The following is a 56559-nucleotide window of genomic DNA, read 5'->3' on the forward strand; positions in this document are numbered from 1 at the left end:
CGGCCGGTTCACGGACGAGCGGATCAACATGGCGCGCGCGCTTCTGAAGGATGCGGCCGACGGGCTGAGGCCCCGCCTGCCGCGGCTGGAGCAGATCAATCTGCGCCGCAGCAACGAATAGCGGTTCTAGAACAGTGTCCGGCAGGAGGATTTCCATCCTTGCCGGGCACGGACAGGGAGAGAGAGTTGGAAATAACCGTCACCAAAACCATCGAGATGCGCCTTGTCGCGGTGCGTTATCTGGCGCATGAAACGAGCCTCTTCGAGTTCGAAAGCGTCGATGGCGGCAATGTGCCGCCGGCCGGTGCCGGCGCCCATATCTCGCTGCACCTGCCCAACGACATGGTCCGGCTCTACTCTCTCGTCCATCCGGTCGAAAACGGCAATCGCTACACGATCGGCGTCAAGCGCGACCCGGGCGGGCGCGGCGGATCGGTCTGTCTGCACGACATGGTGCGCGTCGGTTCAATCATGAAGATCGGCGCGCCGCGCAACAATTTCGCGCTCAACGAGGCGGTCGACCACAGCGTGCTGATCGCCGGCGGGATCGGGATTACGCCGATCTGGTCGATGGCCCAGCGCCTCACAGAGCTCGGCCGCAGTTTCGAGGTGCATTATGCCTGTCGCGACCGGCGCGACGTCGCCTTCTCGGACGTGATCTCCACACTTCCCAAGGCCAGCATTCATGTCGATTCGGAAGCGGAAGGCTTCCTCGACATCGGCACCATCGTCGAGCGCGCGCCGGCGGGGTCGCACTTCTATTGCTGCGGGCCGGGGCCGATGCTCGATACGTTCGAGGCGCGCACCAGCGCGCTTGCGCCGGAGCAGGTCCATCTCGAACGTTTCGCGCCGGCGAAGGCGCCGGCGCTTGATGGCGATTTCGTCATCGAGCTTGCCGACAGCGGCCAGGAATTCGCGGTGCCGAAGGGCCAGTCGATTCTCACCGTTCTGCGGGATGCCGGTTTCAGCCTGGATTTCTCCTGCGAGATGGGCATCTGCGGTGCCTGTCAGGTGCGCGTGCTGGACGGCGTTCCCGACCACCAGGACATGGTCCTGAGCGACGAGGAGAAGGAGCGCGGCGACACGATGATGATCTGCTGCTCCGGCTCGAAGAGCCCGCGCCTGACGCTCGCGCTCTGAACCTGCCTCCGGCGGTTCACCCCATTTTTTATCACACAGGAGTTCCATGCTGCCCATGAGCCAGCACGTCAAACAACGGCTGATCGAAGCCGGCCTCATCCTCGGCGATGCCGATCTCGGCGATTTCACCCGCGGCCATGTTTCCATTCGGGACCCCGAAAACCCCGCGCTGTTCTTCATGAAGCCGCACAGTCTCGGGTTCGAGGAAATCACGATGGAGAACATCGTGATCTGCAACCTCGACGGCGAAAAGGTCGGCGGGGGCGGGCGACGCCACAGCGAGGTCTTCATCCACTCGGAAATCTTCAAGGCGCGGCCGGATCTCAATTCGGTCATCCATTCCCATCCGAAATATGCGACGATCTGGTGTTCCTCCGAGCGCCCGTGGAAGATCGTCTCGCAGGCCTGCGTCGCCTTTTCGGATGGGCTCGGTTATTATCAGGATACCGTCAACCTGATCCGTTCGCCGGAAACCGGCCGCGGCGTGGCCAGGGGGCTGGCGGGTCACAAGGTTGTGATGATGCGCGGCCACGGCGTGACCGTTACCGGCGTTTCGGTCGAGGAGGCCGTCATCCGCACGCTGACGCTGGAAAATGCCTGCCACGACCAGGTTCTCTGTCTTGCGATGGGCGGAGAGATCGTGGAGTTTGCCGCGGACGATATTGCAAGCCTGACCGCCAATCTCGATGGCCGCGAGCAATATGTCGTCAATTTCGACTACCTGGCGAGAAAGGCGAAACGACGCCTCTCGTAAACGGGAAGAGGAGATCCCGCCATCAACCTGAAACAAATCAACAATTTCATGAAATCGGTCGATGCGGGCAACATGACGAAGGCGGCCGAACAACTGCATGTTTCGCAGACGGCGCTCGGCCTGCAGATCCGCAACCTGGAGACCATGCTGGGCGTCGAGTTGCTCGTGCGCCATTCGCGCGGCATCTCGATGACCGATGCCGGCCGCCTGCTTTATGAACGCGGCGTCGAGATCATGCGGCTTGTCGACGAGGCGCGGCGGGACGTCTCGGCCTTCAGCAAGTCCAGCCAGCAGGTCGTGTCGATGGGCCTGACGCCGAGCACGATCCGCATGCTCGGCGCCGATTTCCTCGTTTCGGCCCATTCCGAACTGCCGGGCATATCGCTGCGCGTGGTGGAGGAACTGAGCTTCATCCTGATCGACCTCCTGATGCGCGACGAGATCGACATCGCGCTCGCCTATGACGCTTCGGAAAATACCAGCGCCTTGCGAATGCCGTTGATGGAAGAGCGGCTGTTTTTCATCACGGCGCCGGGCGCGCCCTTTCCCGAAGGGCCGGTTCCCTTCAACGAGGTCATCGCCTCGAACCTGGCGCTGCCGGGCGACCGCGACAATGTCTGGCATGCGGTGCACCGTGCGGCGCGCAACTCGACGCTGCCGGTCAACATCCGTTTTTCCATCCAGTCGCTGGAGATGATCAAGACGCTGGTGGAGCAGGGCCATGCGACCAGCATCGTGCCTTACGGCGTCGTCAAGCAGAAGATCGAGGAGGGCAAGATCGTCGCCCACCCGATCGAGAACCCGGAGCTCGGCCGCACGCTCTACCTGATCGAGACGCCCGGCCGCCTGTCCGTCACGCGCGATGCGAAGCTGAAACTCTTCATCGACAGGCTGGTGGATACGCTCGCCGAACGGCTGGGCGATGGCGCACGCGTGATCGGCCGTTGCAGCGAGCCATAAAAAAGCGGGCCTGAAGCCCGCTTTTCATTGTCTGGTTCGTCCCGATCAGTCCGGATTCCCGCGCACGATGATGCGATCATAGAGCGGCTGCCACTTCTTGGCATTGTCGAGCTTGTCCGCCGGGTCGGCGATCTTGATCTCGACGCCTTCCAGCGGCGATTTGACCTTGGTCGAGGTCGGCACGTAGTTGAGCCCGACCAGGATGGCCTGTCCCTCCGTCAGCATGAACTCGGTAAAGAGGGCGGCCGCGTTCGGGTGCGGCGCGGTCTTCACGACGCCAGCGCCGTTCGAACGGGCGACGGCCGGCTCAAGGGCGAACCAGTCGATCGGCGCGCCGTCGTTCTTCGCCTGCACCGGCATGTAGTTGTAGATCGTCAGGCCCATCGGGACCTCGCCGGCAACCACCAGATTGTTCAAAAGCGAATGGCCCTTGCGGATGGAAAGACCGTTGGTCCGCACGAGATTGCGGAAGTATTCCAGGCCCTTTTCCTCGCCCATCGTCTCGACGACGGTGGAGAACCAGTCGATGTTCTCGACCTCGTAGCCGAGCTTGCCCTTCCACTTCGGATCGAGCAAGTCCTCATAGGTCTTCGGCAGCTCTTCCTTGGTGATGAGGTCCGTATTGTAGCCCTGGACCCAGACGGAGAGCAGCGTGCTGACCCATTCGCTGTGCGCCGGCACGGCGCCCGGAAGCAGCTCGGCGAAATGCGGCGAGACGATCTTCTGGAAGATGCCTTCGCGTTGCAGCGCCTCCATTTCCGGCGCGCTGATATGGATCAGGTCCACCGTTGCGCGGCCGGCCTTCTGTTCCTGCACGACGCGTTGCAGCACGTCGTCGCCGCTCGCGCGCCACACGGTCACCTTGATCCCGTATTTCTCCTCGAAGGGGCGGACCAGCGGGTCGACGTCCTTCTGGGCGATCGAGGTGTAGAGCATCAGCGAGCCCTCGGCCTTGGCGGCCTCCTCGAGCTTGGCGTCACGGTCGGGCGCCGTCGAGGTCAGAAGCGTCGAATCCTGGGCAGCGGCCGGCAAAACCATGCCTGCCAGCGCAATGGCCGAAGCGGTCGCAAGCATCAGCAGGCGTCTATTGATCGTCATGTTTTCTCCTCCTGGTCGGCGCGACGTCTCCTCCTCGCGCCCTGTGATCCCACCCTTTCCGGCCGACCGATCGTCGGGGTCGTGGTTGAGAGTGGCCGGACCCTACACACAATGAATGGGGGCTAAAACAGCAAATATCTGCGCTCTGCCCCATGAAAATACTCTTGGTCACGGGTGCTGATTTTGACTACTCGAAGGACAGCCGGGACACCGAGGAGACCCGCAATTGCTCATGAAAAATGGTGAGGAGACGACTATGGCCGATTTGCGTTTGACGATGGGGTGCTGGGATTACGACCGCACGCGTGGCGTCATGGACGGCTCGATCAAGCCCGACGGCATCAACCTGACGAGCCTCAACCTGCCGGTCGAAGAAACCTTCTTCCGCATGCTGCGCTACCGGGAATTCGATATCGCCGAGATGTCCTTGTCCTCGTATGTCGTCTCGCTGTTCAAGCCCGAGCGCGCCTTCGTCGCCATTCCGTTCTTTCCGTCGCGATACTTCCGCCATTCATCGATCTACGTGAACGCGGATGCCGGCATCAACGAGCCGAAGGACCTGATCGGCAAGCGCATCGGCTGCCCGGAATACCAGATGACGGCGCCGGTCTGGATCCGCGGCGTGCTGTCGGACGAATATAACGTGCCGGTCGACAGCGTCACCTATTATACGGGCGGCGAGGAATCGCCGAACCGCAGCGAGAAGCTCAAGATCCAGCTGCCGGACAACATCAAGCTGGAGCCGATCGGCCCCGAAAAGACGCTCGCCGCCATGCTGCGCGACGGCGAGATAGATGCGCTCTATACGGCCCGCAAACCCTCGACCTTCAATTGCCGCAGCGGCAAGGTGCGGCGCCTCTTTCCCGACTATGTCGGCATCGAGCGCGACTATTATGCCCGCACCGGCATCTTTCCGATCATGCACACGGTTGTGATCCGACGGGAAATCTACGAAAACAATCGCTGGGTCGCGCAATCGATCTTCAAGGCGCTCAACCAGTCGCAGCGCAAGACCTATCAGGATCTGCGCGAGACGGCCGCTCTCAAGACCATGCTGCCCTGGGCGATGGCGCATTTCGAGGAAGCCGAAGGCGAGATGGGCGCGGATTTCTGGCCGAACGGCTTCGAGAAGAACCGGAAGGTGCTCAATACATTCCTGCGCTACTCCTACGAACAGGGCCTTTCCAAGCGGCAGCTGGACGCGGAGGAGATTTTCGCACCGGAGACGCTCGACGCATTTGTAATCTGATTGCAGCCATTGGGTTGCCGACGTGCGCTGCCTGAGGGCGGCCTGTCCACTGGGAGGAGGACGATATGGCGATGATGACGCCGACAAACGAGGCCATGGGCCTGCCGGGCCGGGTGATGCGCCGGCTCGATACGAAATGGTTCGTCATTGGCGGAGCGACCCTTGTTGTCGCCTGGCTGACGCTCATTCCGCTCGGTTTCCTGCTGTGGCAGAGCTTCCACTCGACCGGCACGATGCAGGAGCCGGCGGTTCTCACCATGGAGAACTACATAACCGCGTTCGAAAGCGCGGAATCGCTGGTTCTCATGGGCAATTCGCTGCAATTCGCCTTCCTGACCGCCGCCTTCGCGCTGGTGGTGGGCACGTTCTTCGCCTGGGTGAACGAGCGCACGAACACGCCTTTCAAGTCGCTGTTCTTCGCCATGTCGATCATCCCGCTGATCATTCCAGGCATCCTGTTCACCGTGTCCTGGATCATGCTGGCAAGCCCGCAGATCGGCATCCTCAACAAGGTCTTCGGCAGCTGGTTCAACATTTATTCGATGGCCGGCATGGTGTGGGTCGACGGCTTGCACTATGCGCCCGTCGCCTTCCTGCTGGTGACGGCGGCGTTCCGTTCCATGGACCCGTCGCTCGAAGAGTCGGCGATGATGAGCGGCGCATCGGTGGTGCAGACGGCCTTCAAGGTCACGCTGAAGCTTGCCTGGCCGGCTATCCTCGCCGCCTTCATTATCCTCTTCATCCGCGCAATCGAATCCTTCGAGGTGCCGGCGCTTCTCGGCCTGCCGATCGGCCTGCGCGTCTTCACTTCGGCGATCTACGACGCGGTGCACAGCTACCCGAGCAATATCGGGCTCGCCTCGGCCTATGCCGTGGTGCTGCTTTTGATCACCTCCGTCGGCATCTACTACCAGTCGCGGCTGTCGAACCAGGGCAGCAAATATTCGACCGTCACCGGCAAGGGTTTTCGCCCGCGAGTCGCCGATATCGGGCGCTGGCGCTATCTCACCGGCGGGATCTTCATCCTCTATGTCATCCTGGTGGTGGGGCTGCCGTTCCTGGTGCTGCTTTGGGCATCGCTGCAACGCTATTACTCGGTGCCGTCGTGGAATGCCGTGCAGCACCTGTCCTTCAATGCCTATGCCAAGGTTCTCGCCTATCCGGGCTTCTACACGGCCGTCTGGAACAGCGTGAAGCTCGCACTCGGTGGCGCCACCATCGTCATGCTGCTCACCTCGATCATCTGTTGGATCACCATCCGCACGAAGATCCAGGGCCGCTGGCTGCTCGATGTGCTCGCCTCGCTGCCGCTGGTCTTCCCCGGCATCGTGCTTGGCCTGTCGCTGATGGTGTTCTACCTGAATTTCGACATCGGCATCTATGCGACGCTGTGGATCATGCTGATGGCCTATGTCATCAAGTTCCTGCCCTACGGCATGCGCTACAATTCGACGTCCATGGTGCAGATCCACAAGGAGCTGGAGGAATCCGCGGCGATGAGCGGCGCCTCCTGGCTGATGACCTTCCGCCGGGTCGTCCTGCCGCTGATGAAGCCGGGCCTCATGGCCGGCTGGATCTACATCATCGTCGTCTCCGTGCGGGAACTGTCGAGCTCGATCCTGCTCTACAGCCCGGGCAACGAAGTCATCTCGATCATGATCTGGGAGTTCTGGCAGAATGGCCAATATGTGGAATTGTCCGCCTTCGGCGTGATGATGATCACCGCGCTCTTCTGCTTCATCATGCTCGTGCAATCGGTTTCGAAGCGCTTCGGCGTCAAGGGAATGTAATCTGGGAGTGAGGCCATGCTAACCATCGAAAATCTGAGCACCGTCTATCAATCGCCATCGGCAAAACCGGTGCTCGCCGCAAGCGACGTCAACTTCTCGGTTCCCAAGGGCCGGCTCTTCACGCTGCTGGGGCCTAGCGGCTGCGGCAAGACGACGACACTGCGCTCCATCGCCGGCCTGGAACGGCCGACGACGGGGGTCATCACCGCCGGCAACCGCGTCGTCTTTTCCGGCGATTCCAACATCTTCATCGCCCCCAACCGGCGCCAGTTCGGCATGGTCTTCCAGTCCTACGCGATCTGGCCGCATATGAGTGTCTTCGAGAACGCCGCTTTTCCGCTTCGCGTGCGCAGCAAGCGCCTGCCGGAAAAGGAGATCAAGGACAAGGTGATGAAGATGCTCGCCGCCGTGTCGCTGGATCACCTCGCCGAACGGCAGGCGACGCAGCTTTCCGGTGGCCAGCAGCAGCGCCTGGCGCTCGCCCGCGCGCTGGTAATGGAACCGGAACTGCTGCTGCTCGACGAGCCGCTCTCCAACCTCGACGCCAAGCTGCGCGAAAAGATGCGTTTCGAGCTCAAGAAGATCCAGCGTGAGCTCGGCATCACCACGATCTACGTGACCCACGACCAGAGCGAGGCTTTGGCCCTGTCGCATGAGATCGCCGTGATGAACCAGGGCAAGATCGTGCAGATCGGCTCGCCGCGCGATATCTACGAACGCCCGAAGACAGCCTTTGTCGCCGATTTCATCGGCAGCACGAACTTCATCGAGGGCGTCATTCGCGACCGCTCCGACCGTGGCTACATCGTCGATAGCGCAATCGGCTCGCTTGCCGCCGATCGCAAGGACGATCTGACTGTCGGCACGGCTGTATCGCTGTCGATCCGTCCGGAGGACCTGCGCCTCTCCGAGACGCCGCCGACGGACAACAACCACACGGTGATCCAGGGCACGGTCTCCGCCAAGGTTTTCCTCGGCGAATGCATCGACTTCAAGATCATGGTCAACGAGGTGGAGCTTCTCGCCCGCTGTCACCCGTCGATCCGCACGCCGGTCGGCGGCACGATCTACATGTCCGTCGATCCGTTGAAATGCGCCATCCTGAACGGTTCCGCATCCCGGACCGCCAGCCTCCACTAGGCAGGATCCGGTATGTCGCCCGGTCGGGCGACATGCCGCAGACCCTCAGCCGAGGATCGCCTTCGGTTCGAGGAAGGCTTCCAAGCCGAAGGCGCCGAACTCGCGGCCGATGCCGGAGTGCTTGAAGCCGCCGAACGGCGCCCGCGGGTCCATCGGTGCCTCGTTCAACACGACGCGCCCGGCGTCCAGCTCGCGTGCGACACGGCGCATGCGATCGCCGTCGGTTCCCAGCACATAGGATTGCAGGCCGTAATCGGTGTCATTGGCAATGGCGATCGCCTCCGCCTCGTCGTGGTAGGCGATGACGCTCAGGACCGGGCCGAAAATCTCTTCACGGGCAATCCGCATATCGTTCGTCACGCCCGTAAAGACCGTCGGGCGCACGAACCAGCCGCGATCCTGACCTTCGGGGCGGCCCTCGCCGCCGGCGAGCAGGGTCGCGCCTTCTTCCTGGCCGAGCCGGATGTAGGACTGTACCCGCTCCCATTGTTTGGCGCTGACCATCGGGCCGATATCCGACGCTGGGTCGCTGGAGGGACCGGCCCTCAACCCGGAAACGGCCGCGGCAAGGCGTGACGACACCTCCTCGTAGCGATGGGCCGGAACCAGCAGGCGCGTGCCGGCGATGCAGGCCTGCCCGCTGTTGCGGAAGGCCGAGGCGAGAATGTGCGGGATCGCCTGGTCCAGATCGGCATCGTCGAGAAGGATCTGCGGCCCCTTACCACCAAGCTCCAGCGTCACGCGCTTGAACGTCTCGGCGGCGGTGCGAAGGATGGTCCGTCCGGTCGCGGTGGAGCCGGTGAAGCTGATCTTGGCGATATCCGGGCTCTGCGTCAGCGCGGTGCCGACGACGTGACCATAGCCGTTGACGATATTGACCACGCCGCGCGGCAAGCCCGCCGCGTGCAGCGCCTCAACCACCGCCTGGGTCTGGATCGCGCTCATCTCGGAGGGCTTGATGACGATGCTCGTGCCGGCCGCAATCGCCGTGGCGAGTTTGGAGCAGATGAAGCCGATGTCGCTGTTCCACGGCGTGATCGCGGCGGCGACGCCCACCGGTTCCATGATCACGTCTGTGTTGCCGATGCGGCGGGTGAAGGCATAGTCCGCGACCGTCCGGGCCGCCATCTCGAACACCCCGGCGGCATAGGGCACCGAGAAGGCGAGGAAAGACTGCGGTGCGCCATATTCCGTGGCCATCGCTTCCGTCAGCGCATCGGCTCTCGCCGCGACGGCGTCGCGCAGGGCGTGCAGCATTTCGATACGCTCGGCCGGGCTCGTGCGGCGCATGGCGGGGAAGGCACGCTTGGCGGCGGCGATCGCCGCATGCGCATCCTCGGCATCGCCGAGCCGGACCTCGCCGATCTTTTCCTCCGTTGCGGGATTGAAAAGGTCGAAGCGCTCCGCGCCGTGCGGGGTGACGAAGGCGCCGTCGATATAGATCTGCTCAATGGCTTTCATGATGCGGTCTCCTGATTTGACAGGGAGGATATGCATCCGATCGATCATCAGGATAAGATCAGCAATCGCCAACAGCTTGATAAGGTGAATAGCGCAATGAAGGCCAGCCTGCCCGAACTGGAGGCCGTGACGACGATCGCGCGGCTCGGCGGTTTTCGCGCCGCCGCGCGGGAACTCGGCGTCTCGTCGTCGGCACTCAGCCACGCCGTCTCGACGCTGGAAGCGCGCCTCGATGTGCGGCTCTTCAACCGGACGACCCGGTCGGTGGTGCTGACCGCTGCGGGTGAGGCTTTCGTGGCCGAGATCGCGCCGGCGCTCGCCGCCATAGACAGCGCCGTCGAGCGGGCGACCGTGTCGCAGACGCGCCCGACCGGCACCTTGCGGCTGAACACGTCGCTGGGCGCCGCGCGCATGCTTTTGCGGCCGCTCCTTCTGGAATATCTCCGCCGCTATCCCGACATGGCGCTGGAAGTGGTGACGGACAATGCTCTGGTGGACATCGTCGGCCAGGGTTTCGATGCCGGCTTCCGGCTGGCCGAGGCGGTTCCGCCGGATATGATCGCCATACCGATCCTGCGCCAGGCGCGCATGGTCGTCGTCGGCGCGCCGGGCTATTTTCGGGGGCGGGACGTCCCGCGCCAGCCGGCCGATCTCAAAGATCACCAGTGCATCCGCGCGCGCATGGCGAGCGGCCGCATCTATCACTGGGAGTTTTCCCGCCACGGGGAGAATGTCGAGATCGACGTGCCGGGACCGCTGATCCTCGACGAAAGCGGGCTGATGCTGGATGCCGTGCTGGAAGGGGCGGGCATTGCCTATCTGTCGGACTTCGCGGTGCGCGAACACCTCGCCGCCGGCCGCCTCGTGCAAATGCTGGACGACTGGACGCCGCCCTATGACGGCCTCTGCCTCTATTATCCCGGCCGCCGCCACGTCCCGGCAAAACTGCGCGCCCTCATCGACCTCGTCCGGGCACTGCCGCTCGACCAGGATTGAAGCGTCAGGCGTAGTCGATCGCGAAACTCAGCTCCGGGTCGGAATGGGCATCCCAATAACCCTTCCAAAGCGCCTTGCTGATCGGGCCGACCTCGCCATTGCCGACCGGCTGGCCATCCAGCGTCGTGATCGGCATGACGCCGCCGGCCGTGGTGACGAAGAGGATCTCGTCGCACTGATAGGCGAGTTCGACGGGCACGTCGTCGATCGTCGAGGGGTAGCCGAGCTTTTCGGCGACGGCGAGCACGGACTTGCGTGTCACGCCCTCCAGCACGCCCTTCTTCGGCGTGTAGAGCTTGCCGTCCTTGATCAGGATGACGTTGAAACCGGAGCCTTCGGTGAGGTTCGCGTCGCCATCCGTCAGGATCGGATACATCGCGCCGCGATCGCGCGCCTCCAGCAGGCCGCGGGTGAAATCGCCCCATTGCAGGTTCTTGACGGTCGGGTCGATTGCGCCCGGCGGCACGCGGCGCACCGTGCGTGTGATGACGGCGGTGCCGCCGGTCTTCTGCGTCGCCTCGTCCATCACCCAAAGATAGGGCATGACCATGAGGTAGCAGAAATTGTCGCATTCCTCCGGGGCGTATTGGCGGACGAAGCGCAGGCCGCGCGTCACGATCATCATGACATAGGCGTCGCGGATGCCGCTCTTCGCCGTCATCTCGACCAGCCGGTCGCGGATTTCCTGCCGGCCGAGCGGGCTCTTCAGCCGGAGCTGTGCGCAGCTCTTCTCGAAGCGGTCGAGATGGTCGTCGAGCCGGAAGAACCTTCCGTTCCAGACCGCGGGGACGTCATAGGTCAGGTCGGAATGGAGGAAACCCTGATCGAGGATCGGAATGCGCGCCTCGGCGAGCGGCACGTATTCGCCGGAAATGTAGGCGATGCCCTTGGCGAAAGGGTTGTCGCTTGCCGCGAGCGCCTCAACACGCTGGCGATAGTCCGTGAAGATGTGGTCCGTGTAGGACATGCTACGCGCTCCTCAAAAGGATATGGTCGTGCGCCTTCACGCACTGTCCGCAGGGACGGCGCGTGAGGCTTGGAAAGCAGCGTGGTTCAGGCCGCGAGGATGCCCGCGGAAACGATGTCGGCGAAGGCTCCGTCGGCGGCTTCCAGCGCCCGGTCGATGTCGTCCGGCGTATGGGCGGCGCACAGGAACATGTTGTGCTTGGGATGGAGATAAATGCCGTGCCGCAGGGCCGCCGCGCAGAAGGCGTTGGCAATCCTCAGATCCTGGTCGCCGTCGAACAGCACCATCGGCATCTGCGCCGGTCCCGTCTGCCTGAGCGTGAAGCCGTGGCGGGCCGAGATGCTCGAAAGGCCGGCGCGGAAACGTTCGCCCATCGCTTCGGTATGGGCCAGCGCATCGCTGTCGCGCAGGATCTGCACGGTCTTGACCGCAGCCGCCATGGCGGCGGAGCCATACCAGAAGGAGCCCGTGGTGAAGATTTTTCCAGCACCGTCCCGGAAACGCTCCGAACCGGCGACGGCGGCGAGCGGCCAGCCATTGGCGATCGCTTTCGAATAGGCCGCGAGGTCCGGCTTCACGCCGTAGCGCGCCCAGCTTCCGCGCACATCGAGCCGGAAACCGGCGCGCACGTCGTCGAGGATCAGGGCGGCACCCGTCCGGTCGCATGCGGCGCGGGCGTGGGCCAGGAAGGCCTTCTCCGGCAGATGCTGGTCCTTGCCGACATCGTGCTTGAAGGCGGTGAGCAGGATACCGGCGAGATCGTCGCCAGCCTCAGCGATTGCGGCATCGAGGCTCGTGATGTCGTTGTAGTCGAAGAGGATGAGATGGGCGCGATCTTCCGACGTCACGCCGACGAGCGACGGCGAGCACCACGGAACCGCGCCATGATAGGCGCCGCGCGCGACGAGAATCTTTCGGCGGCCGGTGGCGGCGCGGGCGATGGTGACGCAGACCGTCGTGGCGTCGGTGCCGTTCTTCTGGAAGAGCGTCCAGTCGGCATGGTCCAGCGTATCGACGAGCAGTTCGGCCAGCTCCACCATTTTATCCGTGGGGCCGTTGCCGATATCGCCCTTGTCCATCTGTGCCAGAGCGGCGGCGTCGACTTCGGCATGGCGGTAGCCGAGCACGTTCGGCCCCCAGGCGCACATGAAGTCGATATATTCGTTGCCGTCCGCATCCCAGACGCGGCAGCCGTCCGATTTCGAAAAGAACTGCGGGTAGTCCGGCCCGATCGCCCGGGTCGCCATATGGCCCCACACACCGTTCGGCACGACGCGGCGGGCGCGTTCCAGGAGTTCGGTGTCGCGGCTGTTCAGCAGTCTCGCTGTCATCTTGCTCTCCAATAGTGGCCGGGAGAGGCGTTTCCACCCCTCCCGATTAGGCGATCAGTTCGAGATTTCGGCGAGCGGCAGGTTGCAGCAGGCGCTGTAGCGGACGCCCTTGACGCTCGGGCTATGCGCCAGGATGAGGTCCGGGCTGACCATCGGGATGATGATCCGGGCCTTCGCCATCTGCTCACCGGCCTCGAACCACAGCTTTTCCGCTTCCTCGGCGGAGGGGGCGGCAAGCGCCTGTTCGCGAAGCTTCGCCGTTTCCGCGTTGATGAACGAGGGATCGACCTCGCCGCCGGCGCGCTTCGCCCAGACGGACCCTTCCGACAGGCCGAAGACGTCGACATATTGCGAGGTGCCGAAGAAGTCAGGCGCGAAGAAGACGGCCGTCAGCGGGATATGGTCGCCGTTTGCCGCCTCACGCCAGTTGGCGAAAGGAACCGGCGAAAGCTCGACCGTGATGCCGACCTTTGCGAGATCCTGCTGGATCTTCTGCATCATCAGCGAGAAATCGACGCCATAGACGTTCATGTCAGGATAGATCGACTTCAGCGTGAAGCCGTCACCCGCACCGGCCGCGGCAAGCAGTTCTTTGGCGCGATCCGGATTGTAGGCGGGGATCTCGTGGCCGTCACCGCCGGGGAAACCGAGCGGGATCGGCGAGGCGATCGCCCGGCCGGCGCCGCCGACGGTGAAGTCGATCAACGAGGTGCGGTCGATGGCGATGGAGATCGCTTCGCGCACTTCCGGCGTCAGCTTGACGGTGTTGGCCTTGGCGCCCGGCGAAAGGGCGATGTAGACGAAGTTGTAGGACGGCACCTTCTCCACGACGACGTCGCTGCCTTCGAGCGTCTTGGCGGTCTCCGGGTCGATCTGCATGGCGATGTCGGCCGAGCCCGACTGCAGCATCTGCGCCTGCGCGACGGCATCCTTCACCTGGCGGAAGATGACCTCCGGCAGGACGGGGGCCTTGCGCCAGTAGTTCTCGTTGCGCTTCAGGCGCAGCTCGGAATTCGGCTCGTAGGAGGCCAGAACGAACGGACCGCTGCCGGCGGAATTGCTGAGGAACCAGTTTTCCGACGTGTCCTTGTCGACGGCCGTCGCATCGGCAAGCGCGCCGTTCTCGCTGGCGACATCGCTGTTGATGATGCCGAGGAAGCCGGCGGCTGCCTGGTTGAGGAACTCCGAATTCGGCGCGGCGAGCTTGACGATGACCGTCTGCGCATCGGGGATCTCGATCGAGCTGATCGGATCGGCGATGAAGGCGCCGTTGCCCTTGATGTTCTTCAGCCGCTCGAACGACCATTTCACATCCTTCGCCTCGACCGGCGAACCATCGGAGAACTTTGCCGCCGGATCGAGCTTGAAGGTCAGCTGGGTCTGTTCCTTGTTGACCTCCCAGCTCGAGGCGATCAGCGGCTGCACCTTGTTGTCCTTGTCGAGCGTGACGAGCTGCTCGTAGACCGACGTATTGTAGATCTGGCAGGTGTCGCACCAGGCGCGCGCCGGGTCGAGCGAGTTGACGTCCATGTCACGCGCGATGACGAGCGCGCGCTCTTGCGCTGACGCCTGCTGGACCGGCCCGCCCAGCATGGTGGCGGAGAGGGCGAGGGTGAGAAAGGCCAGTCTGGATTTCGACAGAAGAAGTCGTTTCATCGGTTGGATACCTCCAGTTTGATGGGCCGCGGTTGCCCTGTTCCACTATTTTTCCGCAATTCGAAGCAGTGCGTTTTTGACGTCGGCGACCGTTGCGAGCGCCGCGCGGTTGAGGGCCGCCGAAACCGTGGGGGCGGCAAGCCCGCCGGTGACGCGCAGGATTTCGTGGTCGAGACAGTCGAAGAAGCGTTCCTGGATTTCGGCCGCCCAGGTGCCGCCCATCGAGAGACTGCGGGCCGTCTGCTCGGCAATGGCGACGCGTCCGGTCTTGTCGATGGATTTTCCGATCAAGGCCCAGTCGATGCCGTGATGATCGATGTTGCGCAGGTCGATGACCTCGGCGTCGATGCCCGTCTCTTCCGCGGCCTTGACGGCGTTCTGGACCATGACGGAGGTGGCGAGCACCGTGCAGGCGCTGCCGGGTCGCACGATGCGCGCCGAGCCGAAGGGGATGTAAAAATCCCGGTCGCCGGCCGGCACGTCGAATTCCTTCTGGTAGAGTTCCGTATGCTCGAAAACGACGACGGGGTCGTCGCAGGCGAGGGCGGAATTCATCAGGCCGATATAGTCGAAGGCGTTCGACGGCGTGACGATGCGCCAGCCCGGGAACATGCCGAAGAGCGCGGACGGATCGCCGGAGTGCTGTGAGCCGTAACCGGTGTGCGGTGAGATGCGCACGCGCATGACGATCGGCACGGGAAAGCCGTCGCCGAACATGTGGCGCACCTTGCCGACGCCGTTAGCGATCTGGTCGGCGGCGGTGAAACAGAAATCGCCGAACATGATCTCGACTACGGGACGCAGTCCGTTGAGGGCTGCGCCGAGCGCCACGCCCGTAAAGCCGTTTTCGGCGATCGACATGGGCAGCACGCGTTCGGGCCAGCGCTCCAGCGCGCCCTTGGTGAAGCCGCTGACGCCGCCGCGCATCTGGTGGGCGTCCTCGCCCATGACGATGATGCGCGGGTCGCGCGCCATTGCGGCGGCCAGCGTCTCGGAGGCGGCGGTGACGAATTTCACCTTCTCGATGGCGTCTGGACGCATGTCGTCGTGGTCGAGCATGCGCTTGCCGACGAGTTCGGAGAGGTCGCCGAGAATGCCATGGTCGCGCGTCGCCGGGTCCGGCCAGAGGCCTTCGGGGATTCTGAGCGTGTTTCCGCCGGGGACCGGCTCCGTCAACCGTCCTGCCGCGGCGGCGACGCGGTCGGTCACCAGCGCATCGATGCGCGCGAACTCGTCCGGTGAGAGCAAGCCGAGCGCCGTCAGGCGGGCTTCGGCAAGGGCGATCGGGTCGCGCTCACGCCACGCGGCTTCCTCTTCCTTCGTGCGGTAACCGAAATCGCTGCCGCTGCGGGAGCCGGACTGGTGGAAATGGCGGTAACAGAGCGCTTCCACCACGACAGGGCCGCCGGTTTCGCGGATGATGCGGCGGGCCTCGACCATCGCCCGGTGCACGGCGACGACGTCCATGCCGTCGCACTCGATCGAGGCGATGCCGAGCATCGCGCCGCGGGACGACAGGCGCGTCTCGCGCGTCACGTCGGAGATATGGGTGGCGACGCCGTAGAGGTTGTTCTCGATGAAGAAGATCACCGGCAGGCTTTGCGCGGCTGCGATGTTCATCGCCTCGTAGCTGGCGCCGTTCTGGGCGGCGCCATCGCCGAAGAAGGCGACGGAGACGTGGTCGCGGCCGAGCATCTTGTCGGCGAGCGCGTAACCCGCCGCATGGGGTGGGTTGCCGCCGACGATGGCCGATGTGCCGACGACGCCGGCACCGGCGAAACGCATATGCATGGAGCCGCCGCGGCCGCCGCAATAGCCGGGCGTCAGGCCCATGATTTCCGCCATGAAGCGATAGATCGCCTCGTCCATGCCGGGCGCGAAGTCATCCGTACGGATGTCGAAACCGTTTGGGACCGAGGGATTGAGCAGCTTCAGCAGCACCTGGTGGTGGGCGCGGTGCGTGCCGTTGATCTTGTCGTCGGTGCCGAGCGCGGACATGGCGCCTACGGCACCCGCTTCCTGGCCGATGCTGGCATGGGCCGGGCCGTGGATCAGGCCGGCCTTTTCCAGGTCGAGCAGTTTTTCCTCGAACCGGCGGATCAGGAGCATCTGGCCGTACCAGTGGATCAGGTCCTGAGCCTGTTCCCCGCTCCAGTCCGCTTCGTCCAGTTCCAGCCGGAACCAGGGCGCGGACGGGGCGAGGGGTATCTGGCGTGCCATTCGTGTCCTCTGCTTCGTTTTTCGTTTATGGAAATAAATTCCGATTTCTATTGAACGGCACACTAAGCTGTGCCAGCCTTTGGATGCAACAGAAATTTTCGTGAGCTGCCAAAGAGGAAGAAAAGCGATGATCCGGGACGCCGAAGTGCTGAACGCGCTGGTTGAGGTGGTGCGCCGGTTCGTGCGCGAACGCCTGCTGCCGGCGGAGGCGCGCGTGGAGGAAGACAACGCCATTCCACCGGAAATCATTGCGGAAATGCGCACGCTCGGCCTCTTCGGCATGTCCATTCCGGAAGAGCATGGCGGGCTTGGCCTGACGATGGAGGAGGAGGTGATGGTCGCCTTCGAGCTCGGTTACGCGTCGCCCGCCTTCCGCTCCGTCATCGGCACGAACAACGGCATCGGCTCGCAGGGCATCATCGTCGATGGCACCGAGGCGCAGAAGCGCTATTGGCTGCCACGCATGGCGACGGGCGAGGTCATCGGCTCGTTTGCGCTCACCGAACCCGATGTCGGCTCCGACGCCGGCTCCGTGAAAACCACGGCGAGACGGGTGGGCGACCATTACATCCTCAACGGCACGAAACGCTATATCACCAACGCCCCGGTGGCCGATGTCTTCACCGTCATGGCCCGCACCGGCGGGCCGGGGCCGGCGGGCGTGACCGCGTTCCTCGTTCCGAAAGACAGCCCCGGCCTCAGCCTCGGCCCGGTCGATAGGAAGATGGGGCAACGCGGCACCCGCACCTGCGACGTCATCTTCGACAATTGCCGGATATCGGCCGACAGCGTCATCGGCGGCATAGAGGGCGTGGGCTTCAAGACGGCGATGAAGGTTTTGAACCGCGGGCGCCTGCATATTTCGGCGGTCTGCGTGGGCGCCGCCGAGCGGCTCTGTGACGAGGCCGTGCGCTTTGCGCGCGAACGTGTGCAGTTCGGCAAGCCGATTGCGGAACACCAGCTCATCCAGGCCATGCTCGCCGACAGTTCGACCGAAGCCTTTGCCGGGCGCGCCATGGTGCTGGAGGCGGCCCGCCAGTTCGACAGGGGCGAGCGGGTCATCCAGCAGGCGGCAAGCGCAAAGCTGTTCTGTTCGGAAATGGTGGGGCGTGTCGCCGACCGCGCGGTGCAGATCCACGGCGGCGCCGGCTACATGCAGGAATACCCGGTGGAGCACTTCTACCGCGATGTCCGGCTGTTCCGGCTCTACGAGGGCACCTCGCAGATCCAGCAGATCATCATCGCCCGCGAAATGCTGAATGCCGAGGCCTGACCATGCAGCGAGCCCTTGGAATCGTCGCGGATGACTTTACCGGCGCCCTCATGGTCGCCGGCTATCTGGAGGGCGCGGGCATTCACTGTCCCGTGCTCTTCAGCCCTGACGCCGAAATTCCGCCTTCGGCCGTCGTGATCGCCGGCACGCGGGCGCGCACCGTGCCCGTCTCGGATGCGCTTGGCGAAGTTGGCCTGTTTGCCGATGCGTTCACGCGTGCCGGCTGCAAGCGCCTGGCCTACAAGGCCTGCGCCACGTTCGATTCGACGGAGGACGGCAATATCGGCCCCGTCGCCGATTATCTCGCGGACCGCGCGGGCGTGCGTCCGGTGCTGATGAGCGCCGGCTTTCCGCGCTTCGGCACGACGGTGCACCAGGGCTACATGTTCTATCGCGGCCGCCTCGTTTCCGAATCGATCAAGCGCTTCGATCCGCTGACCCCGATGTCCGACCCCGACCTCGTGCGCTTCCTGGGACGCCAGACGCCCCACCGGATCGCGCTCCTGAGCCATGGGGTTCTCCGCCGGGGCACGGATGCCGCGATCGGCGCTATCGAAGCTTTTGCGGCCGACGGTGTGGGCCACGTCTTCCTTGATACGACGGATGACGGCGACGTCGAGGTTGCGGCGGATCTCGCGGCGGCAATGAGCCGCGTCGTCGTCGCCAGCGATCCGCTGATCATCGACTATGCGATTCGCCTCGGCCGCGCCGAGCAACTGGCTCCGGTCCCCTGGCCACGACATGTCGATGGACCCACGGCGGTGCTGGCCGGAAGTGTCGGCCCGGTCATGCTGGCGCAACTTGCGGCCTTTTCGGCATACTATCCCGTACTGACGCTGGATCTGCTCGATCCGGCGGGGGAGGACGGACTGATTTCCAAGGCGCTCGACTGGGCTTCCGGCCGGATCGGCGCAGCACCCCTGGCTATCTCGACGTCGGTTGGGCCGGACGAGGTTGCCGCCGTGCAGGCGGCTTTCGGCGCTGTTGGGGCTGCCCGTCGCGCCGAGCGGATTTTTGGCGCCATTGCCAGAGGGTTGCGCGATCACGGGGTTCGCCGGTTCGTCGTCGCAGGCGGCGAGACCTCGGGCGCCGTGGTCAATGCGCTCGATATCGCCTCCGTTCGCGCCTTGCCGGAGGGTGCGCTGGGGACCGGATTCTGCGTGTCGCCGGGGCCTGTGCCGCTTTCGCTTTACCTCAAACCCGGCAAGCTCGGCGTAGACGATATCCTGCTGCGGGCAATCGAAGACATGAACCGATAGGAGTGGATGATGATGGACGAAGCTGCGGCGAGAACGGCGCTGGTCGAGGCGAGCCGGCGGTCAGTGGCGATCGGGCTCAACAGCGGAACGGTCGGCAATTTCAGCGTGCGCCACGGTGCGGGCATGCTGATCACGCCGACGGGCATCGTGCCCGATGACCTCACGCCCGAGCAGATCGTTTCGATGGAGTTCGGCGGGACATGGGCCGGCGACTGGCGGCCGTCCTCGGAATGGGCGATCCACGGCCGGCTGTACGAGACGACGAATGCGGGCGCCGTCGTCCACGCCCATCCCGATCATTGCGTGGCGCTCGCCGCGCTGCGCCAGCCCATCCCACTGTTTCACTACATGGTCGCCGGTTTTGGCGGCAGCGAAATACCGTGCGCGGACTATGCCTGTTTCGGCAGCGCGCCGCTGGCGGAAACCGTGATCGCCGCTATGGGTACGACCTATTCGGCCTGCCTGATGGCCAACCATGGCGCGGTCACGATAGGACCCGACGTCGCCACCGCGCTGGCGCGGGCGGAAAAACTGGAAATGCTGGCGCGCCAGTACCTGCTTGCCCGTTCGATCGGCGAGCCGGTGTTGCTGACGCCGGCGGAGCTGGAAGACGTGCGCGCCCGCTATGGTAGCTACGGCCAGCAGGCGAAGCGCTGAGCGTCAGGCGCTTCGTCTGATCTCGCCGAGGATCTTCATCACCAGTTCCGGATATTCGAGATGCGGCATGTGCCCGCAATTGTCGAGCGCATGCAGCCCGACATTGCCCGGCAGGCCGGCCGTTGCGCCGAAGGGCAGGATGCGATCCTGTCTCCCGGCGACGACCCGCACCGGATAGGGCAGGCGGGCGAGCTCGTTGCGGATCGAGACGGCCTGGGTTCCATCCGGGAAGAACCGCGCCGCAAAGGCACGCATCGCTTCCGTCAGGCCCTCATCCTCCCGTTGCTGCACAGTGGCCTGAAGAAAGGCCGGCGAGATGACGGCGGGATCGTTGGAAAGCAGTTCAAGCCACGGCTTCAGGCTCTCTTTCTGCCGCGCGCGCAGGACGCCCTCGACAAAGGCTGCGTTGATTTCCGGGCCAAGACCGGCCGGGGATACGAGACAGAGGCCCCGGACATCCAACTGCCCACGGCTTGCCAGCCGCGCCGCGAGCGCGCCGCCGAAGGAATGGCCGGCGAGCACCAGCGGACCGACGTCTTCGGCAGCAAGTGTCGCTTCGACGCTTTCGGCCATGTGGTCGAGATCGTCGGGAACGGCACGCGACGAGCGGCCATGCGCCGGAAGGTCGATCGCCAGGGCGGGCCAGTCCGCGCGGGCGCCACCCAGCATGCCGCGCCAGTTGTTAAGGTCCGCGCTGAACCCGTGCAGGAGGACGATGGGAAGGCCTTCGCCCTTGCGCAGCCAGACGGCGTTCAGGCTCGTATGCTCGCTTTTGCGCGGAGAGGTGGCGCCGCTCTCGACCACCGCGGGCCGGCGTGTCTCCACAGCGTCGCCGATCTTCGCAACGACGTCCGTCTTCTGTATGCGTCCACCCGGACCGGTGCCGTGAACGCCTTCCAGCGAAATACCATGCTCCCTGGCAATGCGGCGGGCGAGGGGGGTGGGGTTGGGGCCGCGCCCGTTGCGTTTCATGTCCGGCAGCAGGATGGCCGATCTGGACTCGTCGGCCGGCACCTCGCGGGCAGCACCCGAGGCCTTTGCATTGCCAGCGGTTTCCCCCTCCGCATAGATGCGCGCCACATCCCCGCCGACCTCGACCTCCACCTCGCTGTCGAGGAGCTCGCGGATGACGCCGCTTGCCGGCGCCTCGACCTCGACGGCGGCCTTGTCGTTGTCGATCTCGAAAAGGACTTGCCCCTGTCGAACGGTTTCGCCCTCGGCAACCAGCCAGCGGGCGATGCGGCCGCTCGACAGTTCGAGGCTGACCTTCGGATAGACGACATGGATGGGCATGAGGGATCCTTGCAGGCTTGAGCCTATTCGGCCGAGGTTTTCCAGGTTGGCGGGCGTTGCGACGTGGGGAACGGGTCCGGCTCTCCGGCAAGCCGCGCGCGAAGGCGGCGCGTCAGCTTGAGGAGGTCCGGCCCGACAATTTCACGGCAATGGTTGCGCGAGAGAATGTCGACGATCCCGCCGCAGGTGAGCGCCACGAGCGGCGAGCCGTCCGTTGGGCGGAAGGCCACGCCGACGGCGTTGATATAGCTGTGCCAGCTGCCGAAGGCGCTGATGAAGCCGTCCCGCCGGTGATCTTCGATGGCGTTTTCGACCATGCGTTCGAGGTCCTGCGCCTTTTCAGGCTCCGCCGCGATGAGCTGCTCGACCACGGACTGGCGGATCTCGGGCTTCATTTCCGCGAGATAGGCGAGGCCCATGGCGGTGCGATAGATCGGCAGGCGCGAGCCGACATTGAGCCGCAGCGAAACCGGGCTCATCGAGCGGCAATTGGCGAGATAGACCATCTCCAGCCCGTCGCGCGTGCCGAGCGCCACGGCAGCGCCGGTCTGGTCCGCCAGTTCCTGCATCAGGGGCCGGACCATGTGGATGACGGCGCTGGAGCTGAGCGCCGAATAGCCGAGCGACACCGTTGCCGGTCCGATGCTGTAGCGGCCGAGCGTGGCGTCATAGTGGAGATAGCCGAGGCCGACCAGCGTCGAGGTCAGGCGCGAGACGGTCGCCTTCGGCAGGCCCGTCCGCTCGATCAGGTCCTGGTTGCCGAGCGTGGCATCGTCGGCGGTGAAGGCGCGCAGGATTTCCAGTCCCCGTGTCAGGGATGCGGCCGAGTTGCCGCCTTCGGCGCCTTCGCTTCCGTCCGTCGGTTTGGTCCGTTTACGCATGGTGTGCCTTTCGTTTCAGCGCTGCTGGAGCCATACCGAATTCGACGGATCTGTCGATCTCTCGTAATTGGAATATAATTTCATTTATGTTGACGTCCGCTTCGCCTGTTGTCAATAATGCCTGTATCGATCTTCCCACCCGCCGGTCGGCACGGGATGGCAAACGGGGTAAAGGACGCGATTTGTGACACGATACATTCTGCGGCGCCTGATCGCGATGCCCTTTCTGGTTCTCGGCATCGTGACGCTCGCCTTCCTGCTCACCACCGTGACGAAGGGTGATCCGCTGACGGCGATTGTCTCGGACCGGCAGATGAACGACCCGGTGGCAGTGGCGGCGGCGAAGGCGCGCTGGGGGCTCGATCGCAGCCTGCCCGAGCGCTACGTGATCTATGTCGGCAACCTCCTGACCGGCGACATGGGCACGTCCTTCATCACCCGCCGGCCCGTGGCGCAGGACGTCTTCTTCCGCCTGCCGGCGACGATGGAACTGGTGCTTGCCGCGATGGTCATCGGCTCGACGATCGGCATTACGCTGGGTGTTCTGGCCGCCTATTTCCGCAATACGGTGATCGATCACGCCGCGCGTTTCTTCGCGCTGTTCGGCTCGTCGATACCGGTCTTCTGGCTGGGTCTGGCGCTTCTCTATGTGTTCTCGGTCAAATGGGGCGTGCTGCCCGGTCCCGGCCGGCTCGATCCGCGCGCCGCGCCGCCGACATCCGTCACGGGCTTCATGACGATCGACTCTCTGCTGGCCGGAAACATAAAACTCTTCCTCGATGCGCTGTGGCACCTGATCCTGCCCGCCTTCGTGCTCGGATGGGCCGTTGCCGGCACCATTTCCCGGCTGGTGCGCGCCAACATGCTGGAGGTGCTCGACCGGGAGTTCATCCTCACGGCGCGAGCCAAGGGCGCGGGCGAGTTCCGCGTCGTGGTCCGCCATGCGCTGCGCAACACGCTCGTTCCGACGCTCACCGTCATCGGCTATTCCTTCGCCTATCTGCTCACCGGCGCCGTGCTGACGGAAACGATCTTTTCGTGGCCGGGCATGGGGTCCTATGCGGTGGAGGCGGCGCGGGGCCTCGATTTTCCCGCCATCATCGGCGTCACGATCGTCGGTGGCGTGGTTTTCCTCCTGACGAACCTCCTCACCGACATTGCCTATGTCATCGCCAATCCGCGCGTGCGTCTGGGATGAGACCATGAACACAGCAACCCTCAGCACCTTCCGCCGCCCGGCATGGCTATCCGTCCCGCTCGCCATCGGCATCGCCATCGTGGTTTTCTGGCTGGCCGTCACGGTGCTGGCACCACTGATGAGCCCCTATGCACCGCTCGACATGGTCGGCCGACGGCTGCAGGCGCCAAGCTGGAGCCATTGGCTCGGCACCGATGCGCTTGGCCGGGATGTCCTGAGCCGGACCCTTTACGGTGCCCAGCATTCGATCCCCATCGCCATCGTAGTCGTTGCGCTGTCCGTGGCGATCGGCGCCATGCTCGGCGCGATTTCCGGCTATGCCGGCGGCCTGCTCGGCGCGTCGATCATGCGGCTCGTCGATGTCACCCTGTCGTTTCCGCCCATGCTGCTTGCCATGGCGGTCGCCGCTTCGCTGGGGCCGGGCCTTGAAAATGCGACGGTCGCCATGGTGATCGTCTGGTGGCCCGTTTATGCCCGGCTGATGCGCGCGCAAGTTCTGGAAATCCGCGAGCGGGAACATGTCGAGGCGGCCATTGCCGCAGGCGCCGGAAAGACGCGCATTCTCTTCAAGCATATCCTGCCGCTCTGTTGGACGCCGGTGCTGATCAGCGCGACGATGGATCTGGGGCAGGTCATCCTGCTTGCCGCGTCGCTCAGCTTCATCGGTCTCGGCGCCACGCCGCCGACGCCGGAATGGGGCTCGATGATCTCCGATGGCGCCGCGCAGTTCTATTCCTGGTGGGTGGCGCTCGGCCCGGGCCTTGCCATCCTCACCATCGTGCTGGGCTTCAATTTCATCGGAGACGGTCTGCACGACTACTTCGATCCGAAGTCGAAGTGAGGCGCAGGATGCAGCAGGAACCCCTCTTTTCCGTTCAGGACCTTCGTGTCTCCTTCACCCGCGACGGCCGGTCCTTCGAGGCCGTGCGCGGCATCAGCCTGCATGTCGATCACGGCGAGGTGCTCGGCATCGTCGGCGAATCCGGCTCCGGCAAGTCGGTCGGCATGCTGTCGGCCCTCGGCCTTCAGCCGAAGACCGCCACCGTCACCGGATCGGCGCGCTTCAAGGGGCGCGAACTCGTCGGCATGCCGAGGAGCCAGCTACGCACGCTGCGCGGGTCGCGCATCGCGATGATCTTCCAGGACCCGCTGTCGTCGCTCAATCCGGTCATGACGGTCGGCGCCCAGATCGCCGAAACGATCCGGTTGCACAATGCCGGTGTGTCGAAGAAGGCGGCGATGGACCGCGCCGCCGAACTACTTTCTCTCGTTGCCATCCCCCAGCCGGACCGGCGCATTCACCAGTTCCCGCACGAATTTTCCGGCGGCATGCGCCAGCGCGTGATGATCGCGATGGCAGTCGCCAACGATCCGGACCTCCTGATCGCCGACGAGCCGACGACGGCGCTGGACGTCACCGTGCAGGCGCAGATCATGGACGTGCTGACCGATCTCCGGAAGCGGCTGAACCTCGGGCTGATCCTCATCACCCACGATCTCGGCGTCCTTGCGGGCCATGCCGACCGGGTCGCCGTGGTCTATTCCGGTGAGATCGTGGAACAGGCCGGCGTGGACGATCTCTTCGAGCGGCCGGCCCATCCCTATACACGCGGCCTCATCGCCTCGATCCCCAACATGGCGGAGGAAAAGGAGCGTCTCTTCTCGATCGACGGCGCACCGCCGCCGCTCGGCAAACTTCCGGGCGGATGCGCCTTCCATCCGCGCTGTCCGCAGGCGCAGGAGATTTGCCGGCACACGGCGCCACCGGTGCGCACCGACGGTGCGCATACGGCAGCCTGCCATTTCGCCACCCTGCCGATCGGGAGCGCCGCATGACCGGACCGGAACCCATTCTCTCCGTGCGCGATCTTTCGAAGCGGTTTGCCGTCACCGGCGGCGTGATTTTCGAGCGGGAGATCGCCCAGGTCAACGCCGTCACCAATGTCTCCTTCGACGTCAAACCCGGCGAAACGCTGGGACTGGTCGGCGAATCCGGCTGCGGCAAGTCCACATTGGGCCGCTGCATCCTGCGGCTGATCGAGCCCTCCAGCGGGCAGACCCTGTTTCGCGGGCAGAACATCAACGACGCAAACCCGGCGGAGATGCGCGCGCTGCGCCGCAAGATCCAGCTCGTCTTCCAGGATCCCTATGCGTCGCTGCATCCACGCATGCGGGTGGCCGAAAACATCGCCGAACCCTTGCGCATCAGCGATCTTTCATCCGCAGAACGCAAGGCGCGGGTCGTGGAGATGCTCGATCTCGTCCGGCTCAATCCGGAGCATGGCCAGCGTTATCCGCACGAACTCTCCGGCGGCCAGCGGCAACGCGTGGTGATTGCCCGCGCTTTGGCGCTGAAGCCCGAACTGCTCGTGCTCGACGAGCCGGTTTCGGCGCTCGACGTGTCTGTGCAGGCGGGTGTCCTGAACCTTCTGAAGGATATCCAGCGGGATTTCGGCACCGCTTATGTCTTCATCGCGCATGACCTGTCCGTCGTGCAGCACATTTCCGACCGGGTGGCGGTCATGTATCTCGGCAAGATCGTGGAGATCGCGGAGAAGCGCCGGCTCTACCGGGCGCCGATGCATCCCTATACCCAGGCCCTGATGTCCGCCGTGCCGCTGGCGAACCCGGCGCTGGAGCGCACCCGCTCGCGCATCGTGCTGAAGGGCGACCTGCCGAGCCCGCTGAACCCGCCGTCCGGCTGCCGCTTCCGGACGCGATGCCCCATTGCCCAACCGCTTTGCGCCGAGGTGGAGCCGCCGCTGAGCGAACGAGAGGAAGGCCATTCGGTTGCCTGCCATTTTCCGAATGCCATGGAGACAGGTTTGTCGGCCCGCGAGAAAAGCGGGCCTGGAGGAGCGTAATGACGGAAATGAGATTGCCGCTTGAGGGCATTCGTGTCCTCGACCTGACGCGCGTCCTCGCCGGGCCATGGGCCACCATGAGCCTCGGCGACCTCGGCGCCGAGGTCTGGAAGATCGAGAACATCAAGGGCGGCGACGACACGCGCGCCTGGTCCTTCCCGAACTTCAAGGGGGTCAGCACCTATTACCTTTGCGCCAACCGCGGCAAGCAGAGCATCGCGCTCGATCTCAAGACGCCGGAAGGCCGGCAGATCGTGCTCGACCTCGCCGCCAAGGCCGACGTGGTCGTGGAGAATTTCCGTGCCGGCACGGTCGAGCGGCTTGGCATCGGTTACGAGGATATCAAGGCGATCAATCCGGGCATCGTCTATTGCGCGATTTCCGGCTACGGCCAGACCGGCCCGGAGCGTGACCGGCCCGGCTACGACTTCATCATGCAGGCGGAAAGCGGCCTCATGTCCATCACCGGCCAGGAGGATGGCCCGCCGAACCGGCTCGGCGTCGCCTTCACCGACGTGGTGGCCGGTATGATCGCCACCCAGTCCATTCTCGCCGCACTCTACCAGCGCCGGGATACGGGGCAGGGACAATATATCGACGTGGCGCTGCTCGATGCCACGCTGAACCTGCTGATCAATGTGGGGACGGGATATCTCAATGCCGGCGTCGAACCGGTACGCTACGGCAATGCGCACCCGACGGTCGTGCCCTACCAGATTTTCGAGGCGAATGACGGCACTTTCGCGCTTGCCGTGGGTAATGATCGCATGTTCGTCGATTTCTGCGAGCTGGTCATCGACCGGCCGGATCTGGCGCGCGATCCCCGCTTCGTCACCTCGCACCAGCGTGCCATGCACAGGGGCGAACTGCTTCCCCTGCTGGCCGAGATCATCGGGAATGAAAGCTGCGAGCACTGGCTTTCCGCCTGCCAGCGGGCGAGCGTGCCGGCGGGCCAGGTCAAGTCCGTTTCCGAGGCGCTCCAGAGCCCGAGCGTGACGGACAGAGGGGTGGTGCAGCGCCTGGAACACCCGGAACTTGGAACGGTCTCGCTGATCCGGCCCGCCCATGGCCTTGCCGCGCAGGAAAACGCCGGTGCGAAGGCGCCGCCGCTTCTCGGCGAGGACACGCGCGGCGTGCTGCGCGACGTTCTGGGTTTCGAGGAGGCGCGGATCGAAAGCCTCATCCTTTCCGGCGTCGTCGCCTGCCACGATGTGAAAACCGCAGCCCCATCGCAATCCGTTCAGGATGCGGTCGCTTAGGCCGGGGAAACGATGATGAGCGTCAACGTCGAAATCGAGGGCGAGATCGCGATCGTCACGATCGCCAATCCGCCGGTCAACGCCGTGAACAGGGCCGTGCGGGAGCGGCTGCTGGCACTGGCGCAGGCGCTTGACGACAATCCAGACGTCCGCGCCGTCATACTGACCGGTGCCGGCACGCTCTTCGTCGCGGGCGCCGATATCGCCGAATTCGACCGGCCGGCGGAGCCGCCCTTCCTTCCCGATGTCATCGCGCGCATCGAAAGAGCGGCAAAGCCATGGATCGCGGCGATCCGTGGGGCCGCGTTCGGCGGCGGTCTCGAACTTGCGCTCGGATGCCGCTTCCGGGTGGCGACGGAAAGTGCCCGTTTCGCCTTGCCGGAAATCAACCTCGGCATCATTCCGGGCGCCGGCGGCACACAGCGCCTGCCGCGGGTCATCGGTGTTACCGACGCGATCCGGATCGTCGCGGAAAACCACACGCCGGGCGGCGCTGAGGCGCTGAAACTGGGGCTGGTCGATGCCCTTGTCGAAGAACCACTGCTTCCGGCAGCCATCGCCTTTGCGCGCAACGCCCTTGAACACGCGCTGCCGTCGCCGAGTCTCGATCGCCCGGTTTCCGTGCCTTCGCCGGACGTGTGGGCGGAGGCGGAGGACAGGATTGCCGCTCGCGCAAAGGGCGCCGCGGCGCCCGCGCGCGCGTTGCAGGCCCTACGACACGGGATCGAACACGGGGCCGAGGCCGGCCTCGCGCTCGAACGCTCCATCTTCCTGGAGCTTCGTGCCACGGAAGAGGCGGCCGCCCTGCGCCACCTGTTCTTTGCCGAACGCGCCGCCCTTCGGCCAGCGGAGATCCGGGGCATAAACCCACGCCCCATCGAAACGGTGGCTGTCGTCGGCGGCGGGACGATGGGGAGCGGGATCGCTGCCGCCCTTCTCAATGCCGGTCTTTCCGTCGTGCTGATCGAGCAGGACGAGGCGGGCGTTGCGCGAGCGCGTTCCACGCTTACGGGCATTTTCGATTCATCCCGGCGCCGGGGCCAGATAACGGACGACCAGGCATCCGAGCGGATGGCTCGCCTCGAAACGAGCATCGGCTATGGTGCCGCAGCACGATGTGATCTGGTGATCGAAGCCGTCTTCGAGGATCTCACCGTGAAACGGTCGGTGTTTGCCGAACTCGGACGCATCTGCCGGCCGGATGCGGTGCTTGCGACCAACACGTCCTATATCGATCCACGCCTGATCGCGGAGGGGCTGCCGTGGCCGGAGCGTTTTCTGGGCCTGCATTTCTTCAGCCCGGCGCAGGTCATGAAACTGCTGGAGATCATCCCGACGCCCGAAACGGCTCTTGATGTTCTGGCGACCAGCTTCGATCTCGCCCGTCGTCTCGGCAAGATCCCCGTGCGTTCCGGGATCTGCGACGGGTTCATCGGCAACCGTATTCTGCGCCGCTTCCGGGCGGAAGCGGAGGCCCTCGTTTGCGGCGGCGTCGCGATTGCCGCCGTCGATGCGGCGATGCGCGGCTTCGGCTTTGCGATGGGGCCGTTCGAAATGCAGGACATGGCCGGCCTCGATATCGCATTCCTCTATCGCGAGGCGGCACGGTCGCGCGGAGAACACGTGCCGGACATCCCCGGCGACCTTCTGGTGCGCGCCGGGCGCAAGGGGCAGAAGACGGGCGGCGGCTGGTACGACTATGCCGCCGGCGACCGCCGACCGCAGCTGTCGGCCGAGGCGGAGCGTATCATCGCCCCGCTTGTCGGCGCGCGAAACGATGTGGCGGAAGAGACCATCGTCGCAAGGTTGATGGCGGCGATGGCGCAGGAAGGCCAATTAATTCTCGACGAAGGTATTGCGGCAAGCGCTGCCGATATCGACCTTGTCGAAGTGCACGGCTATGGCTTTCCGCGAAGGCGCGGCGGGCCGATGTTCCAGGCCGCCCGGGCAAGAGCCGACAAGACATGACACGAACAAGGATTTTATGATGACCACCTATCCCGATACATTGCTTTTCATCGACGGCGTCTGGCGCCCGGCATCCACCGGCCGCACCATTCCCGTCGTCAATCCTGCGACGGCGCAGCCGATCGGCAGCGTCGCCTGGGCGGATCGCAAGGATCTGGACGAGGCGCTGGCGGCCGCTGACCGCGCCTTCGCGCAGTGGAGCGCGACATCGGCCTACGACCGCGCCAGGCTGATGCGCCGTGCCGCCGATCTCCTGCGCGAACGGGCCGACGAGATCGCGGTCATGATGACGCTGGAGCAGGGCAAGCCGGTCTCGCAATCGCGGGTGGAAACGCTTGCCGGCGCTGACATCATCGACTGGTTCGCTGGCGAGGGACAGCGTTCCTACGGACAGGTCATTCCGTCCCGCGCGCCGGATATCCTCCAGATCACGCTGAAGAAGCCCGTCGGCCCGGTTGCCGCCTTCACGCCGTGGAATTTCCCGATCAACCAGGTCGTGCGGAAACTCTCGGCCGCGATTGCCGCCGGCTGCACGATCATCGTCAAGGCGCCGGAAGAAACGCCGGCTTCGCCCGCAGCCCTCATCCGCGCCTTCGCTGACGCGGGCATTCCGGCCGGCGTCATCAATCTCGTCTACGGCGTTCCGGCTGAGATCTCGGAATATCTCATCCCGCATCCGGTCATCCGCAAGATCTCCTTCACCGGCTCGACACCGGTCGGCAAGCAGCTTGCAGCTCTCGCCGGGGCGCATATGAAGCGCGCCACCATGGAGCTCGGCGGCCATGCGCCGGTCATCGTCGCCGAAGATGCGGATCTCGACCTCGCCGTGAACCTGATGGTCGCCAACAAGTTCCGCAATGCTGGTCAGGTCTGCGTTTCGCCGACGCGGTTCCTCGTGCAGGAGAAGATCGCCGATGCCTTCACCGAGCGGTTCGCGGCCGGTGCAAAGGCGATCCGCGTCGGCAACGGCCTCGATGCCGATATCGAGATGGGGCCGCTGGCAAACGACCGCCGCATCCCGGCGCTGGAAAGCCTGATCAACGATGCCGTCGAGCACGGCGCGAGTCTGAAAACCGGCGGTCGCCGTATTGGCAACGAGGGCTGGTTCTTCGAGCCGACCGTGCTGGCCGACGTGCCGGTGGCCGCCCGCATTATGAACGAGGAACCCTTCGGCCCCGTCGCCGTCGTCAACCGGTTCGGCAACCTCGACGAGGCGATCACCGAGGCCAATCGTCTGCCTTACGGCTTGGCGGCCTTCGCCTTCACGCGAAGCAGCGCCACGGCAACCCGCCTCGGCAACGAGGTGGAAGCGGGCATGCTCTCGATCAACCATCTCGGTCTGGCCCTGCCCGAGGTGCATTTCGGCGGCATCAAGGATTCCGGCCACGGCACCGAAGGCGGCGCCGAGGCGCTTCAGGCCTATCTCGACACGCGTCTGGTCACGCGAAAGGGCTGATCCTCCGCCGCTCAGGCGGCGATCGTGCCGGGAGACGCTTCGATCCAGTTGCGCAGCGTCTCCACATAGTTCCGTGCAGCCTCGGCGAGTTCCGTCTCGTCGAGCTTGCCGGCGCGGTAGACCAGGAACGGTTCTGCCCAGGGCAGGCGGCAGCGATAGGCCATGGCGCGCAGCGGGTTGAGCAAATCGGCAAGCGGCAGCAGGTTCTGCCCGTCGGGGCCATAGGCCTCCAGCACATTGCCGGCGGTGGCGGCGATCATGATCGGCGTACCTTCCAGCCGGCTGCCCTCCGCCTCATAGGCCACATAGTACATCCGCGTCATGACCGCATCGATCCACGCCTTCAGCAGCGGCGGGCTCGAATACCATTGCACCGGGAACTGCAGCACGACGCGGTCCGCCGAAAGCAGCCGCTCGGCTTCGACCGCGCCATCGCTGAACAGGTCGAGTCGCCCTTTCGGATAGAGCGCCTGCATGTCGACGACCTCAACACCGGGAATCGTGCGAGCCGCCGCGGCAAGCGCGGTGTTGGTCTTCGACCGGGCGATATCGAGATGGAACATCAGGATCAAAGTCTTCACAGCAAACTCCTTGGGTTAGGGTTGCCGTGAAGATGGCGCCGGATTAGTAATTACTCCAATCGATAATAAATATTCCATATTATCTGTTTTATGGATTAAGCGTGGTGCAGCTGATTCTTGCGAAAGATCCCTTCATAAATCACCGGCGCTCGTGGTTAGATGCAGCCCGGCACTCTGGTTCGGAGCGCCGGGATTCCGGCCTGATATTGCGTCAGAGCGCTTCAGTTTTTCGCAGGTTGCGAAATTGTCGTTGCGCGTTGGAAGGCGGATGTTTGGCGCTTGGCTCAAAACCGGAGAGAACCACGATGTCTCGACAGATGATTGCGCTAGCCTGGGTCTGCCCCGCTCAATTCTGCGAGCGTAATGAGTTTAAAGGCCCGTCTGACCGTCTCGGCTTCTGGTTGAAACTCCTGTCACGCATCTTCTGACAGCCTGCTCAGCGCGCGTTCTGTTTCAAATTCGGGCCGAAGGTGCAGCGCGCGACGCCGCTTGATGCCGGCCCTACGGATTTCATCCGCTAACTTCCTCTGACGCTCCGCATAACGGACGAGAACCCCCGCGAATACCCCTTAAGCGAACGCCCGCGCCATGCGCAGAGCGTCGCATTATCCATGCATGCGAAGGCGTGTGCGATCGCCCTGTTGACATGGTAACCGGATAGTGCATTAAATAAATAACTAACTAGATACATACTTGACAGCGACCTGGTCGCCCGTGGAGCGGCGGGCTCGCGGTTCAAGGGTGTGATCGCGGAGGAGGGGAATTTGAAAGTTTTCGGCGTTGAGCATGTCGGCTTTACGGTGCCGGATTTGGAGGAGGCGGTTTCGTTCTTCGAGACGGTTTTTGGCGCGGTGACGGTCATGACGACGGGCAAGGTCGATGTGGACGGCGAATTCATGCGCCGCCGGCTCGGCGTGCCGGACCATTGCCGCATCGAGAACATCAAGGTGCTGCGCTGCGGCAATGGCAGCAATCTCGAGCTCTTCCAGTATTCCGGCGAAACCACGGAAGAGGCGCTGAAGCGCAACAGCCAGCCGGGCGGTTTCCATGTCGCCTTTCAAGTGGATGACGCGGTTGCCGCGGCCGAACGGCTGCGGGAAAAGGGCGTCGATGTGCTGGAGGGGCCGACCTATGTCGATGCCGGCGCGATGAAGGGGCTGACCTGGCTCTATCTTCGCGCGCCCTGGGGCCAGTTCTTCGAAATCGTCAGCATGAGTGGACCGCTCGGCTACGAGGCCGATGGCGGGCCGAAACTCTGGTCACCGGTGACCAACGCATAAATCCCATTCCGCCTCGCAAAGAGGTGCGCAATCCGCCTGCCGTTTCGGTGGGCGGGACTGAACCACCGCATCCGGAAAACCGGATGCGGCCCTGCAATCGTTTCATTGAATGAGGAGGAGCATTTCGATGGGAATTTGGAAGAAATCCGTATTGGCCGCCGGTTTCGTGGCGCTGATGTGCGGCAGCGCGCTGTCGCAGGACAAGCAGTTCGAAGGCGTGCAGCTGAAGATGCTCGGCATCGGCGATACGTCGGTGACGCGTCTTGCCAAGATCACCAGCGAGTTCGAGGAACAGACCGGCGCCAAGGTGCAGATCGACATGCTCCCCTATCCGGGGCTGATCGACAAGATCATCATCGAGGCGAGCTCGGATAACCCGACCTACCAGCTGCTCTGGGTCGATAGCCCCTGGGTCGGCATGCTCGGCGAGGCCGGCGCGTTGCAGGATCTCACCGAATATGCGAAGCGCGACGCCGCCGAAATCGGCCTCGATGACATCATTCCCGTGCAGTTGCAGGAAAATAGCTGGCAGGGCCAGCTGCTCGCCTTCCCGGCCTCCGGCATGATCTGGCACGTCAACTATCGCCAGGACCTGTTCGACGATGCCGGCGAGAAGGAGGCCTTCAAGGCCAAATACAGCTACGACCTGGCGCCGCCCGCCACCTGGCAGCAGTTCCACGACATTGCCGAGTTCTTCACGCGCAAGAAGGGCGACAAGCTTGCCGGCAAGGTCCTGGAACAGGATTTTTACGGCAATGCCGAGTCCTACAGCCGCGTGCAGGGCGCCATCACGCATGACTATTTCCCGATCATGCGCGGCTTCGGCGGCGACTATTGGGACCCGGCGACCGGCCTTTGCGCCATGACCGGCGAGCCGCATGTCAAGGCGGCGGAATTCATGAAGTCGCTAGTTCCCTTCAATCCGCCGGATTATCTCGGCCTGATGTGGGACATCCAGTCCGGCTATATGGAACGCGGCGAGACGGCGCTGTCGGGTTACTGGAGCGTGCGCACCGTGCGCCTGACGAACCCGGAAGAAGCCAAGTTGCCGACGCTCGGCAAGGCCGGCTTCTCCGGCGGGCCGACGGAAGACGGCAAGCCGCAGCCGACCTATACCGGCTCGCTGTCCTTCGCCATCAACGCCAAGGTTTCCGACCAGGAGAAGGAAGCCGCCTGGGCCTTCATCAAGTGGGGCACCGGCGAGAAGATCATGCGCCGCCTTGCCGATGAAGGCTGGGGCATCAGCCAGTTCCGCAAGTCGATCCTTGCCGATCCCGCGCTCCAGGAGAAGTACCCCTATTACAAGGTGTTGCTCGACACCCAGACGAATGCGCGCCGCCGCATCTTCCACCCGTTCTACGCGGATGTGGAGGAAAACTTCGGCGTCGAACTCTCCAAGTACATGGCCGGCGAGACGGCAACCGCACAGGAAGCGCTGAACAACGCCTGCACCGCGGTCAATTCGCGCTTGTCGATGTTCCCGCTCGAACAGCGGCTTCGCTGGATCAACGACGCACCGGTCACCGTGTTGCAGAAGTAAGCGCCAACCCCGCGCTTCGGCCGCCTTGGCCGGAGCGCGGAACAAAATGACATGCGGGAGGGTGCCATGGGCTATGTCAACAGACGCAACAGGACGATCGCGGGGGTATTCCTGCTGCCGACGGCGGCGGTGCTGTTCCTGACGACCATCTATCCGATGCTCTATGCGCTCTATCTGAGCTTTCGCAATTACGACCTCGCGAAACCGTTCATCCCGCGCATCTTCGTCGGCCTTGCCAATTTCCAGGAAGTGCTGACCTCCGGGCCGTTCCTGCACAGCATGCTGATCACCTTCAAGCTGATGGGGGTGACGCTGTTCTTCCAGTTCGTCATCGGCGTCGGCCTCGCCCTGCTGGTAACGCAGCGCCTGCCCGGCATGGCGGCAATCCGCACGCTGCTGCTTATCCCGATGATGATCTCGCCGGTCATCGTCGGCCTCGTCTGGCTCTTCATCTATTTTCCGGAGCTCGGCTATTTCAACTATTTCATCGGCCTGATCGGCATCAACCCGATCCCGTGGATCACCAGCACGCAATGGGCGCTGACGGCGATCGCGATTGCCGACATCTGGCAATGGACGCCCTTCGTGATGATGGGAACGGCCGCCGCCCTGCAAAGCCTGTCGCCGGAGCCCTACGAGGCGGCGCGCATCGACGGCAATTCCAATATCGACGTCTTCCTGCATGTCACGCTGCCGCAGTTGAAGCCGGTGCTGATCAGCCTCTTGTTCCTGCGCGCCATCGATGCCTTCAAGATCTACGACATCATCTTCGTGCTCACCAAGGGCGGGCCGGGCGACGCCACCGAGACGATCGCCCTCTACATCTACCGCCAGAGTTTCACCTTCTGGCGCATGGGGGTCGGTGCTGCCGCCTCCTTCGTGTCGCTGATCATCATTTCCGTGCTGATCACGCTGTTCTTCAAATCCATGCAGAAGAGCGCCGCTGCGCGTTGAGGAGACCCACCATGAACAGGCTCAGCACCAGACAGGCGACCCTCGTCTATAGCATGACCGGCATCATCCTGATCATCTTCATGATCCCGATCTACCTCATCCTGGCGTCCTCCCTGAAACCGTCGGCGGATATGTTCTCCCGTCCGCCGACGGTCTTTTTCACGCCGACGCTGCAACACTATGTGGATCTCTTCACGCTCAGGCCGTTCCACTGGAACATCATCAACAGCCTGATCGTCACCCTCGGCTCGACGGTGTTTTCGGTCACCATCGGCGCACTCGGCGCCTTCGCGCTGTCGCGCATCCGCCATCCGCGCATCAACGACGCGGCGTTCTGGATCCTGTCGATGCGCATGTTCCCGCCCATCGCCGTCGTCGTGCCCTATTACATCATCTTCAAGTCGATCGGCCTGCTCGACACACCGCTCGCGCTGATCATCGTCTATTCGACGGCGAACATTCCGCTGACGGTCTGGCTGATGAAGGGCTTCTTCGACGAGGTGCCGGAGGCGCTGGAAGAGGCCGCACAGGTCGATGGCTACGGCATCGTCGAGATCTTCTACCGCATCACGCTGCCGTTGGCGGCCCCCGGCCTCGCCGTCTGCGCCGTGTTCTGCTTCATCTTCTCGTGGAACGAGTTCCTGTTTGCGCTGATGCTGACCGGCTCCAGCGCGCAGACCGCCACCGTCGCCGTCATGTCGTTCTGGAGCAGCGACGCGGTGCAGTGGGGCCGCATCATGGCGGGCTCGTTCATCATTCTCATCCCCGGCGTCATCTTCGTGCTCACCTGCCAGAAATGGCTGGTCAAGGGCCTGACGCTCGGATCCGTCAAATAGGCCCGGCAACGCCGGTACCGCGGAGGAAAAATCTTGGCATCTGTTTCCCTTACCAACGTCGTGAAAGCCTTCGGCGCCTTCAAGGTGGTGCATGGCGTCGATCTCGACATCGCGGACGGCGAGTTCGTCGTGCTGCTCGGCCCTTCCGGCTGCGGCAAGACCACCACGCTGCGCATGGTCGCCGGCCTTGAGGATGTGACCGGCGGCGAGATCCGCATCGCCGGCGAGGTCATCAACGACCGGGCGCCGAAGGACCGCAAGATCGCGATGGTGTTCCAGAACTACGCGCTCTACCCTCATATGACGGTGCGGCAGAACATGGAGTTCGCGCTGAAGCCGCAGCGCCTCTCCAAGGCCGAGGTCGATGCAAAGATCGCCGGCGTCGCCGCCATGCTCGGCCTCGACGTGCTGCTCCAGCGCAAGCCCGCACAGCTTTCCGGCGGCCAGCGCCAGCGCGTGGCGATGGGCCGGGCGATGGTGCGAACGCCGGAAGTGTTCCTGTTCGATGAGCCACTGTCGAACCTCGACGCCAAGCTGCGCACGCAGGTCCGCATGGAAATCGCCAAGCTGCACAAGCAGCTCGGCACCACCGTCATCTATGTCACGCACGACCAGGTCGAGGCGATGACGCTCGCCGACAAGATCGTCATCATGAAGGACGGCCATATCGAGCAGATCGGCTCGCCAGAAGAAGTCTTCGCCCACCCGAAAAACCTCTTCGTCGCCACGTTCATAGGCAGCCCGTCGATGAACCTCTTCCGCATGACGGCGGAGCGCGGCGACACCGGAACGGTGCTGTCCTCGCCGGCCTTCTCCCTCCGCCTGTCGGCAGAGCTGGGCGCAAAATTGACGCCGGGGCAGGCGGTGACGCTGGGTGTCCGCCCGAGCGACGTGCGCCTTGCGCAGGCCGGCGACGCTGATGCCATCGAGGCCCGGGTCGAGGTGGTGGAATATCTCGGCGTCGAGGCGCTGGTCGATCTGAGGATCGGCACCCAGGAATTCATTGCGCAGATCCCGGCAAGCGAGCGGCCCGCGCTCGATCAGGCCGTGAAGGTCGTCTTCAACCCCGCCGGCCTGCATCTTTTCGATAGCGAAAGCGGCCAGGCGCTTTGAGCCGCAAGGAGACCATCATGTCCGGCAAGGAAATCATCTTCCCGCAGAAGAACAGCTTCGTTCTGGCGGATTGCGAAACGACGCCGCTTGGCGCGACCGAGGTGCGCGGTCGCACGCTTGCGACCCTCGTCAGCCCCGGCACGGAACTCGCCTGGGCGACGGGCGAGGACTTTCCCATCCGGCCCGGCTATGCCGCGGTGTTCGAGGTGGAGGAATGCGGCGAGGCCGTCACCGGCGTGGCACTCGGCACGCGGCTGTTCTGCATGGGGCCGCATCGCAGCTTCCAGCAGGTCGAGCATCGATTCACGCTGCCGGTGCCGGATGGCTTGTCATCCGAGGAAGCCGTCATCGCGCGGCTGATCGGCGTGTCGATGACGACGCTCATGACCACCAAGGCGAGGCCCGGCGACCGCGTGGTCATCGGCGGCGCCGGCCCGGTCGGTTATCTCGCCGCGCACATCTTCAAGCTCTCGGGCTATGAGGTGTCCGTGGTCGAGCCGGACCCGACCCGACGCAGCCAGATGGTTGCCTCCGGCATCGCCTCGGTCTTTGCCGAGATGCCGGCTACTGATCCCGACTTCGCCGGCAAGGTCGCGCTCGTCGTCGATTGCTCCGGCCACGAGGCCGCGGTTCTCGGCGGCTGCCGCATCGTGCGCCAGCATGGCGAGGTCGTGCTGATCGGCGTTCCGTGGAAGCGTCATACGGAGCTTTACGCCCACGATATCCTACACGCGGTCTTCAACAATTTCGTGCTGCTCAGAAGCGGCTGGGAATGGGAGTTCCCGTTGCTGGCAAAAGGCTTCAAATGGGTGGAACTGCTGGACGGCTACAACAATACCAGCCAAAGCGTCTTCGGCGGCTTTGCCAAAGCCCTGAAATGGCTTTCCGAAGGCCGAATTCCCCTGGACGGCCTCCTGCGTAAGGCCTCGCCGAAGGCTCCGGCCGCCCTCTACACTGCCTTGCTGGCCCGCGAAATCACCGAGCCCTTCGTCGTGCTCGACTGGCAGTCGGAATGATCATCCCCAGATGCGGGTAATGGCATCGAAGGCGAACTGGATGGTCGGGTCGTTCGCCCGCGCTTTCAGGCACACGAAGCTTAGGGCGGTTTCGATTTGGACGCGGTCGGCTATCACCAGTCCATTCGACTGGTGTTCATGCAGGGCCAAGGATTCTCGGCAGAGGCTGAGCCCCAGCCCGGTTCGCACCATCGCCAGCATGGAAGGCTCCTGGTCGACCGAGGCGACGACGTTCTGCCGCACGCCGAGGTCGCCGAACACGCGTCCCAGCAGCCGATTGTGCACCGAGGCCGGCGGCGTGCCGATCCAGGGGAGGGCCGCGAGCGCCGGCCAGTCCTGGCCACGAACGACGCCGGCGAGCGATGGCGGGGCGACGACCAGATAGGTCAGTCGCGCGAGTTCCTTCGCTTGGAAGAGGTTTTCCTGTCCATCCGGCACCACGCCGGCCACGGGATCGAAATCCCGGATATCGCCGAGAAAATACCCGACATCCAGCTCGTTTCGCCGGAGACCCTCCGGCACGTCGCCGCTCATGCCGTGGCGCAGTTCCGTTTCGATGCCGGGGCCGCTTTCCACCAGCGCCTTCAAAAACGCCCCCAGCCGCGTGAATTCCGGATCGATGATAGTGCCGATCCGCAATTTCCCGCGCAGGCGCGTCGCGAGGTGCCCCGCCGTCTGGCCGAAATCCGTGAGCGCTGCCAGCACCTGCTCCGCCTTCGCCGCCAGCAAGGCGCCTTCGAGGGTCAATTCCAGGCCCACCGACGTTCGGCGAAACAAAGTGATGCCGGTATCCGCGGCAAGACGCTTGAGTTGCAGGGTCACGGCCGGCTGGGTGAGATGCAACTGTTCGGCCGCGCGCGTGACATTACCCTCGCGGGCAACGGTCACGAAGGCCTTCAATGTTCGGAGGTCGGTCGGGCTCGCCATATTAATTCTGCTTATAATTCTCTGCTTCATTTGTCATTGGATTTTCCGCCGCATCTGCGGATATTGCTTAAAAAAACACGAGGAGGACGCTCAGATGCCATGCAGAACGGTCGGACTTTATAATCGCGATGGCGGCATAACCCGATGATGCGTCCGGACATCCCATCTGACCGTTTCGACTACATCGTCGTCGGGGGAGGTTCTGCCGGCTGCCTGCTGGCCAATCGCCTCAGCCGCGATCCTGCGACGCGCGTGCTGCTGCTGGAAGCGGGCAGGAAGGACAACTATCCGTGGATCCATATCCCGGTCGGCTATCTCTACTGCATCGGCAATCCGCGCACCGACTGGCTGTTCAAGACCGAGCCGGATGCCGGGCTGAACGGCCGCTCGCTGCGCTATCCGCGCGGCAAGACGCTTGGCGGTTGCTCCTCCATCAACGGCATGATCTACATGCGCGGGCAGGCCCGCGACTATGACGGCTGGGCGGAGGCGACCGGGGACAGCGCCTGGTCTTGGCAGAATTCCCTGCCCGATTTCAAGGCCCATGAGGACCACTACAGGCTGGATAACGGTGCGGACCCGCAAACGGGCGGCAACAGCCGATTCTCCGACATGCACGGCCATGGCGGCGAGTGGCGCATCGAGAAGCAGCGCCTGAAATGGGATATTCTCGAATCCTTCGCCGAGGCCGCCGTCGAGGCCGGCGTCCCGCGGTCCGCTGATTTTAACAGCGGCGACAACGAGGGCGTCGGCTATTTCGAAGTCAACCAACGCTCGGGCTGGCGTTGGAACACCTCCAAGGCCTTTCTGCGCCCGGCAAGAAACCGGCCCAACCTCTCTGTCTGGACGGAATGCCATGTCGAAAAGCTGACGCTTGAAGGCAAGCGCTGTACCGGCGTCGTGCTTCAGCGGCAGGGGCGCAGGATGGAGGTCCGCGCCGAGAAGGAAGTGATCCTTTCGGCCGGGGCGATCGGCTCGCCGCAGATCCTGCAATTGTCGGGCATCGGACCGGCGGAGCTTTTGAAGCGCCACGGCATCGAGGCGGCGCACGATCTGCCGGGCGTCGGCGAAAACCTGCAGGACCATTTGCAGATCCGCGCGGTCTTCAAGGTCGGCAACGCCAAGACGCTGAACGCGCTCGCCAACAGCCTGTTCGGCAAGGCGATGATCGGCCTTGAATATGCGTTGAAACGCAGCGGCCCGATGAGCATGTCGCCCTCGCAGCTCGGCGCCTTCACCCGCTCGGATGAGACGCAGGCCCATGCCAACCTGGAATATCACGTCCAGCCGCTGAGCCTCGATGCCTTCGGCGAACCGCTGCATAGCATCCCCGCCTTCACCGCGAGCGTCTGCAACCTGAACCCGACGAGTGCCGGAACCGTGCGCATCCGCTCCGGCAAGGCGACTGATGCACCGGCCATCGCGCCGAACTACCTGAGCACGGAGGAGGATCGCCGCATCGCCGCCGACAGCATCCGGCAGGTGCGCAAGATCGTCTCGCAGCCGGCGCTTGCGAAATACCAGCCGGAGGAGTGGAAGCCCGGCCTCCAGTTCCAGAGCGACGAGGACCTCGCCAAACTCGCCGGCGACATCGCCAACACCATCTTTCACCCCGTCGGAACGACGAAGATGGGCCGCGCCGACGACCCGATGGCCGTGGTCGATAGCCGCCTGCGGGTGCGGGGCATCATGGGCCTGCGCGTCGTCGACGCCGGCATCATGCCGAAGATCACCAGCGGCAACACCAATGCGCCGACGCTGATGATAGCGGAAAAGGCGGCGGGATGGATTATTGCCGATGCCCGGCAGCGCGGATGACGGACGAGGATGATCGCGATTCCTGGTTGAGCAGGTCGATCGCGGCGAGGGCGTCCCGCCGCGTGGAAAAGGCGAGGATCTCGTCGCCCATCATGCCGGGCAAATCGGTCGCATTGTCCCAGACAACGTAGTGATCCAGCGGATCGAGGAGACATTCGTAGCGATCGGTCGTCCCGGTTTCCATCGCGCTGTTATCCTCCACCGCCTGACATTCGAAGCCGGCAGCATAATCCACCAATGCAAACATCCGCTTAACCGCGCGCCCGAAGGGCGGCGGTCAGCGGCAGCCTTGTCGCGGCGAGCGCGGGTAGGGCGCCGCCGAGGATGCCGATGGCAAGGCCGAGCAGGCCCGCCGTCAGTAGAACGTCTGGCGTGACGGCGAGTTGGAAGGCCATGCGGGCATTGTTCGCGCCGATCGTGCTGGCCTGCCAGCCGTTGAAGATCAGCCACGAGGCGAGGAGGCCGAGGAGGACGCCGGTGCCCGCCAGCACCACCGCTTCCACCCACGTTCCGAGAAAGGCTGAGAGGCGGCTGAAGCCGAGCGCACGCACAGTGGCGATCTCGACGGTGCGGTCGGAGACGGAACTCGTCATCGTGTTGAGGGCGCCCGCCGTTGCCCCCACGGCCATCAGCAGCGCGACCGGCCAGCCGAACAGGCGGATGAGGCTCGCGGTGCGTCCGGATTGCGCCGCGTAAAGATGGGCTTCGGAGACGGCGACGAGCGGGGTCTCGGTGATCGTGGCGAGCGCGCCTTGCAGGCGTTTGAGGGATGCAGGGTCGGCGAGGCGGAGTTTCAGGCTTTGCACCTGCCCCTGCCGGTCGAAGGCGGCGCGCACCGCTTCGAGATCGGCCCACAGTTCGGATTCGAAGGCGCTGCCGCCGGCGGAGAAATGTCCCACCACCGTCCAGTCGACCGCACCGAGGCGCACCGTGTCGCCCACGTCGAGGCCGAATTCATCAGCGAGACGGTCCCCGGCGACGATCTCGCGGGCACCGGGCGTGAAGATGCGGCCGGCGGAAAGCGTGATGCCGTCGCGGATCGACGGGCCGGCCGCGTCCATGCCGCGCAGCGCCAGCGTGCGCTGGCTCAGATCGACGGGCACGACGATCTCGCGGGACGAGACGAGCTTGCCGCCGGCGTCGCGGACGACGCCCAGGTCGCCGGTCATGGCATCGAGCGCGCGGATGACGGTTGCGGGGATGTCCGAGCCCGTCTCCTGATTGGTGCCGCCGCCGAGAACGACGGCGACGGCTGGTGAGCCGGCGCCCGTCAACGCCGTCTCGAACCCCTTCGCCATGGAGAGGAAGCCGGCGAGCACGCAGACGACGAGGGCGACCGACAGGGCCATGGAGGCGGAGATCGCGGAACGGCGCGGCAGGCTGGACAGGTTGGTGCGGATCATCACGAGCGCTTGTCTTGCATGGGTGGACATGGGGTTACCTCGTTCTGAAAGCTTTGATGATGGGGGTTCGCATGGCGTTGAAGGCCGGCAGCGCGCCGGTCGCAAGCCCGAGGGCGGCGATGATAACCAGCGCCTTGGCGAAGACCGGCACGGAGAAGACCAGCCCGAGCGTCGGGCCGGCAAGGATGGTTGCGAGCTTCGCCAAAGCGAGGCCGATGCCGCCGCCGACCGCGAAGACGAAGAGGGTCTCGCCGAGGATCAGCCCCATGATGCCGAGGCGGGAGAAACCGAGCGTCTTCAGCACGCCGATCTCGAAGGTGCGCTCGCGCACGGCGAAGACCATGGTGTTGACGACGATCATCAGGAGGGTGACGAAGGCCGCGCCGACGACGAGGTTCACGATCAGCCCGACATCGGCATATTGGCGCAGAAACGCCTCCAGGAACTGCTTTTCCGATTGCGTGCGCGTCGGCGTGGCCGAGTTGGCGAACAGCGTATCGATGCCGGCGGCAAGTTCCCCCGTCGAGACACCTGCGCGGGGCAGGACGACGAAGGCGTCCACGGTGTCCTTGCCGCGTGCGCGTGCGGCGTTCACATAATCGTAGCGGGCGATCATGAAATAGGTGTCGGTGGCGGCACTTTCGCCCTCGAAGATGCCGGCGATCTCGAACCGCCAGTCGCGGCCGCCGTCCTCTCTCGGTGTGTCGAAGGCGGTGATCGTCGCGCGCTGGCCGACGGTCCATCCTTGCGCCTCGGCCAGCGCGCGGCCGACCAGCACCCTGTCGCGGGCCTGGCCGATGGCGCCGACCAGGGCCGGTGTCAGCCCGAGCCCCTTGCCGTTGACGGCCATCAGCAGGTCGGGATCGGCGGCGCTGATGGCGACGACGTTTTTCTCCACGCCGACGAAGCCGCGCAGCCGCATGACATAGCCGACCGCCGCGACGCCGGGATCGGCGGCGATGCGCGACATTGCCGCCATCGGCAGCAGCTGCGTGCGGCCGCCGGCACTCGTGACGCCGAGGAGGTCGTCGCTGGCGCCGGCCGCGCCCTGCGTTCCGTTCAGGAAGCTTGCGGTCAGGCCGTAGATCAGGAAGGCGACGGCGATCGAGACCATCAGGAGCACGGTGCGCAGCGGCTTTCGCCAGGCATTCTTTCGGGCGAGATCGAAAAAGGTCATCAGGCGGCCCTCTTCTCGTCGACGAAATCGCCCTTGTCGAGATGCAGCGTGCGGCGTGCATAAAGCGCTGCCTGCGGGTCGTGTGTCACCATGACGATGGTCTTTTCCAACTCGCGGTTGAGGAAGCGCAGCATGTCCAGAACCTCGTCGGCGGACTTGCGGTCGAGGTCGCCGGTCGGCTCGTCGCAGAGCAGCAGGCCCGGATCGGAGACGATGGCGCGGGCGATGCCGATGCGCTGCTGCTGGCCGCCGGACATCATGGCGGGATATTGTTTTTCGCGCCCGGACAGACCGACGAGATCGAGGACCTTTTCAACGCGCAGGCGCCGCTCCTTGCGCGACAGCGGTTTCAGCAGCAGCGGCAGCTCGACGTTTTCCGCGGCGGTGAGCATGGGCAGCAAGTTATAGAACTGGAAGACGATGCCCATGTTGTGCGCCCGCCAGGCAGAGCGCGCGGCCTCGCCCATCTGGTCGAGGCGGCTGGCGCCGATGCTCAAGGTGCCGGCATCCGGCCGGTCGATGCCGGCCAGCATGTTGAGCAGCGTTGATTTGCCGGAGCCGGACGGCCCCATGACGGCGACGAAATCGCCGCGCGGGATGGCGAGGTCGAGACCGGCGAAGATGGGGATCATCTCTCCGCCGATGTGGTAGGCCTTCCTGACCCCGCTGAGCGCGATATAGGGGGCTGGGTTTTGGGTCATTGCGTATTTTCTCCTGTTTCATCGAGGGCGATGCGGATGCGGGCGGCCATGTTTGGGCGGATGCCGTCGGGCGGATCGTCGAGCGACAGGCGCAGCGTGACGGTGCCCTTTTCCGCGGAGGCGACGGGCGCCAGCCGGAGGACCGTGACGGCGAAGGGCCTGTCGGGAAAACCGTCGAGCACCGCCTGGCCGGCAAGGCCGGGCTTGAGGGCTGCGATGGTGGTTTCCGATACGTCCGCGTCGATCACGAGGGTTTTCGTGTCGGTGATCGTCAGCAGGCTCTGGCTTTCGCGAACGCTGTCGATGCGCGCCAGCACCGTATCGCCGACGCGGGCGTCGAGACGGGTGACGGTGCCGGCGAAGGGCGCGCGAACGGTCAGTTCCTCCACCCGTTCCTCGGCAATGCGGATGGCGAGGTCGGCGCTGTCTGCGGATTGCCGCGCCTGCGCCACGGCATTCTCGGCGCGTTCGGCCGCCGCGCTTGCGTCTTCAAGAGCCTGCCTGGAGGTTGCGTTGCGGGCTGCGAGGATCTCGGTGCGCTCCAGCAGGGTACGGGCCTGCGAAAGGTCGATAGCGCGGGCGGCGAGGACAAGCTCGGCCTGAGCCTTCGCGGCGCGCGCCTGTTCGAGCGCGAAGCGGGCGCCTGCATCCTCAAGGGCGACAAGAACCTGGCCCGCCTCGACGGGATCGCCCAGCGCCACAGCGATCCGTGTGATCCTGCCTTCATATTTAGCAAAGACCGTCGTCATGCGCGGCGCGACGACGAAGCCGGAGCCGGTGACCTCGCGTCCGGCCGGGATGGGATTGCGGACGGCGGATCGTTCGCCCTCGACCTCTGTCACAGCAACACGGTCGGCGGCCGCAAGCTCCGGCTCCGAGAGGGCGGCTTCGATACGCCGGACCACGTCTGGCCGATAGAGCAGGACGCCGGCGGCGGCCCCGACCATCATGGCGCCGAGGCAGATCGGAAGGACGAGACGCCGGAGCATCGGCTTCGGCGGCTGGATATCGTGAGGGACGGGCTCAAGCGAGAGCGCCTTGAGCGTCTCGGCCAGTTTTCGGCCCTGTTCGGTGGCGATGTCGAAATGTGTGTTCATGCCGGCATCATGGCCGGCAAGGGCAAAACCGCGACCTGGAACGCGTTATGGGTCGTGCTCGATCGCGATCGGGGACGTCGCGGCCTTGCGCTCGCGCCATTCGAGCGGCGACATTTCGGTGACGCGGCGGAATTCGCGGTTGAAGTTGGACTTGGTCTGGAAACCCACCTCGAACATGATCTCGGTCACGGGCTTGTCTGTCTCGGAAAGCAGCGCGCAGGCCTCGGCGATCCGGTATTCGTTGACATATTGCGAGACGTTCTTGCCTGTCGCCCGGTTGATCGCCGTGGAGATCTGCCGGGCCGGAATTCCCGTCTTGCGCGCCAGCCGGTCGAGGCTGAGATCGACATCGCGATAGACGCGTTTCGCCTGCATCACAGCCTGAACCGCGGCGAGGGTTTCCTTGTCCTCCGCCATCTCCAACCTGGGACCGGGGCCGGCACCGGCCGTCTGATCGGGCTTGCCACGACGGCCGGCTGTCGCGACGGCGCCGCACAGCACGGCCAAAACAGCAAGGTTCGCGATGGTAACCAGGAAGGGCGCATGGTCGCCCTGCGTCCAGGCGAAGTCGAGAAAGATCACGATGTCCATCGCTGCCGACAGTAGCAGGGCAGTCGCGGCAAAGAGGATGGCGCGATAGGCGGGGCCGGCATTATCGAAAGGCGTCAGGCGAAGCGCGTCCGAGCCCGGCCGCATCAAAAGCAGGATCGCCACCGCATAGCCGCTGAAGATCAATGCGATGGCGAAGTCGATGGCAGCGCGCCACAGCACGACCATCAGCACAATCGCGATCACCGGCATGAGATGCAGGCCCACGCGCAGGATCGGTAACACATCGCTCTTGCGCACCATCCCGGCCACGCCGGCATAGACAAGCGGCGGCACCGTCGAAGCCACGATTGGCAGCACCGGACCGACGCCATTCACCCCGTAGCCCCAGCGAAACCCCAGCAGGATCGATTGAAGGGCGGCCACCAGAATCAAGGCGAGAAACGGCATGTTCGGCGGCGCATCGTCGTCGCGTCGCACGACGGTGACCAGCAGAATGACAAGCAGGGTCGCAACGACGAAGGGAACTGGAATGGATAGCATTATATCTGGAAGGGCTTGAGGGCAGAATAGGAGTGTTCGACGCTATCATGGCGTATCGGACAGGTTTCCGCGACCTTGATCACGTTTGAGGTCTGTTTTCGGGGTAGCTCCACCCTCGGTGCCGTCTTCACGCCGCTTGACCAAATACGGAATTTGTAACTATTATTGTTACATGACTTTGAGCAATGAAAAATTAGGATCTCCCGCCCTCGACAAACCGGCTTTTACCGCGGCGCATGCCAGTTCCTATGTGGACGGAACACTGAAAAAGGTTCCGGGCCTCGCTTCGCTCCACCGAATGGCTGCGATGCTGATTGCGGAGCGGGTGCCGGGGGCTGGCCGGGTTCTGGTGCTGGGCGCGGGCGGTGGCCTGGAGCTCAAGGCTTTGGCCGACGAGAATCCTCACTGGAATTTTTACGGAATCGATCCCTCGGCCGACATGCTTCTGCTGGCGCAGGAGATTGTGGGGCCTCATCGGCCACGCGTGCAATTGCACGAGGGATATATAGACACCGCGGAGGAGGGGCCGTTCGATGCAGCGGTCTGTTTTCTCACGCTGCATTTCGTGGCGCGCGATCAACGCCTCGAAACATTGCAGCAATTGCGTCGCCGGCTGGTGCCGGGCGCACCGTTCGTCGTCGCCCATATCAGCTTTTCGCAGGGCGAACCCGAGAGATCCATGTGGATCGCCCGCCATGTCGCCTTCGGAGGGGCTTCCGGGAACGCGGAAAGCGCGCGGCAGGCTATTGCCACGAAACTGTCGATTCTCTCGCCCGAAGAGGACGAATCGTTGCTACGTGAAGCGGGATTTTCGGATGTCAGCCTGATCTATGCGGGCCTGACATTCAGGGGATGGGTGGCTTACGCCTGAACTCTCGCCGTTTGCTTGGAAGCCAAGCCCGGCATTCGGCGTGTCTTGACGCCTTGGCTCAAAAGTGCCGAACGAGGATCGGCGAGGCTTCTCAGCCGATCCTCGAACGAAACAGATCAGAGAACGCGGACGTTTTCTGCCTTGGATTTGCCGGTCTTGCGGTCCTGGCCAACGTCATAGCTGACGCGCTGGCCTTCGCTCAGCGAGCCGCCCTGCAGAGCGGAAACGTGTACGAAGACATCACTGCCCCCATTTTCGGGCGTGATGAAACCAAAACCCTTTTCCCCATTGAAAAACTTAACAGTGCCAGTGGCCATTTCTAATCCTCGAAGCTCGAACAGCGGATTGCCGCGCGGCAAAACCTATCGCGGTTGGACGCAGTCTGCAATGCGCTTGCTGGTTGGTAAGCCTTAATCTCCACGATCCATTGTCATTTTTTGATACTTCATGGGTCGCGAAGACCGGATTGAGGCCCCTTGAATTGCTCCAGGCCCGTCCATATCTAGGGTTCACCACCCGTATTGATGACGCCTGCCGCAACAGCACCATACTGCTGCGCGTGTCGTCCGGGTCTAATAGGGCGCTCCCCGAAAGGGTCGAGCGCCCTATTTCTTTTCCGGGCCGGCGTGTTTTCTCATGTCATACACGGCGGCGTTGTCCTGGACTTTTCGCAAGCCCTTATAAAGCGTTTGGCGGAGATTGCCGTCTTCGCTCCAGCCGCTGAATTCGATCTCCGCGATGAGGGTGGGCAGGGCGAAGACGTAGCCTTTGCCCTTCACCGGCACGACGGGCTTGCGCGTCTTGAGCATGTCGAGCGTCTTGCGGAGATAGTCCGCATCCTTGGCGCTTAGCCCGGTCGAGACGGAACCGACATACACCCAATCATGTCCGTGCCGCGCGGCGAGCAGCAGGCTGGCAATGCCGCTTTGGGCGGAATCCAATGGCTCATAGCCGACGATCATGAAGCTGCCGCCCTCTATGCATTCGACCTGGAGCCAGTCGTCGCTGCGGCCGGATCGATAGGGGCGGTCGCGATGTTTGGCGACGATGCCCTCCAGCCCGAGCCGCCGCGCTTCGGCTAGGAGGTCGTCTGCATCGATGTCGAGTTCTTCCGAAAGCCGGATCGCGCCGTCCCCGCCGGCCGGGACGAGATCCTCCAGCAGATGCCGGCGCAGGGAGAGTTCCGTGCCCGTCAGGTCCTGGCCATCGAGATAGAGAAGATCGAAGGCGAAGAAGATGGCCTCCTGCGAAGCCCTTTTGCCGCCGCGCCCGCCGAGCGAATCTTGCAGCGTCGCGAAATCCGACCGGCCGTCTTCATCGAGAATCACGGCTTCGCCGTCGAAAATGGCCGAGTTGACGCCGAGATTGCGGGCTGCGACCGCGATGGCCGGGAAGCGATGCGTCCAGTCCTCGCCGTTGGTTGTGACAAGGCGAACGCCCTTCGGATCGACGTGGACGGCGAGCCGGTGGCCATCCCATTTCACCTCATAGAGCCAGTCTGCACCTTCCGGCGGCGCAGACCTGCGCGAGGCGAGACAGGGCTCTATGCGATCGGGCATCGGATCGAAGGGCAGGCCGGGCTGCTGCGGATCCCGCTTGCGCACGGGGCGGGACTGGAGCGTCGCGCCGGATTCGTCGAGCAGCGGAAGAGGCGATCTGCGCTTCGGCGTCATGGGAATTCACCATCTCCTGCATCGAGCCCGGATTTTCATCGTCGCAGTTCGGGAGATAGGTACGTTCGCCGCGAACTTCACCCCCCGTATCGAACGGACGTCACTATGGCGTGACAGGCCGGATGTGTTCAAAGCCGCAGCCGGGCACTGCTTTTGCAACATGCAATCAGGGATTTGTCGCGGTGACAATGTGGCCCGTCGCCTTCAAACGGCCCGGCGGTCTATGATTGGCCGACAGGAGGAGCGCATGACCCTATTTTCCGGCCTTTCGGCCTTTTCCATCACGCCCACGGACGCGGCCGGCCGCGTCGACCGGGAGGCGCTCTCCCGCCTGCTTGAACGTATCCGCAGCGCGGGCGCGGATTCGATCGGCCTGCTCGGCAGCACGGGCGGTTATGCCTTCCTGTCGCGTGAAGAGCGGCGGCATGCCGTCGAGACCGCGATCACCAGTGTCGGCGGCCGCATTCCCGTCATCGTCGGCGTCGGGGCGTTGCGCACGGACGAGGCGGAAGCGCTGGCACGCGATGCGAAGGCGGCCGGCGCGGACGGGCTGCTGCTGGCGCCCATGTCCTATACGCCACTGACGGAGGAGGAGGTTTTCCAGCACATGGTCGCGGTCGCCAAGGCCGGCGACCTGCCGCTCTGCATTTACAACAATCCCGGCACGACGCGCTTCATCTTCAGCGACGACCTGATCGCCCGGCTGGCGGATGTGCCGAACATCGCCGCAATAAAGATGCCGTTGCCGGCCGATGGCGATTTCCGCCGCGAAATCGCCCGGCTACACGCCCGTACGCCCGCGGGTTTTCCCATCGGCTACAGCGGCGATTGGGGTGCCGCGGAATCGCTGCTGGCGGGCGGTGCTGCCTGGTACAGCGTCGTCGCCGGCCTGCTGCCGGCAGAAGCGCTGGCGCTGACCCGCGCGGCCATGGCCGGCAACCGCGCCGAGGCCGAGCGGCTCGACCTGGCCTTCCAGCCGCTCTGGGACCTGTTCAAGGAATTCGGCAGTTTTCGCGTGATGTATGCCATTGCCGGGCTTCTCGGCCTCAGCAATGCCGCTCCGCCGCGGCCGATCCTCCCCCTGCGCCCGGCCGATATCCTACGGGTCGAGGCGGCGCTGGATCGCGTGAAGGGCTGACGCCCACGCTTCGCTCACCAGCGAACCATTTTCGGCGCCGGCCGGATAGGCTCGCATCACCGCGAAGCCAAAAAAAGGGACTGGAATGACGGCCGAGAATAAAAACCTGACCACCGACCTGGCATTGCTGTTCGTGCTGTCGACCCTCTGGGGTGCGTCCTACACCTTCATCAAGCTCGGCGTCGAGACGATCCCGCCGATAACCCTGATCGCCGCCAGAACGCTCATCGCGGGCAGCCTTCTGCTCGCGATCGTCTGGGCACGGGGCCTGTCGCTACCCCGGGACCGGAAAAGCTGGGGCCGCTTTCTCTTCCAGGCCTGCCTGAACAGCGTCATTCCCTTCACCCTGATCGCCTGGGCGGAACAGACGACCGACGCCGGACTTGCGACGATCCTGAATTCGACTTCGCCGATCTTCACCTTCCTGCTTACCGCCCTCGTCACCCGCCATGAGGTCGTGACGGGTCGCAAGCTTTTCGGCGTTTCGGCGGGGCTGGTCGGTGTCGGCCTCATCGTCGGCTTCGAGGCGCTTGGCGGGCTTGGGCAGGAGGCGTGGGCGCAACTCGCCATCGTCGCCGCGACCGTGAGCTATGCGGGGGCGGCGATCTTCGGCAAGAATTTCCGGGGGCTCGATCCGATGATCCCGGCGGCGGGGTCGATGATCTGCGGCGCCGTCCTCCTCATTCCCGCCAGCCTGATCGTCGATCGCCCGTGGACGCTGGCCCCGAGCAGCGAATCCATAATGGCCCTCCTGGGGCTCTCCGTCTTCTCGACGGCGCTGGCCTTCGTCATCTATTTCCGGCTCATCCAGACGCTCGGTTCGGTTGGCACCACCGCGCAGGCCTATATCCGGGTGCCGATCGGCGTCGGGCTGGGCGTGCTGTTTCTGGGCGAGACGCTGATGCCGACGGCTTGGCTGGGTCTGGTCTGTGTGCTCGCCGGCGTCATCGCCATGACCTGGCCCACGCGAAAGCCCGTTGCCGCCGCAACCTGATGACACCAGCGGGGTGGAGAAAGCCGGCTGGCGACCTATTTTGCAGGCCAGCGAACAGGAACTGCGCTTCACCGAGAGGACGATGCAATGGAAAAGAACACCATCTGCGTGTGGTACGACAAGGATGCCGAGGCCGCCGCCCGTTTTTACGCCCAGACCTTCCCGAACAGCGCCGTGGGCGCGGTGCACCATGCCCCCGGGGATTACCCGGATGGCAAGCAGGGTGCGGTGCTGGTCGTCGAATTCACCGTGGCCGGCATACCCTGCATCGGCCTCAACGGCGGGCCGCAGATCAAGCACAATGAAGCCTTCTCGTTCCAGATCTCGACCGAAGACCAGGAAGAGACCGACCGCTACTGGAACGCCATCGTCGACAATGGCGGCGAGGAAAGCGCCTGCGGCTGGTGCAAGGACAAATGGGGCGTCTCCTGGCAGATCACGCCGCGCGTCCTGATGGAGGCGATCACCGCCGGCGGCCCCGAAGCGAAGCGGGCCTTTGATGCGATGATGGACATGAAGAAGATCGACGTCGCCGCAATCGAGGCGGCACGACGCGGCTGATATCCTCTAGGCTCGCGGCGTCAGGTGAATGCCGGCCAGCGTGCAGCGGACGGAACCGCCGGCACGCTCGACGGTCGGGATGTCCAGCGCCACGATCCTCGCACTTTCCTCGATCGTCGTCCGCTGGTCCGCATCGAGCGCCGCAAGTGCCGTCGTCGAAAGCGCCAGTATCCGTCCGTCCTTGCCCTGCAATTCCAGGGCGTTGCCGGCGAAGTTTTCGATCTGCTTGTTGCTGAGTGCCACGATGCTGCGGCCCGAGCGCTCCAGCCGCGCGATGACCTCGTCGCGTCGCTTCGGATCGCTCATCATGCCGGTACCGATCATGGCGAAGCCGGTGGCCACGCACATCAGCACATTCGTGTGGTAGACCGGCACGCCATTGCCGTCGTGGGCGTCGAACACCATCGGCTCGAAGTTGAAATGCGTGCAGAAGCGCTCCAGCGCGATCGGGTCCGTGCGGTCGGAGCGCGCGGCATAGGCGACGCGGTCGATATGATCGAGCACCATCGCGCCGGTGCCTTCGAGGAACAGGCCGTCGGGCTCCAGCCCCGAATAATCGATCACGTCCTGCACCCGGTAGCGGGTCTTCAGTATCTCGATGACGTCGCTCCGGCGCTCGCGCCTGCGGCTCTCCGCCTTCATCGGATAGATCGCCACATGGCCGCCGGCATGGGTGGAAAACCAGTTGTTCGGGAAGACGGAGTCCGGCGTTTGCGTGCCCTCGTCCTCGAACAGGTGGACCGCCACCCCGTGGCTTTCGAGCGTCTCCGCGGCCCGTGTGATCTCGTCATAGGCGGTCGCTGCAAGGTTTTCGCCGGTGTCCGCCAGGACCTGGAAGCTATTGTCGGCCGCGGTCTCCGTGTTGACGGTGAAATGGTGGGGCCGGACCATGACGACGGCCGACGGCGCCTGGATGGAGTAGGGGGACTGCCTCATCGCTCCCACCCCTTAGCGCGCGCGTTGCAGCATGCCGAAGAGGTCGCGCGGATCGTCGGGATCGGCGATGATGTCGAGTTCCTGGTAGAAGCGATTTTGCTTCAGCTTCTCGCGGACATAACGCAGCGCGGAAAAATCCTCTGTGGCAAACCCGACGCTGTCGAAGAGCGTGATCTGGCCCGCGTCCCGCCGTCCCTGGGCCTCGCCGGAAACCACCTTCCAGAGTTCCGTCACCGGGTAATCAGCCTCCATCTGCTGGATTTCGCCTTCGATGCGCGTCTGCGGCGGATATTCCACGAAGGTGTCGGCGCGCAGCAGGATGTCGCGGTGCAGTTCGGTCTTGCCCGGGCAGTCACCACCGATCGCGTTGATGTGGATGCCGCCGCCGACCATGTTGTCGGTGAGGATGGTGGCATATTGTTTGTCGGCGGTGCAGGTGGTGATGATCTGCGCGCCTTCGATCGCCGCCTCGGGCGTGGTGCAGGCCGTCACCGTCAAGCCGAAACCGGCGAGGTTGCGGGCGGCCTTCTCGGTCGCCAGCGGATCGATATCGTAGAGGCGGACGTGATCCGTGCCGAGCACGGCCTTCATGGCCAGCGCCTGGAATTCCGCCTGGGCGCCGTTGCCGATGATCGCCATGGTGCGGGCACCCTTCGGCGCCAGATGGCGGGCGGCCATGGCCGATGTCGCGGCAGTGCGTAGTGCCGTCAGCAGCGTCATCTCGGTCAAGAGAACCGGATAGCCGGTGGAGACTTCCGCGAGCAGCCCGAAAGCCGTCACCGTCTGCAGGCCCTGTCCCATGTTCTTGGGATGGCCGTTGACATATTTGAAGCTGTAGATCTCGCCGTCCGAGGTCGGCATCAGCTCGATCACGCCCTCGCGGGAATGGGAGGCGACGCGCGGCGTCTTGTCGAACAGCTCCCAGCGCCGGAAGTCGGCTTCGATGACGTCCGTGAGCTCGACCAGCATGGTCTCGACGCCGATCTGATGGACAAGCCGCATCATGTTCTCGACGCTGACGAAGGGAACGAGGGCTTTCTCCGAGGGGAGCGGTGCGGACATGGCGGTTTCCTCTGCTGGCTGTGTGCCGGAAGGCTAACGACCGGAAATGTTGACCGAAAGAGCAATCCTGTGCCATTTCTGGCAGTCAATTGATCGATATGCACAGCAGAAGTGTGAAAACAGTCAGATGACTATCGCGAAATACATGCCCGACGACCTCGACCGGCGGATCATCGGCCACCTGCGCGCCGACGGCCGGGCATCGCTCGCCAAGCTCGCCGATGCACTCGGCGTTGCCCGCGGCACGGTGCAGAGCCGGCTCGATCGGCTGATGGAGACGGGCACGCTGCTTGGCTTCACGGTTCGTGTCAGGGATGATTACGACGCGCACAGCGTGCACGCCGTCATGATGATCGAGGTGTCGGGCAAGTCGACCACCCACGTCATCCGCAAGCTGCGCGGCTTCCCGGAGATGCAGGCGCTGCACACGACGAACGGCAACTGGGACCTCGTCGCCAATATCCGCGCCGCGAGCCTGTCGGATTTCGACCGGGTGCTACGCGAGGTGCGCATGGTCGACGGCGTCTCCAACAGCGAGACGAGCTTGCTTCTCAGCAGCGTGTGAACGAGCCTTCGTCGGCTCGTCTACACCTCGAAGACATCCTCGAAGGATTCCGGAAAGCTTTGGCGGGCCACCCGTTCGTCGATGACGAACATGGCCTCGTAGGACAGCGGATCGAAATCCTTGTCGGCCGCCACGACCTCGCGGGCGAAGAGCAGGTTGAGGCGGGCGGCATCGAGATTGCCGCGCTCGAAGGGCTCTGCGCCGAAATGGTGCCAGAGCGCGTGCAGGAAGGCGGCATCGATGCGGTGCTCGGCGGTGCCGGGCCGGGCGCGACGGGGCAACGCCTTGATTGGCGTCACCCCTTTCGGATTGGCGCGCCGGATGGTGAACTGCACGCCCGTACCCGGCATGCCGGACGGAAAGCCGCGGTGTTTCGTCATGTCGGGAAGGGTGGGCATCCGGTCCTCCTTACGCCTGGCCGATCTTGTCCTGGGTCTTCGTGTCGAAGTCCGAGGCGTCGTGGCGCTCATGCAGCTGCTCGGAGGGATCGCCGTTCAGCCGGTTGACCATGCGGCCGCGCTTGACCGCCGGGCGGGCGGCGATTTCAGCCGTCCAGCGCTGCACGTTCGCGTAGCTCTGCACGTCGAGGAAGGTGCCGGCATCGCCATATTGTTTGCCCTGGGCGAGGCCGCCATACCAGGGCCAGATCGCCATGTCGGCAATCGTGTAGTCGGCGCCGGCCATGAACTGGTTTTCCGCGAGATGGCGGTCGAGCACGTCGAGCTGCCGCTTCACCTCCATGGCGTAGCGGTCGATGGCATATTTGATATGCACCGGCGCATAGGCATAAAAATGGCCGAACCCGCCGCCGAGGAAGGGCGCGGAGCCCATCTGCCAGAACAACCAGTTGAAGGTTTCCGTGCGGGCGCGAAGCTCGCTGGGCAGGAAGGCGCCGAATTTTTCCGCGAGATAGAGCAGGATGGAGGCGGATTCGAAGACGCGCACCGGCGCGCCGCCGCCCTTCGGCGCATGGTCCATCAGTGCGGGGATCTTGGAGTTCGGATTGGCCGCGACGAAGCCGGAGCCGAACTGCTCACCGTCCCCGATGCGGATCGGCCAGGCGTCGTATTCAGCCTCGGCATGGCCGGCGGCCAGAAGCTCCTCAAGCAGGATCGTCACCTTCACGCCATTGGGCGTGGCGAGCGAATAGAGCTGCAGCGGGTGTTTGCCGACCGGCAGGTCCTTGTCCTGCGTCGGGCCGGCGATGGGCCGGTTGATGCTGGCGAAAGCGCCGCCATTGCCCTTGTCCCAGGTCCAGACCTTCGGAACTTCGTAGCCGGCGGGAAAATTGTCGGCGGGGGATTTCTCGGTCATGAAATAGATCCTTGTCGTCGAAACAGCATGTCCTGACCGTTCTATAGCGCCCTTATGCCGCCTTCTGGAAGGCACGTATCGGTTCGAAAGAATTTTTCGACGGTCAAACGAACAAACCGGCCAGGTACGCTGGCCGGTCGTCCGCGACAATTCGAGGGCAGGGATGGCTAGCGCACGCCCTTCGCGCGATCCCAGGCCTGCGTCCACATTTTGAGCGCCTTCTGGCTCAGCGCCTTCGGCAGGTGGAAACGCTTTTGCGCCTCTTCGGAAGGATAAAGGTCGGGGTTGGATCGCAGCTTTTCGTCGAGCAGGGGGAGGGCTGCCTTGTTGGCGGTGGAGAAGCCGGTTTCCGTGGCTGCGGTTGCGGCGATCTCGGGGCGCATCACGAAGTCGATGAAGGCGTGGGCGGCTTCCGGATGGGACGCGTCGGCCGGTATGGCGAGCACGTCGGCCCAGACGAGGTTGCCCTCCTTCGAGAGTTTATAGGTAATCGTGAAGGGCTTGCCCGCCTCCTTCGCCCGGCTGCTGGCGATCAGCATGTCGCCGGAAAAGCCGATCGCGAGGCACAGGCCGCCATCGGCGAGATCGTTGACATAGCTGGAGCTGTGGAACTTGCGCACATAGGGGCGGACCTTCGAGACGACCTCCACCGCCTTTTCCAATTCGTCCTTGTCGATCGTATCAGGATTAAGCCCCAGATAGATCAGGGCGAGGCCGAGCACCTGCTCGGCATCATCGAGCATGCCGACGCCGCAGGAGGCGAATTTCTCGACGACTGCGGGATCGAAAACCATGCGCAGCGAATCGACCGGCGCGTCCGGCATGATCTCCCGCACCTTCTCGACATTATAGCCGACGCCGGTCGTGCCCCACATCCAGGGCACGTTATGGGCATTGCCGGGGTCGACGGCGGTGGCGCGTTCCAGTACGACCGGGTCGATATTGCCGATATTGGCAAGCTTGCTGCGGTCGAGCGCCGCCCAGACGCCGACCGGCAACTGGCGCAGGAAGTGCGGCGAGAGGTTGACGGTGACGAGGTC

The 56559-nt window shown here is 64.2% G+C and carries 53 protein-coding genes (2 of these 53 running past the window's edge); 30 read left to right on the plus strand and 23 right to left on the minus strand.

Going from position 1 to position 56559, the window contains the following annotated elements:
• The 4 genes from J2Y63_RS02340 to J2Y63_RS02355 all read left to right on the plus strand — a co-directional run.
• Positions 1-121, plus strand: partial view of an IclR family transcriptional regulator gene (locus J2Y63_RS02340; protein ID WP_435264740.1) — the final stretch only. 632 nt of this gene lie to the left of the window's left edge; 121 of the gene's 753 nt are visible here — the last part of the coding sequence; its start codon lies beyond the left edge, outside the window; it ends in the stop codon at positions 119-121.
• A gap of 65 nt (positions 122-186) precedes the next feature.
• A complete protein-coding gene (locus J2Y63_RS02345; protein WP_435264741.1) occupies positions 187-1140 on the plus strand; it encodes a PDR/VanB family oxidoreductase in 954 nt (317 codons plus the stop codon).
• Positions 1141-1195: 55 nt separating this feature from the next.
• Positions 1196-1894: a class II aldolase/adducin family protein gene (locus tag J2Y63_RS02350; RefSeq protein WP_435264742.1), complete on the plus strand. Its 699-nt coding sequence runs from the start codon at positions 1196-1198 to the stop codon at positions 1892-1894.
• Between the two features lie 36 nt (positions 1895-1930).
• A complete protein-coding gene (locus J2Y63_RS02355; protein WP_256115402.1) occupies positions 1931-2854 on the plus strand; it encodes a LysR family transcriptional regulator in 924 nt (307 codons plus the stop codon).
• A gap of 45 nt (positions 2855-2899) precedes the next feature.
• Here J2Y63_RS02355 and J2Y63_RS02360 read toward each other — a convergent pair whose 3' ends face one another.
• Positions 2900-3952, minus strand: coding sequence for an ABC transporter substrate-binding protein (locus J2Y63_RS02360; RefSeq protein WP_435264743.1), 1053 nt, complete (start codon positions 3950-3952; stop codon positions 2900-2902).
• 256 nt (positions 3953-4208) lie between these two features.
• Here J2Y63_RS02360 and J2Y63_RS02365 point away from each other — a divergent pair, with 256 nt between their 5' ends.
• The 3 genes from J2Y63_RS02365 (at position 4209) to J2Y63_RS02375 (ending at position 8131) form a co-directional block, all read left to right on the plus strand.
• Positions 4209-5201, plus strand: a complete 993-nt coding sequence (locus J2Y63_RS02365) for an ABC transporter substrate-binding protein (RefSeq protein ID WP_435264744.1) — start codon at positions 4209-4211, stop codon at positions 5199-5201.
• Positions 5202-5266: 65 nt separating this feature from the next.
• Complete coding sequence (locus J2Y63_RS02370) at positions 5267-6991, plus strand: ABC transporter permease (protein ID WP_435264745.1); 1725 nt, start codon at positions 5267-5269, stop codon at positions 6989-6991.
• Positions 6992-7006: 15 nt separating this feature from the next.
• On the plus strand, positions 7007-8131 hold the full coding sequence (locus J2Y63_RS02375) for an ABC transporter ATP-binding protein (protein ID WP_435264746.1): 1125 nt from the start codon (positions 7007-7009) through the stop codon (positions 8129-8131).
• 45 nt (positions 8132-8176) lie between these two features.
• Here the strand turns inward: J2Y63_RS02375 and J2Y63_RS02380 are convergent, their stop codons facing one another.
• Positions 8177-9592, minus strand: a complete 1416-nt coding sequence (locus J2Y63_RS02380) for an aldehyde dehydrogenase family protein (protein WP_435264747.1) — start codon at positions 9590-9592, stop codon at positions 8177-8179.
• 96 nt (positions 9593-9688) lie between these two features.
• On the opposite strand from J2Y63_RS02380, the gene J2Y63_RS02385 reads away from it, so the two are divergent.
• Positions 9689-10588, plus strand: coding sequence for a LysR family transcriptional regulator (locus J2Y63_RS02385; protein WP_435264748.1), 900 nt, complete (start codon positions 9689-9691; stop codon positions 10586-10588).
• A gap of 4 nt (positions 10589-10592) precedes the next feature.
• Here the strand turns inward: J2Y63_RS02385 and J2Y63_RS02390 are convergent, their stop codons facing one another.
• The 4 genes from J2Y63_RS02390 to J2Y63_RS02405 all read right to left on the minus strand — a co-directional run bounded on the left by J2Y63_RS02390 (position 10593) and on the right by J2Y63_RS02405 (position 16762).
• Positions 10593-11555 carry an aminotransferase class IV gene (locus tag J2Y63_RS02390; protein ID WP_435264749.1) on the minus strand — a complete coding sequence of 321 codons (963 nt, stop codon included), beginning with the start codon at positions 11553-11555 and terminating at the stop codon, positions 10593-10595.
• Positions 11556-11641: 86 nt separating this feature from the next.
• Entirely contained in the window at positions 11642-12886 is a 1245-nt protein-coding gene (locus J2Y63_RS02395) for an aminotransferase class III-fold pyridoxal phosphate-dependent enzyme (protein WP_435264750.1), read from the minus strand.
• 54 nt (positions 12887-12940) lie between these two features.
• The gene (locus J2Y63_RS02400) at positions 12941-14542 is read right to left on the minus strand and encodes an ABC transporter substrate-binding protein (RefSeq protein ID WP_435264751.1); all 1602 of its coding nucleotides are present in this window, start codon (positions 14540-14542) and stop codon (positions 12941-12943) included.
• A gap of 45 nt (positions 14543-14587) precedes the next feature.
• The gene (locus J2Y63_RS02405) at positions 14588-16762 is read right to left on the minus strand and encodes an alpha-ketoacid dehydrogenase subunit alpha/beta (protein WP_435264752.1); all 2175 of its coding nucleotides are present in this window, start codon (positions 16760-16762) and stop codon (positions 14588-14590) included.
• 127 nt (positions 16763-16889) lie between these two features.
• On the opposite strand from J2Y63_RS02405, the gene J2Y63_RS02410 reads away from it, so the two are divergent.
• Genes J2Y63_RS02410 through J2Y63_RS02420 form a run of 3 tightly spaced genes read left to right on the plus strand, consistent with a single transcriptional unit; the run spans position 16890 to position 19951 of the window.
• Positions 16890-18035: an acyl-CoA dehydrogenase family protein gene (locus J2Y63_RS02410; protein ID WP_435264753.1), complete on the plus strand. Its 1146-nt coding sequence runs from the start codon at positions 16890-16892 to the stop codon at positions 18033-18035.
• 2 nt (positions 18036-18037) lie between these two features.
• On the plus strand, positions 18038-19294 hold the full coding sequence (locus J2Y63_RS02415) for a four-carbon acid sugar kinase family protein (RefSeq protein WP_435264754.1): 1257 nt from the start codon (positions 18038-18040) through the stop codon (positions 19292-19294).
• Between the two features lie 12 nt (positions 19295-19306).
• Positions 19307-19951 carry a class II aldolase/adducin family protein gene (locus tag J2Y63_RS02420; protein WP_435265031.1) on the plus strand — a complete coding sequence of 215 codons (645 nt, stop codon included), beginning with the start codon at positions 19307-19309 and terminating at the stop codon, positions 19949-19951.
• 3 nt (positions 19952-19954) lie between these two features.
• On the opposite strand, the gene J2Y63_RS02425 is transcribed toward J2Y63_RS02420, so the two are convergent.
• Positions 19955-21244, minus strand: coding sequence for an acetoin dehydrogenase dihydrolipoyllysine-residue acetyltransferase subunit (locus J2Y63_RS02425; protein WP_435264755.1), 1290 nt, complete (start codon positions 21242-21244; stop codon positions 19955-19957).
• A gap of 23 nt (positions 21245-21267) precedes the next feature.
• Entirely contained in the window at positions 21268-22125 is an 858-nt protein-coding gene (locus J2Y63_RS02430; RefSeq protein WP_435264756.1) for an IclR family transcriptional regulator, read from the minus strand.
• Between the two features lie 184 nt (positions 22126-22309).
• On the opposite strand from J2Y63_RS02430, the gene J2Y63_RS02435 reads away from it, so the two are divergent.
• The 7 genes from J2Y63_RS02435 to J2Y63_RS02465 are packed head-to-tail and all read left to right on the plus strand — an operon-like array spanning position 22310 to position 30870.
• Positions 22310-23323: an ABC transporter permease gene (locus J2Y63_RS02435; RefSeq protein WP_435264757.1), complete on the plus strand. Its 1014-nt coding sequence runs from the start codon at positions 22310-22312 to the stop codon at positions 23321-23323.
• Between the two features lie 4 nt (positions 23324-23327).
• Positions 23328-24164 (plus strand): ABC transporter permease, encoded by an 837-nt coding sequence (locus J2Y63_RS02440; RefSeq protein WP_256114761.1) that lies wholly within the window; start codon positions 23328-23330, stop codon positions 24162-24164.
• Positions 24165-24172: 8 nt separating this feature from the next.
• Positions 24173-25159: an ABC transporter ATP-binding protein gene (locus J2Y63_RS02445; protein WP_256114760.1), complete on the plus strand. Its 987-nt coding sequence runs from the start codon at positions 24173-24175 to the stop codon at positions 25157-25159.
• Complete coding sequence (locus J2Y63_RS02450) at positions 25156-26187, plus strand: ABC transporter ATP-binding protein (protein ID WP_435264758.1); 1032 nt, start codon at positions 25156-25158, stop codon at positions 26185-26187. Before J2Y63_RS02445 ends, J2Y63_RS02450 begins: the two co-directional genes overlap by 4 nt.
• Positions 26187-27446, plus strand: a complete 1260-nt coding sequence (locus tag J2Y63_RS02455) for a CaiB/BaiF CoA transferase family protein (protein ID WP_435264759.1) — start codon at positions 26187-26189, stop codon at positions 27444-27446. The genes J2Y63_RS02450 and J2Y63_RS02455 overlap by 1 nt, the downstream gene beginning before the upstream one ends.
• 15 nt (positions 27447-27461) lie before the next feature.
• Positions 27462-29414, plus strand: a complete 1953-nt coding sequence (locus J2Y63_RS02460) for an FAD-dependent oxidoreductase (RefSeq protein ID WP_435264760.1) — start codon at positions 27462-27464, stop codon at positions 29412-29414.
• 19 nt (positions 29415-29433) lie between these two features.
• Positions 29434-30870 carry an NAD-dependent succinate-semialdehyde dehydrogenase gene (locus J2Y63_RS02465; RefSeq protein WP_435264761.1) on the plus strand — a complete coding sequence of 479 codons (1437 nt, stop codon included), beginning with the start codon at positions 29434-29436 and terminating at the stop codon, positions 30868-30870.
• An 11-nt stretch (positions 30871-30881) separates the two neighbouring features.
• On the opposite strand, the gene J2Y63_RS02470 is transcribed toward J2Y63_RS02465, so the two are convergent.
• Positions 30882-31451: an NAD(P)H-dependent oxidoreductase gene (locus J2Y63_RS02470; RefSeq protein WP_435264762.1), complete on the minus strand. Its 570-nt coding sequence runs from the start codon at positions 31449-31451 to the stop codon at positions 30882-30884.
• 764 nt (positions 31452-32215) lie between these two features.
• Between J2Y63_RS02470 and J2Y63_RS02475 the strand changes: the two genes are divergently transcribed.
• The 6 genes from J2Y63_RS02475 to J2Y63_RS02500 all read left to right on the plus strand — a co-directional run bounded on the left by J2Y63_RS02475 (position 32216) and on the right by J2Y63_RS02500 (position 38190).
• Positions 32216-32731 carry a VOC family protein gene (locus J2Y63_RS02475; RefSeq protein ID WP_435264763.1) on the plus strand — a complete coding sequence of 172 codons (516 nt, stop codon included), beginning with the start codon at positions 32216-32218 and terminating at the stop codon, positions 32729-32731.
• Between the two features lie 127 nt (positions 32732-32858).
• Entirely contained in the window at positions 32859-34271 is a 1413-nt protein-coding gene (locus tag J2Y63_RS02480) for an extracellular solute-binding protein (RefSeq protein WP_435264764.1), read from the plus strand.
• 66 nt (positions 34272-34337) lie between these two features.
• Positions 34338-35225: a carbohydrate ABC transporter permease gene (locus J2Y63_RS02485; protein ID WP_256114751.1), complete on the plus strand. Its 888-nt coding sequence runs from the start codon at positions 34338-34340 to the stop codon at positions 35223-35225.
• Positions 35226-35236: 11 nt separating this feature from the next.
• A complete protein-coding gene (locus J2Y63_RS02490) occupies positions 35237-36061 on the plus strand; it encodes a carbohydrate ABC transporter permease (protein ID WP_435264765.1) in 825 nt (274 codons plus the stop codon).
• 33 nt (positions 36062-36094) lie between these two features.
• Positions 36095-37174 carry an ABC transporter ATP-binding protein gene (locus J2Y63_RS02495; protein ID WP_435264766.1) on the plus strand — a complete coding sequence of 360 codons (1080 nt, stop codon included), beginning with the start codon at positions 36095-36097 and terminating at the stop codon, positions 37172-37174.
• A gap of 17 nt (positions 37175-37191) precedes the next feature.
• On the plus strand, positions 37192-38190 hold the full coding sequence (locus tag J2Y63_RS02500) for a zinc-binding dehydrogenase (RefSeq protein ID WP_435264767.1): 999 nt from the start codon (positions 37192-37194) through the stop codon (positions 38188-38190).
• Here J2Y63_RS02500 and J2Y63_RS02505 read toward each other — a convergent pair whose 3' ends face one another.
• Positions 38191-39147 (minus strand): LysR family transcriptional regulator, encoded by a 957-nt coding sequence (locus tag J2Y63_RS02505; protein ID WP_435264768.1) that lies wholly within the window; start codon positions 39145-39147, stop codon positions 38191-38193.
• A gap of 114 nt (positions 39148-39261) precedes the next feature.
• On the opposite strand from J2Y63_RS02505, the gene J2Y63_RS02510 reads away from it, so the two are divergent.
• The gene (locus J2Y63_RS02510) at positions 39262-40935 is read left to right on the plus strand and encodes a GMC family oxidoreductase (RefSeq protein ID WP_435264769.1); all 1674 of its coding nucleotides are present in this window, start codon (positions 39262-39264) and stop codon (positions 40933-40935) included.
• Here the strand turns inward: J2Y63_RS02510 and J2Y63_RS02515 are convergent.
• The 6 genes from J2Y63_RS02515 to J2Y63_RS02540 form a co-directional block, all read right to left on the minus strand.
• Positions 40907-41119, minus strand: a complete 213-nt coding sequence (locus J2Y63_RS02515; RefSeq protein WP_435264770.1) for a hypothetical protein — start codon at positions 41117-41119, stop codon at positions 40907-40909. The two genes, J2Y63_RS02510 and J2Y63_RS02515, sit on opposite strands and share 29 nt — an antisense overlap.
• Positions 41120-41186: 67 nt before the next feature.
• Entirely contained in the window at positions 41187-42368 is a 1182-nt protein-coding gene (locus tag J2Y63_RS02520) for an ABC transporter permease (RefSeq protein WP_435264771.1), read from the minus strand.
• Positions 42369-42372: 4 nt separating this feature from the next.
• Positions 42373-43515: an ABC transporter permease gene (locus J2Y63_RS02525; protein WP_435264772.1), complete on the minus strand. Its 1143-nt coding sequence runs from the start codon at positions 43513-43515 to the stop codon at positions 42373-42375.
• A complete protein-coding gene (locus tag J2Y63_RS02530; protein WP_435264773.1) occupies positions 43515-44216 on the minus strand; it encodes an ABC transporter ATP-binding protein in 702 nt (233 codons plus the stop codon). The genes J2Y63_RS02525 and J2Y63_RS02530 overlap by 1 nt, the downstream gene beginning before the upstream one ends.
• A complete protein-coding gene (locus J2Y63_RS02535; RefSeq protein ID WP_435264774.1) occupies positions 44213-45313 on the minus strand; it encodes an efflux RND transporter periplasmic adaptor subunit in 1101 nt (366 codons plus the stop codon). The genes J2Y63_RS02530 and J2Y63_RS02535 overlap by 4 nt, the downstream gene beginning before the upstream one ends.
• Positions 45314-45358: 45 nt before the next feature.
• The gene (locus J2Y63_RS02540) at positions 45359-46405 is read right to left on the minus strand and encodes a helix-turn-helix domain-containing protein (protein WP_435264775.1); all 1047 of its coding nucleotides are present in this window, start codon (positions 46403-46405) and stop codon (positions 45359-45361) included.
• A gap of 172 nt (positions 46406-46577) precedes the next feature.
• Here J2Y63_RS02540 and J2Y63_RS02545 point away from each other — a divergent pair, with 172 nt between their 5' ends.
• A complete protein-coding gene (locus J2Y63_RS02545; protein WP_435264776.1) occupies positions 46578-47276 on the plus strand; it encodes a class I SAM-dependent methyltransferase in 699 nt (232 codons plus the stop codon).
• 116 nt (positions 47277-47392) lie between these two features.
• Here J2Y63_RS02545 and J2Y63_RS02550 read toward each other — a convergent pair whose 3' ends face one another.
• Both J2Y63_RS02550 and ligD read right to left on the minus strand, forming a co-directional pair.
• Complete coding sequence (locus J2Y63_RS02550; protein ID WP_256114733.1) at positions 47393-47593, minus strand: cold-shock protein; 201 nt, start codon at positions 47591-47593, stop codon at positions 47393-47395.
• A gap of 288 nt (positions 47594-47881) precedes the next feature.
• Complete coding sequence (ligD, locus tag J2Y63_RS02555; RefSeq protein ID WP_435264777.1) at positions 47882-48949, minus strand: non-homologous end-joining DNA ligase; 1068 nt, start codon at positions 48947-48949, stop codon at positions 47882-47884.
• A gap of 247 nt (positions 48950-49196) precedes the next feature.
• Here ligD and J2Y63_RS02560 point away from each other — a divergent pair, with 247 nt between their 5' ends.
• From J2Y63_RS02560 to J2Y63_RS02570, 3 genes are all read left to right on the plus strand, one after another.
• Positions 49197-50087, plus strand: a complete 891-nt coding sequence (locus tag J2Y63_RS02560; RefSeq protein ID WP_435264778.1) for a dihydrodipicolinate synthase family protein — start codon at positions 49197-49199, stop codon at positions 50085-50087.
• Between the two features lie 85 nt (positions 50088-50172).
• Positions 50173-51081 (plus strand): DMT family transporter, encoded by a 909-nt coding sequence (locus J2Y63_RS02565; RefSeq protein ID WP_435264779.1) that lies wholly within the window; start codon positions 50173-50175, stop codon positions 51079-51081.
• Between the two features lie 87 nt (positions 51082-51168).
• Positions 51169-51642: a VOC family protein gene (locus tag J2Y63_RS02570; RefSeq protein WP_435264780.1), complete on the plus strand. Its 474-nt coding sequence runs from the start codon at positions 51169-51171 to the stop codon at positions 51640-51642.
• A gap of 6 nt (positions 51643-51648) precedes the next feature.
• Here the strand turns inward: J2Y63_RS02570 and ctlX are convergent, their stop codons facing one another.
• Both ctlX and J2Y63_RS02580 read right to left on the minus strand, forming a co-directional pair.
• Positions 51649-52578, minus strand: a complete 930-nt coding sequence (ctlX, locus tag J2Y63_RS02575; protein ID WP_435264781.1) for a citrulline utilization hydrolase CtlX — start codon at positions 52576-52578, stop codon at positions 51649-51651.
• Positions 52579-52590: 12 nt separating this feature from the next.
• Positions 52591-53640, minus strand: a complete 1050-nt coding sequence (locus J2Y63_RS02580) for an ornithine cyclodeaminase (RefSeq protein WP_435264782.1) — start codon at positions 53638-53640, stop codon at positions 52591-52593.
• A 127-nt stretch (positions 53641-53767) separates the two neighbouring features.
• Here J2Y63_RS02580 and J2Y63_RS02585 point away from each other — a divergent pair, with 127 nt between their 5' ends.
• Complete coding sequence (locus J2Y63_RS02585) at positions 53768-54205, plus strand: Lrp/AsnC family transcriptional regulator (RefSeq protein WP_256114726.1); 438 nt, start codon at positions 53768-53770, stop codon at positions 54203-54205.
• Positions 54206-54225: 20 nt separating this feature from the next.
• On the opposite strand, the gene J2Y63_RS02590 is transcribed toward J2Y63_RS02585, so the two are convergent.
• The 3 genes from J2Y63_RS02590 to J2Y63_RS02600 form a co-directional block, all read right to left on the minus strand.
• Entirely contained in the window at positions 54226-54603 is a 378-nt protein-coding gene (locus tag J2Y63_RS02590; RefSeq protein WP_435264783.1) for a hypothetical protein, read from the minus strand.
• A gap of 10 nt (positions 54604-54613) precedes the next feature.
• A complete protein-coding gene (gene yghU, locus J2Y63_RS02595; protein ID WP_435264784.1) occupies positions 54614-55519 on the minus strand; it encodes a glutathione-dependent disulfide-bond oxidoreductase in 906 nt (301 codons plus the stop codon).
• Positions 55520-55686: 167 nt separating this feature from the next.
• Positions 55687-56559, minus strand: the 3' portion of a protein-coding gene (locus J2Y63_RS02600; RefSeq protein WP_435264785.1) for an extracellular solute-binding protein. The gene runs 210 nt beyond the window's last position; 873 of the gene's 1083 nt are visible here — the last part of the coding sequence; its start codon lies off the right edge, out of view — the gene reads right to left on this strand; its stop codon occupies positions 55687-55689.

This window comes from Shinella sp. BE166, from assembly GCF_051201095.1.
Taxonomy (GTDB): domain Bacteria; phylum Pseudomonadota; class Alphaproteobacteria; order Rhizobiales; family Rhizobiaceae; genus Shinella; species Shinella lacus.

Bases quoted from the DNA above. Each gene is read 5' to 3' on its own strand.
- J2Y63_RS02350 (WP_435264742.1), top strand. From the start codon at position 1,196: ATGAGCCAGCACGTCAAACAACGGCTGATCGAAGCCGGCCTCATCCTC.
- J2Y63_RS02360 (WP_435264743.1), bottom strand. From the start codon at position 3,952: ATGACGATCAATAGACGCCTGCTGATGCTTGCGACCGCTTCGGCCATT.
- J2Y63_RS02365 (WP_435264744.1), top strand. From the start codon at position 4,209: ATGGCCGATTTGCGTTTGACGATGGGGTGCTGGGATTACGACCGCACG.
- J2Y63_RS02370 (WP_435264745.1), top strand. From the start codon at position 5,267: ATGGCGATGATGACGCCGACAAACGAGGCCATGGGCCTGCCGGGCCGG.
- J2Y63_RS02375 (WP_435264746.1), top strand. From the start codon at position 7,007: ATGCTAACCATCGAAAATCTGAGCACCGTCTATCAATCGCCATCGGCA.
- J2Y63_RS02380 (WP_435264747.1), bottom strand. From the start codon at position 9,592: ATGAAAGCCATTGAGCAGATCTATATCGACGGCGCCTTCGTCACCCCG.
- J2Y63_RS02385 (WP_435264748.1), top strand. From the start codon at position 9,689: ATGAAGGCCAGCCTGCCCGAACTGGAGGCCGTGACGACGATCGCGCGG.
- J2Y63_RS02390 (WP_435264749.1), bottom strand. From the start codon at position 11,555: ATGTCCTACACGGACCACATCTTCACGGACTATCGCCAGCGTGTTGAG.
- J2Y63_RS02395 (WP_435264750.1), bottom strand. From the start codon at position 12,886: ATGACAGCGAGACTGCTGAACAGCCGCGACACCGAACTCCTGGAACGC.
- J2Y63_RS02400 (WP_435264751.1), bottom strand. From the start codon at position 14,542: ATGAAACGACTTCTTCTGTCGAAATCCAGACTGGCCTTTCTCACCCTC.
- J2Y63_RS02405 (WP_435264752.1), bottom strand. From the start codon at position 16,762: ATGGCACGCCAGATACCCCTCGCCCCGTCCGCGCCCTGGTTCCGGCTG.
- J2Y63_RS02410 (WP_435264753.1), top strand. From the start codon at position 16,890: ATGATCCGGGACGCCGAAGTGCTGAACGCGCTGGTTGAGGTGGTGCGC.
- J2Y63_RS02415 (WP_435264754.1), top strand. From the start codon at position 18,038: ATGCAGCGAGCCCTTGGAATCGTCGCGGATGACTTTACCGGCGCCCTC.
- J2Y63_RS02420 (WP_435265031.1), top strand. From the start codon at position 19,307: ATGGACGAAGCTGCGGCGAGAACGGCGCTGGTCGAGGCGAGCCGGCGG.
- J2Y63_RS02425 (WP_435264755.1), bottom strand. From the start codon at position 21,244: ATGCCCATCCATGTCGTCTATCCGAAGGTCAGCCTCGAACTGTCGAGC.
- J2Y63_RS02430 (WP_435264756.1), bottom strand. From the start codon at position 22,125: ATGCGTAAACGGACCAAACCGACGGACGGAAGCGAAGGCGCCGAAGGC.
- J2Y63_RS02440 (WP_256114761.1), top strand. From the start codon at position 23,328: ATGAACACAGCAACCCTCAGCACCTTCCGCCGCCCGGCATGGCTATCC.
- J2Y63_RS02445 (WP_256114760.1), top strand. From the start codon at position 24,173: ATGCAGCAGGAACCCCTCTTTTCCGTTCAGGACCTTCGTGTCTCCTTC.
- J2Y63_RS02450 (WP_435264758.1), top strand. From the start codon at position 25,156: ATGACCGGACCGGAACCCATTCTCTCCGTGCGCGATCTTTCGAAGCGG.
- J2Y63_RS02455 (WP_435264759.1), top strand. From the start codon at position 26,187: ATGACGGAAATGAGATTGCCGCTTGAGGGCATTCGTGTCCTCGACCTG.
- J2Y63_RS02460 (WP_435264760.1), top strand. From the start codon at position 27,462: ATGAGCGTCAACGTCGAAATCGAGGGCGAGATCGCGATCGTCACGATC.
- J2Y63_RS02465 (WP_435264761.1), top strand. From the start codon at position 29,434: ATGACCACCTATCCCGATACATTGCTTTTCATCGACGGCGTCTGGCGC.
- J2Y63_RS02480 (WP_435264764.1), top strand. From the start codon at position 32,859: ATGGGAATTTGGAAGAAATCCGTATTGGCCGCCGGTTTCGTGGCGCTG.
- J2Y63_RS02485 (WP_256114751.1), top strand. From the start codon at position 34,338: ATGGGCTATGTCAACAGACGCAACAGGACGATCGCGGGGGTATTCCTG.
- J2Y63_RS02490 (WP_435264765.1), top strand. From the start codon at position 35,237: ATGAACAGGCTCAGCACCAGACAGGCGACCCTCGTCTATAGCATGACC.
- J2Y63_RS02500 (WP_435264767.1), top strand. From the start codon at position 37,192: ATGTCCGGCAAGGAAATCATCTTCCCGCAGAAGAACAGCTTCGTTCTG.
- J2Y63_RS02505 (WP_435264768.1), bottom strand. From the start codon at position 39,147: ATGAAGCAGAGAATTATAAGCAGAATTAATATGGCGAGCCCGACCGAC.
- J2Y63_RS02510 (WP_435264769.1), top strand. From the start codon at position 39,262: ATGATGCGTCCGGACATCCCATCTGACCGTTTCGACTACATCGTCGTC.
- J2Y63_RS02515 (WP_435264770.1), bottom strand. From the start codon at position 41,119: ATGGAAACCGGGACGACCGATCGCTACGAATGTCTCCTCGATCCGCTG.
- J2Y63_RS02520 (WP_435264771.1), bottom strand. From the start codon at position 42,368: ATGTCCACCCATGCAAGACAAGCGCTCGTGATGATCCGCACCAACCTG.
- J2Y63_RS02525 (WP_435264772.1), bottom strand. From the start codon at position 43,515: ATGACCTTTTTCGATCTCGCCCGAAAGAATGCCTGGCGAAAGCCGCTG.
- J2Y63_RS02530 (WP_435264773.1), bottom strand. From the start codon at position 44,216: ATGACCCAAAACCCAGCCCCCTATATCGCGCTCAGCGGGGTCAGGAAG.
- J2Y63_RS02535 (WP_435264774.1), bottom strand. From the start codon at position 45,313: ATGAACACACATTTCGACATCGCCACCGAACAGGGCCGAAAACTGGCC.
- J2Y63_RS02540 (WP_435264775.1), bottom strand. From the start codon at position 46,405: ATGCTATCCATTCCAGTTCCCTTCGTCGTTGCGACCCTGCTTGTCATT.
- J2Y63_RS02545 (WP_435264776.1), top strand. From the start codon at position 46,578: ATGACTTTGAGCAATGAAAAATTAGGATCTCCCGCCCTCGACAAACCG.
- J2Y63_RS02550 (WP_256114733.1), bottom strand. From the start codon at position 47,593: ATGGCCACTGGCACTGTTAAGTTTTTCAATGGGGAAAAGGGTTTTGGT.
- ligD (WP_435264777.1), bottom strand. From the start codon at position 48,949: ATGACGCCGAAGCGCAGATCGCCTCTTCCGCTGCTCGACGAATCCGGC.
- J2Y63_RS02560 (WP_435264778.1), top strand. From the start codon at position 49,197: ATGACCCTATTTTCCGGCCTTTCGGCCTTTTCCATCACGCCCACGGAC.
- J2Y63_RS02565 (WP_435264779.1), top strand. From the start codon at position 50,173: ATGACGGCCGAGAATAAAAACCTGACCACCGACCTGGCATTGCTGTTC.
- J2Y63_RS02570 (WP_435264780.1), top strand. From the start codon at position 51,169: ATGGAAAAGAACACCATCTGCGTGTGGTACGACAAGGATGCCGAGGCC.
- ctlX (WP_435264781.1), bottom strand. From the start codon at position 52,578: ATGAGGCAGTCCCCCTACTCCATCCAGGCGCCGTCGGCCGTCGTCATG.
- J2Y63_RS02580 (WP_435264782.1), bottom strand. From the start codon at position 53,640: ATGTCCGCACCGCTCCCCTCGGAGAAAGCCCTCGTTCCCTTCGTCAGC.
- J2Y63_RS02585 (WP_256114726.1), top strand. From the start codon at position 53,768: ATGACTATCGCGAAATACATGCCCGACGACCTCGACCGGCGGATCATC.
- J2Y63_RS02590 (WP_435264783.1), bottom strand. From the start codon at position 54,603: ATGCCCACCCTTCCCGACATGACGAAACACCGCGGCTTTCCGTCCGGC.
- yghU (WP_435264784.1), bottom strand. From the start codon at position 55,519: ATGACCGAGAAATCCCCCGCCGACAATTTTCCCGCCGGCTACGAAGTT.